The 56,560-nt window shown below is 55.5% G+C and carries 53 protein-coding genes, 1 pseudogene and 1 riboswitch (1 of these 55 cut by a window edge); of the genes and pseudogenes, 29 read left to right on the plus strand and 25 right to left on the minus strand.

Features of this window, described 5'->3' with window-relative positions; genetic code table 11:
• The 3 genes and pseudogenes from ACOTZF_RS07335 to mglC form a co-directional block, all read left to right on the plus strand.
• Window positions 1–81, plus strand: an 81-nt coding sequence (locus ACOTZF_RS07335) for a hypothetical protein (RefSeq protein WP_048266543.1), incomplete at its 5' end; no start/stop codon positions are given.
• 8 nt (window positions 82–89) lie between these two features.
• Window positions 90–929 (plus strand): annotated as a pseudogene (locus ACOTZF_RS07340) (ATP-binding cassette domain-containing protein); the annotation flags it as partial.
• 15 nt (window positions 930–944) lie between these two features.
• Window positions 945–1,955, plus strand: coding sequence for a galactose/methyl galactoside ABC transporter permease MglC (gene mglC, locus ACOTZF_RS07345; RefSeq protein ID WP_013097952.1), 1,011 nt, complete (start codon window positions 945–947; stop codon window positions 1,953–1,955).
• 35 nt (window positions 1,956–1,990) lie between these two features.
• Here the strand turns inward: mglC and sanA are convergent, their stop codons facing one another.
• From sanA to ACOTZF_RS07370, 5 genes are all read right to left on the minus strand, one after another.
• On the minus strand, window positions 1,991–2,704 hold the full coding sequence (sanA, locus tag ACOTZF_RS07350; RefSeq protein ID WP_023619764.1) for an outer membrane permeability protein SanA: 714 nt from the start codon (window positions 2,702–2,704) through the stop codon (window positions 1,991–1,993).
• 127 nt (window positions 2,705–2,831) lie between these two features.
• Window positions 2,832–3,716, minus strand: coding sequence for a cytidine deaminase (cdd, locus tag ACOTZF_RS07355; protein ID WP_129252178.1), 885 nt, complete (start codon window positions 3,714–3,716; stop codon window positions 2,832–2,834).
• A gap of 129 nt (window positions 3,717–3,845) precedes the next feature.
• Window positions 3,846–4,541, minus strand: coding sequence for a CidB/LrgB family autolysis modulator (locus ACOTZF_RS07360; protein WP_013097948.1), 696 nt, complete (start codon window positions 4,539–4,541; stop codon window positions 3,846–3,848).
• Window positions 4,538–4,936 (minus strand): CidA/LrgA family protein, encoded by a 399-nt coding sequence (locus tag ACOTZF_RS07365; protein WP_023619766.1) that lies wholly within the window; start codon window positions 4,934–4,936, stop codon window positions 4,538–4,540. Before ACOTZF_RS07365 ends, ACOTZF_RS07360 begins: the two co-directional genes overlap by 4 nt.
• A gap of 191 nt (window positions 4,937–5,127) precedes the next feature.
• Window positions 5,128–5,844 (minus strand): type 1 glutamine amidotransferase, encoded by a 717-nt coding sequence (locus ACOTZF_RS07370; RefSeq protein WP_129317566.1) that lies wholly within the window; start codon window positions 5,842–5,844, stop codon window positions 5,128–5,130.
• 59 nt (window positions 5,845–5,903) lie between these two features.
• Between ACOTZF_RS07370 and ACOTZF_RS07375 the strand changes: the two genes are divergently transcribed.
• The 4 genes from ACOTZF_RS07375 (at window position 5,904) to ACOTZF_RS07390 (ending at window position 10,287) form a co-directional block, all read left to right on the plus strand.
• A complete protein-coding gene (locus tag ACOTZF_RS07375) occupies window positions 5,904–6,701 on the plus strand; it encodes an AraC family transcriptional regulator (RefSeq protein WP_129252185.1) in 798 nt (265 codons plus the stop codon).
• Between the two features lie 41 nt (window positions 6,702–6,742).
• Window positions 6,743–7,675 carry a tRNA dihydrouridine(16) synthase DusC gene (gene dusC / locus ACOTZF_RS07380; protein WP_013097946.1) on the plus strand — a complete coding sequence of 311 codons (933 nt, stop codon included), beginning with the start codon at window positions 6,743–6,745 and terminating at the stop codon, window positions 7,673–7,675.
• Between the two features lie 378 nt (window positions 7,676–8,053).
• Entirely contained in the window at window positions 8,054–9,472 is a 1,419-nt protein-coding gene (gene mdtQ / locus ACOTZF_RS07385; protein WP_038979487.1) for a multidrug resistance outer membrane protein MdtQ, read from the plus strand.
• A 50-nt stretch (window positions 9,473–9,522) separates the two neighbouring features.
• A complete protein-coding gene (locus ACOTZF_RS07390; RefSeq protein ID WP_072205129.1) occupies window positions 9,523–10,287 on the plus strand; it encodes an SDR family oxidoreductase in 765 nt (254 codons plus the stop codon).
• 82 nt (window positions 10,288–10,369) lie between these two features.
• Here ACOTZF_RS07390 and ACOTZF_RS07395 read toward each other — a convergent pair whose 3' ends face one another.
• Complete coding sequence (locus tag ACOTZF_RS07395) at window positions 10,370–10,942, minus strand: DedA family protein (protein WP_129252187.1); 573 nt, start codon at window positions 10,940–10,942, stop codon at window positions 10,370–10,372.
• Between the two features lie 157 nt (window positions 10,943–11,099).
• Between ACOTZF_RS07395 and ACOTZF_RS07400 the strand changes: the two genes are divergently transcribed.
• Window positions 11,100–11,687 (plus strand): Yip1 family protein, encoded by a 588-nt coding sequence (locus ACOTZF_RS07400; protein WP_013097942.1) that lies wholly within the window; start codon window positions 11,100–11,102, stop codon window positions 11,685–11,687.
• A 167-nt stretch (window positions 11,688–11,854) separates the two neighbouring features.
• Complete coding sequence (gene pbpG / locus ACOTZF_RS07405) at window positions 11,855–12,778, plus strand: D-alanyl-D-alanine endopeptidase (RefSeq protein WP_038979491.1); 924 nt, start codon at window positions 11,855–11,857, stop codon at window positions 12,776–12,778.
• A gap of 94 nt (window positions 12,779–12,872) precedes the next feature.
• Here pbpG and ACOTZF_RS07410 read toward each other — a convergent pair whose 3' ends face one another.
• Window positions 12,873–13,427, minus strand: a complete 555-nt coding sequence (locus tag ACOTZF_RS07410) for a GNAT family N-acetyltransferase (RefSeq protein WP_020690140.1) — start codon at window positions 13,425–13,427, stop codon at window positions 12,873–12,875.
• A gap of 111 nt (window positions 13,428–13,538) precedes the next feature.
• The gene (dld, locus tag ACOTZF_RS07415; protein ID WP_097535569.1) at window positions 13,539–15,287 is read right to left on the minus strand and encodes a D-lactate dehydrogenase; all 1,749 of its coding nucleotides are present in this window, start codon (window positions 15,285–15,287) and stop codon (window positions 13,539–13,541) included.
• A 189-nt stretch (window positions 15,288–15,476) separates the two neighbouring features.
• Here dld and bglX point away from each other — a divergent pair, with 189 nt between their 5' ends.
• From bglX to ACOTZF_RS07440, 5 genes are all read left to right on the plus strand, one after another.
• On the plus strand, window positions 15,477–17,774 hold the full coding sequence (gene bglX, locus ACOTZF_RS07420; RefSeq protein ID WP_129317565.1) for a beta-glucosidase BglX: 2,298 nt from the start codon (window positions 15,477–15,479) through the stop codon (window positions 17,772–17,774).
• Between the two features lie 146 nt (window positions 17,775–17,920).
• Window positions 17,921–18,838 carry a glycine betaine ABC transporter substrate-binding protein OsmF gene (gene osmF, locus ACOTZF_RS07425; protein ID WP_013097936.1) on the plus strand — a complete coding sequence of 306 codons (918 nt, stop codon included), beginning with the start codon at window positions 17,921–17,923 and terminating at the stop codon, window positions 18,836–18,838.
• Window positions 18,839–18,850: 12 nt separating this feature from the next.
• Entirely contained in the window at window positions 18,851–20,008 is a 1,158-nt protein-coding gene (locus ACOTZF_RS07430) for an ABC transporter permease (protein WP_129252194.1), read from the plus strand.
• The gene (locus tag ACOTZF_RS07435) at window positions 20,001–20,951 is read left to right on the plus strand and encodes an ABC transporter ATP-binding protein (protein WP_020690144.1); all 951 of its coding nucleotides are present in this window, start codon (window positions 20,001–20,003) and stop codon (window positions 20,949–20,951) included. The genes ACOTZF_RS07430 and ACOTZF_RS07435 overlap by 8 nt, the downstream gene beginning before the upstream one ends.
• The gene (locus ACOTZF_RS07440; RefSeq protein ID WP_038979499.1) at window positions 20,935–21,672 is read left to right on the plus strand and encodes an ABC transporter permease; all 738 of its coding nucleotides are present in this window, start codon (window positions 20,935–20,937) and stop codon (window positions 21,670–21,672) included. The genes ACOTZF_RS07435 and ACOTZF_RS07440 overlap by 17 nt, the downstream gene beginning before the upstream one ends.
• Here the strand turns inward: ACOTZF_RS07440 and ACOTZF_RS07445 are convergent.
• Complete coding sequence (locus ACOTZF_RS07445; RefSeq protein WP_010433613.1) at window positions 21,647–21,760, minus strand: protein YohO; 114 nt, start codon at window positions 21,758–21,760, stop codon at window positions 21,647–21,649. The genes ACOTZF_RS07440 and ACOTZF_RS07445 overlap by 26 nt on opposite strands.
• Window positions 21,761–21,829: 69 nt before the next feature.
• Window positions 21,830–22,570, minus strand: a complete 741-nt coding sequence (gene mlrA, locus ACOTZF_RS07450) for an HTH-type transcriptional regulator MlrA (protein WP_029881769.1) — start codon at window positions 22,568–22,570, stop codon at window positions 21,830–21,832.
• A gap of 218 nt (window positions 22,571–22,788) precedes the next feature.
• Between mlrA and ACOTZF_RS07455 the strand changes: the two genes are divergently transcribed.
• From ACOTZF_RS07455 to ACOTZF_RS07465, 3 genes are read left to right on the plus strand one after another with little or no spacing between them, the layout of a single operon-like run.
• On the plus strand, window positions 22,789–24,474 hold the full coding sequence (locus tag ACOTZF_RS07455) for a sensor histidine kinase (RefSeq protein ID WP_129317564.1): 1,686 nt from the start codon (window positions 22,789–22,791) through the stop codon (window positions 24,472–24,474).
• The gene (gene btsR / locus ACOTZF_RS07460) at window positions 24,468–25,187 is read left to right on the plus strand and encodes a two-component system response regulator BtsR (protein ID WP_057071273.1); all 720 of its coding nucleotides are present in this window, start codon (window positions 24,468–24,470) and stop codon (window positions 25,185–25,187) included. Before ACOTZF_RS07455 ends, btsR begins: the two co-directional genes overlap by 7 nt.
• A gap of 47 nt (window positions 25,188–25,234) precedes the next feature.
• Window positions 25,235–25,705, plus strand: a complete 471-nt coding sequence (locus ACOTZF_RS07465) for a DUF1456 family protein (RefSeq protein WP_020690148.1) — start codon at window positions 25,235–25,237, stop codon at window positions 25,703–25,705.
• Between the two features lie 95 nt (window positions 25,706–25,800).
• On the opposite strand, the gene metG is transcribed toward ACOTZF_RS07465, so the two are convergent.
• Window positions 25,801–27,834, minus strand: a complete 2,034-nt coding sequence (gene metG, locus ACOTZF_RS07470; RefSeq protein ID WP_023619774.1) for a methionine--tRNA ligase — start codon at window positions 27,832–27,834, stop codon at window positions 25,801–25,803.
• Window positions 27,835–27,971: 137 nt separating this feature from the next.
• Here metG and apbC point away from each other — a divergent pair, with 137 nt between their 5' ends.
• Window positions 27,972–29,081: an iron-sulfur cluster carrier protein ApbC gene (gene apbC, locus ACOTZF_RS07475; protein WP_013097927.1), complete on the plus strand. Its 1,110-nt coding sequence runs from the start codon at window positions 27,972–27,974 to the stop codon at window positions 29,079–29,081.
• Window positions 29,082–29,176: 95 nt separating this feature from the next.
• Here the strand turns inward: apbC and ACOTZF_RS07480 are convergent, their stop codons facing one another.
• Window positions 29,177–29,662 (minus strand): GNAT family N-acetyltransferase, encoded by a 486-nt coding sequence (locus ACOTZF_RS07480; RefSeq protein WP_028028119.1) that lies wholly within the window; start codon window positions 29,660–29,662, stop codon window positions 29,177–29,179.
• The gene (locus tag ACOTZF_RS07485) at window positions 29,607–29,939 is read right to left on the minus strand and encodes an RcnB family protein (RefSeq protein WP_013097925.1); all 333 of its coding nucleotides are present in this window, start codon (window positions 29,937–29,939) and stop codon (window positions 29,607–29,609) included. The genes ACOTZF_RS07480 and ACOTZF_RS07485 overlap by 56 nt, the downstream gene beginning before the upstream one ends.
• Before the next feature lie 468 nt (window positions 29,940–30,407).
• Between ACOTZF_RS07485 and ACOTZF_RS07490 the strand changes: the two genes are divergently transcribed.
• From ACOTZF_RS07490 to etk, 3 genes are read left to right on the plus strand one after another with little or no spacing between them, the layout of a single operon-like run.
• Window positions 30,408–31,547 (plus strand): polysaccharide export protein, encoded by a 1,140-nt coding sequence (locus tag ACOTZF_RS07490; RefSeq protein ID WP_023622076.1) that lies wholly within the window; start codon window positions 30,408–30,410, stop codon window positions 31,545–31,547.
• On the plus strand, window positions 31,547–31,996 hold the full coding sequence (locus tag ACOTZF_RS07495) for a protein tyrosine phosphatase (protein ID WP_095908036.1): 450 nt from the start codon (window positions 31,547–31,549) through the stop codon (window positions 31,994–31,996). The genes ACOTZF_RS07490 and ACOTZF_RS07495 overlap by 1 nt, the downstream gene beginning before the upstream one ends.
• Window positions 31,996–34,194 (plus strand): tyrosine-protein kinase, encoded by a 2,199-nt coding sequence (gene etk, locus ACOTZF_RS07500; RefSeq protein ID WP_129252199.1) that lies wholly within the window; start codon window positions 31,996–31,998, stop codon window positions 34,192–34,194. Before ACOTZF_RS07495 ends, etk begins: the two co-directional genes overlap by 1 nt.
• Here etk and ACOTZF_RS07505 read toward each other — a convergent pair.
• Window positions 34,191–35,534 (minus strand): NCS2 family permease, encoded by a 1,344-nt coding sequence (locus ACOTZF_RS07505; RefSeq protein WP_129252201.1) that lies wholly within the window; start codon window positions 35,532–35,534, stop codon window positions 34,191–34,193. The genes etk and ACOTZF_RS07505 overlap by 4 nt on opposite strands.
• Before the next feature lie 20 nt (window positions 35,535–35,554).
• Window positions 35,555–37,333 (minus strand): adenine deaminase, encoded by a 1,779-nt coding sequence (locus tag ACOTZF_RS07510; RefSeq protein ID WP_102752094.1) that lies wholly within the window; start codon window positions 37,331–37,333, stop codon window positions 35,555–35,557.
• A gap of 122 nt (window positions 37,334–37,455) precedes the next feature.
• Between ACOTZF_RS07510 and ACOTZF_RS07515 the strand changes: the two genes are divergently transcribed.
• Together ACOTZF_RS07515 and ACOTZF_RS07520 are read left to right on the plus strand one after the other, a co-directional pair.
• Entirely contained in the window at window positions 37,456–38,376 is a 921-nt protein-coding gene (locus ACOTZF_RS07515) for a LysR family transcriptional regulator (protein ID WP_164987667.1), read from the plus strand.
• Between the two features lie 70 nt (window positions 38,377–38,446).
• Window positions 38,447–38,962, plus strand: coding sequence for a protein disulfide oxidoreductase (locus ACOTZF_RS07520; RefSeq protein WP_020690158.1), 516 nt, complete (start codon window positions 38,447–38,449; stop codon window positions 38,960–38,962).
• A 36-nt stretch (window positions 38,963–38,998) separates the two neighbouring features.
• Here ACOTZF_RS07520 and ACOTZF_RS07525 read toward each other — a convergent pair whose 3' ends face one another.
• From ACOTZF_RS07525 to ACOTZF_RS07535, 3 genes are all read right to left on the minus strand, one after another.
• Entirely contained in the window at window positions 38,999–40,465 is a 1,467-nt protein-coding gene (locus ACOTZF_RS07525) for a pyridoxal phosphate-dependent decarboxylase family protein (RefSeq protein WP_013097917.1), read from the minus strand.
• Between the two features lie 18 nt (window positions 40,466–40,483).
• Complete coding sequence (locus ACOTZF_RS07530) at window positions 40,484–41,860, minus strand: diaminobutyrate--2-oxoglutarate transaminase (protein ID WP_013097916.1); 1,377 nt, start codon at window positions 41,858–41,860, stop codon at window positions 40,484–40,486.
• A 346-nt stretch (window positions 41,861–42,206) separates the two neighbouring features.
• The gene (locus ACOTZF_RS07535) at window positions 42,207–43,211 is read right to left on the minus strand and encodes a LacI family DNA-binding transcriptional regulator (RefSeq protein ID WP_040022477.1); all 1,005 of its coding nucleotides are present in this window, start codon (window positions 43,209–43,211) and stop codon (window positions 42,207–42,209) included.
• Window positions 43,212–43,449: 238 nt separating this feature from the next.
• Here ACOTZF_RS07535 and ACOTZF_RS07540 point away from each other — a divergent pair, with 238 nt between their 5' ends.
• Entirely contained in the window at window positions 43,450–44,691 is a 1,242-nt protein-coding gene (locus ACOTZF_RS07540; RefSeq protein ID WP_129252203.1) for an MFS transporter, read from the plus strand.
• A gap of 16 nt (window positions 44,692–44,707) precedes the next feature.
• Entirely contained in the window at window positions 44,708–46,141 is a 1,434-nt protein-coding gene (locus ACOTZF_RS07545) for a glycoside hydrolase family 32 protein (protein ID WP_129252204.1), read from the plus strand.
• Between the two features lie 75 nt (window positions 46,142–46,216).
• On the opposite strand, the gene ACOTZF_RS07550 is transcribed toward ACOTZF_RS07545, so the two are convergent.
• Entirely contained in the window at window positions 46,217–46,711 is a 495-nt protein-coding gene (locus ACOTZF_RS07550) for a hypothetical protein (RefSeq protein WP_176471363.1), read from the minus strand.
• 234 nt (window positions 46,712–46,945) lie between these two features.
• Window positions 46,946–47,773, minus strand: coding sequence for a YadA C-terminal domain-containing protein (locus tag ACOTZF_RS07555; protein WP_080292706.1), 828 nt, complete (start codon window positions 47,771–47,773; stop codon window positions 46,946–46,948).
• 672 nt (window positions 47,774–48,445) lie between these two features.
• Window positions 48,446–48,542, plus strand: a riboswitch (TPP riboswitch).
• A gap of 36 nt (window positions 48,543–48,578) precedes the next feature.
• On the opposite strand from ACOTZF_RS07555, the gene thiM reads away from it, so the two are divergent.
• Genes thiM through ACOTZF_RS07570 form a run of 3 tightly spaced genes read left to right on the plus strand, consistent with a single transcriptional unit; the run spans window position 48,579 to window position 50,935 of the window.
• Window positions 48,579–49,349, plus strand: coding sequence for a hydroxyethylthiazole kinase (thiM, locus tag ACOTZF_RS07560; RefSeq protein ID WP_129252207.1), 771 nt, complete (start codon window positions 48,579–48,581; stop codon window positions 49,347–49,349).
• Window positions 49,346–50,146 (plus strand): bifunctional hydroxymethylpyrimidine kinase/phosphomethylpyrimidine kinase, encoded by an 801-nt coding sequence (thiD, locus tag ACOTZF_RS07565; RefSeq protein WP_038420163.1) that lies wholly within the window; start codon window positions 49,346–49,348, stop codon window positions 50,144–50,146. The genes thiM and thiD overlap by 4 nt, the downstream gene beginning before the upstream one ends.
• A 42-nt stretch (window positions 50,147–50,188) precedes the next feature.
• Window positions 50,189–50,935 (plus strand): GntR family transcriptional regulator, encoded by a 747-nt coding sequence (locus ACOTZF_RS07570; protein ID WP_129252209.1) that lies wholly within the window; start codon window positions 50,189–50,191, stop codon window positions 50,933–50,935.
• Here the strand turns inward: ACOTZF_RS07570 and ACOTZF_RS07575 are convergent.
• Genes ACOTZF_RS07575 through ACOTZF_RS07585 form a run of 3 tightly spaced genes read right to left on the minus strand, consistent with a single transcriptional unit; the run spans window position 50,909 to window position 54,137 of the window.
• A complete protein-coding gene (locus ACOTZF_RS07575; RefSeq protein WP_013097910.1) occupies window positions 50,909–51,862 on the minus strand; it encodes a PfkB family carbohydrate kinase in 954 nt (317 codons plus the stop codon). The two genes, ACOTZF_RS07570 and ACOTZF_RS07575, sit on opposite strands and share 27 nt — an antisense overlap.
• Window positions 51,859–52,863 carry an ADP-ribosylglycohydrolase family protein gene (locus ACOTZF_RS07580; protein WP_038420161.1) on the minus strand — a complete coding sequence of 335 codons (1,005 nt, stop codon included), beginning with the start codon at window positions 52,861–52,863 and terminating at the stop codon, window positions 51,859–51,861. The genes ACOTZF_RS07575 and ACOTZF_RS07580 overlap by 4 nt, the downstream gene beginning before the upstream one ends.
• Window positions 52,860–54,137, minus strand: a complete 1,278-nt coding sequence (locus ACOTZF_RS07585; protein ID WP_038979525.1) for a nucleoside permease — start codon at window positions 54,135–54,137, stop codon at window positions 52,860–52,862. Before ACOTZF_RS07585 ends, ACOTZF_RS07580 begins: the two co-directional genes overlap by 4 nt.
• Window positions 54,138–54,389: 252 nt before the next feature.
• Between ACOTZF_RS07585 and fbaB the strand changes: the two genes are divergently transcribed.
• A complete protein-coding gene (gene fbaB / locus ACOTZF_RS07590) occupies window positions 54,390–55,442 on the plus strand; it encodes a class I fructose-bisphosphate aldolase (protein ID WP_008500869.1) in 1,053 nt (350 codons plus the stop codon).
• Between the two features lie 46 nt (window positions 55,443–55,488).
• Here fbaB and yegS read toward each other — a convergent pair whose 3' ends face one another.
• Both yegS and yidD read right to left on the minus strand, forming a co-directional pair.
• Complete coding sequence (gene yegS, locus ACOTZF_RS07595) at window positions 55,489–56,388, minus strand: lipid kinase YegS (RefSeq protein ID WP_129318154.1); 900 nt, start codon at window positions 56,386–56,388, stop codon at window positions 55,489–55,491.
• Between the two features lie 124 nt (window positions 56,389–56,512).
• On the minus strand, window positions 56,513–56,560 hold the 3' portion of the coding sequence (gene yidD / locus ACOTZF_RS07600) for a membrane protein insertion efficiency factor YidD (protein ID WP_071829996.1). 168 nt of this gene lie beyond the right edge of the window; 48 of the gene's 216 nt are visible here — the last part of the coding sequence; its start codon lies off the right edge, out of view; the stop codon is at window positions 56,513–56,515.

Here is a 56,560-nt window from a genome sequence, read left to right on the forward strand (position 1 = left end):
ACAAGGGAAGACTTACTCGTGGCTGCAACCCTACTAGCTCAAAATTTATTCACACATGGTTACGCTTTGGGGAAATTATGAGGGGATCTCTCAGCACTCAGCCTCTCGAAGGGCTGGACATGGACAAGATCATCGCCATGATGGTGGGCCGTTCCCTGAACCAGCGTTTCCCGGACAAAGAGAACAAGCCGGGTGAGGTGATCCTTGAGGTGCGTAATCTGACCTCGCTGCGTCAGCCCTCTATTCGCGACGTCTCCTTCGACCTGCACAAGGGCGAAATTCTGGGCATTGCAGGCCTGGTTGGGGCAAAACGTACCGATATCGTCGAAACCCTGTTTGGTATTCGCGAGAAAGCCGAAGGCACCATCACGCTGCACGGTAAGAAAATTAACAACCACAACGCCAACGAAGCCATTAATAATGGTTTTGCACTGGTGACGGAAGAGCGGCGTTCGACCGGTATTTATGCCTATCTGGATATTAACTTTAACTCGTTAATTTCTAATATCCGCAACTATAAAAACAAAGTGGGTCTGCTGGATAACTCCCGCATGAAGAGTGATACCCAGTGGGTTATTGACTCTATGCGCGTAAAAACGCCGGGGCATCGTACGCAAATTGGTTCGTTGTCGGGCGGCAACCAGCAAAAAGTCATTATCGGTCGTTGGTTATTAACGCAGCCAGAAATTCTGATGCTGGATGAACCAACCCGCGGTATTGACGTCGGCGCGAAGTTTGAAATTTATCAGCTGATCGCTGAACTGGCGAAAAAGGATAAAGGGATCATTATTATCTCTTCCGAAATGCCGGAATTGTTAGGGATCACAGACCGTATTCTGGTTATGAGCAATGGTCTCGTTGCCGGTATTGTTGACACGAAAACGACAACGCAAAACGAAATTTTGCGTTTAGCGTCTTTGCACCTTTAAGATCAGGGGCTCCTCATGAGTGCGTTAAATAAAAAAAGTTTTCTCACTTATCTGAAAGAAGGCGGTATTTACGTTGTTCTTTTAGTATTGCTGGCCATTATCATTTTCCAGGACCCCACGTTCTTAAGTCTGCTGAACCTGAGTAACATTCTGACTCAGTCTTCCGTGCGTATTATCATCGCGCTGGGCGTGGCGGGGCTCATCGTCACCCAGGGGACTGACCTTTCCGCAGGGCGCCAGGTCGGCCTGGCGGCGGTGATCGCGGCAACCCTGTTGCAGTCGATGGAAAACGCCAACAAGGTGTTCCCGGAAATGGCGACCATGCCCATTTTCGTGGTGATCCTGATTGTCTGCGCCATCGGTGCGGTGATTGGTCTGATCAACGGTATTATCATCGCTTACCTGAACGTGACGCCATTTATCACCACCCTGGGTACGATGATCATCGTTTACGGTATCAACTCCCTGTACTACGACTTCGTCGGTGCGTCCCCCATCTCGGGCTTCGACAGCGGCTTCTCGACCTTCACGCAAGGATTTATTGCGCTGGGCAGCTTCCGCCTGTCGTATATCACCTTCTACGCGTTGATTGCGGTGGCGTTCGTCTGGATCCTGTGGAACAAAACCCGCTTTGGTAAGAACATCTTCGCTATCGGGGGCAACCCGGAAGCAGCGAAAGTGTCCGGCGTGAACGTGGCCCTGAACCTGCTGATGATTTATGCCCTGTCCGGTGTGTTCTATGCCTTCGGCGGGATGCTGGAAGCGGGCCGTATCGGCTCTGCCACCAACAACCTCGGCTTTATGTACGAACTGGATGCGATTGCCGCCTGCGTGGTGGGCGGGGTCTCCTTCAGCGGCGGTGTGGGTACCGTGCTTGGCGTGGTCACCGGTGTGATCATCTTTACGGTCATTAACTATGGCCTGACCTACATCGGCGTGAACCCGTACTGGCAGTACATCATCAAGGGCGCCATTATCATCTTCGCGGTTGCGCTGGATTCACTGAAATACGCGCGTAAGAAATAACCTTCCTGAAAAGTTAAACCCGCCGTATGGCGGGTTTATTTTTTCTTCTGCATATCCAGCAACTGCTCCGGCGTCACCGCCGGATAACCCTGCGCGTCTTCCGGTACTTCATGCATGGCCGGAATTGGCACCAGCGGGCCTAAAAAGCGCGGTTCACGTTTGAAGATATAGAGATCGGCCAGCGCGCCAAAGCGAGCGCCAAACTCACGCACGCGCACGCTCAGCATATCTTTTGGCGAGGGCACCGCATAACACTGAGCCTGAATGCCCATGTGCAGCGCGATAAACAGCGCACGTTCGCAGTGGAAGCGCTGGGTGATGATGATGAAGTCGTTGGTGTCGAACACTTTGCGCGTGCGCACGATGGAGTCGAGCGTGCGGAACCCGGCGTAGTCGAGCACGATATCTGCCGGATCAACGCCTGCGGCGATCAGGTCTTTGCGCATGGTGACCGGTTCGTTGTAGCTTTGCAGCGCGTTATCGCCGCTTAACAGCAGGTAATTGACCTTGCCGCTGTTGTAGGCGTTGAGCGCGCCCTGAATGCGGTAGCGGTAATACTGATTGATGACACCGGTGCGGTAATACTTCGCGGTGCCGAGCACCACACCCACCTGGCGATAGGGCAGGTCCTGCAGGTCATCAAAAATGTAGGGGGCCGTTTTCCAGCTCATCCAGCGGTCGAGACCCAGCACGATCAACAGCAGTATGCCGACCAGGACAGACAGGCTGTAAAAAACGCGCTTTAACATGCAGATGGCTCGTACCGAAGGTGAATTTAACTCAGGCTACTGTACCCGCCTGGTTAGCGCAAGAAACAGCGCATCAACTGAAGGCTTTTTCAGCAAAACGGGCGGGCATGTCTGCCCGCCAGAAGGATCACGCCAGCAATACACGCTCGATTGACGTGCAGCCCAGCGCTTTCAGGGTGGCGGCGGTGGCATCCCATTGAATCAGCGGTGCATCGGCAATTTCTGCCAGAATGGCGCGCTGAATATCCGGGTAGTCATAGCCGTTCAGACTCAGCAGGTTCAGTGCGCCCTGCAGCGGTGGCAGCGTTGGGTTAAACGCGGCGTTTTCGGCATAGCTGCCGCTAAAAATACGCCCATCGCGGCATTGCAGTGCCACGCCGCTCGGGGATTTGCTGTACGGCGTATGGCTCTTGTTGGCAGCGCGAATGGCCGCCTGGGTCAGGTCATCACCGGTCAGCGTATAACCGTGATCCTGCTCGTCCATCAGCAGGGTTTTGATTTCAAGATCTTTCGGACCAAAGGCGTCAGGCAGGTAGTCGCCCAGCGTATGCGGCGCGCGACCCGGCAGATTGATGCGCAGCTGCAGCCCGCTGTTCAGTTCATTCATAAACTGACGGCAGTGCCCGCACGGGGTGTAGTTCACGGTAATGGCGCTCAGGGCCTTTTCGCCGCGCAGCCAGGCGTGACTGATGGCGCTCTGTTCCGCATGAACGGTCTGCTGCATGGTTGCGCCCAGGAACTCCATGTTTCCGCCGAAGTACCAGGTTCCGCTGACGCCGCGCGCAATGGCGCCAACGTTAAAGTGGGAAAGATCGGCACGTGCACAGGCGGCAGCCAGCGGCAGCAATGCGAAAGCCAGCGCGTCTTCGTCAAGATCCGTGGCCTGTTTCAGCGTGGTGATCTGCTCAGTGGTGAGCAGGGCGGGGAAATGCTCATCCGCCAGAATCGGGGCCAGAGCTGATTGCAAATTCTCTGCAAGCCGGGCGAAAGCCGCTTGAAAACGTGGATGCATGGCGTTTGCCTCATAAAGGTTAATGGATCGGTAGTGTACGGAGCCGCTGGGGCTTTATATGTGATCCATATCTCATTATGTATGCAACTTATGAAAACAAAATGAAATTTGCGCGACGCATCGCAAATTTTAGCCCATCACCGCCAGAATCACGGGGAAAATGAACGGCGCCATCAGCGAGGTCATGATTCCGCAGATCACCAGTGCCAGCGAGCTGAACGCGCCCTCCTGGTAATCCAGCTCCGCACAGCGGGCGGTGCCCAGCGCGTGCGACGCGGTGCCCATCGCCAGACCGCGTGCGGCTTTGGTATGAATGCGCATGACATTGAGCAGGGTATGGCCAAACACGGCGCCCAGAATGCCGACAAAGATCACGCACATGGCGCTGATGGCAGGAATGCCGCCGAGGCTGCCGCCCACAGCCATGGCGATAGGCGTGGTCACCGATTTCGGCAGAATAGAGGCGGCAATTTGCGCAGAGGCCCCCATCAGCAGTGCGACTGAAGTACCGGTGATCATCGCCACCAGGCTCCCCACAAAACAGATGGTAATAATGGATTTCCAGCGGGCTCGGATCTGGTGCAGCTGTTCATATAAAGGAAACGCGAGTGCGACCACGGCGGGTTGCAGCAGGTCGTTTAAAATTTTGCTCCCGGCAAAGTAGCGTTCGTAAGGAATACCGGTAAGCAGCAGGAACGGGATAATCACCACCATCGCCACCAGCAACGGGTTAAGCAGCGGCATCTTGAACCGGGCGGCAAGTTTGCGTGCCGCGAAGAACACCGCCAGGGTTAATGGCAGCGACCACCAGATATTGGCCATCATTGTTTTGTTCCTTTCTGTCCAACCACTTTACGTTCGCCATGTACCAGATGCGAACTCCAGCTCACCACAAGGAAAACCACCAGCGTACTGACCGCGCAGGAGACGACAATCGGGCCGAACTGGGCCTTAAGCAGATCGAAGTACTGCATGACCCCGACGCCAATCGGCACGAACAGCAGCGCCATATAGCGAATAAGAACGAAGCAGCCGGGGTTGACCCACTTAGCGGGCAGAATTTGCAACGCCAGCAGAACAAAGAGGATCAGCATGCCGATAATGCTGCCGGGAATGGTGATAGGAAGCAGGGAAGCGATGAAAATCCCGGCGTACAGGCAGGCGTAAATCAGGACGAATGCGCGCAGATATTGCCATATAATGTTCAATGATTTTCTCATGGTTAAAATCCTTGCTGAAACGCATTCATCATACAATTAAACCCGAAAGTGTGCCATGGATCACATCATGAATTTTGTGCATACCAGACATTCCAGAACAGAACGTCTGGTATCACCGCAATGGAACAGGCTACAGTTTAGAGGAAAGGGATGGTGCTGGCGAAGTAACGAGCCAGAGAAATGCTCCGGAGTCAGGTATCACGCCGGGCGGTAAGTTTATCGAGAAAAGAAAACAGCACCTGGTTCATTTCGCGATAATCATGCGAGCGGAGTTTTTCCGCCGTTTCGACAAAACGCAACTCACCTGCACGTCGGAGATCGTTCTGCGAATGTTCAATCAGTGACTCAACAACCTCTGGCGTAAGTTCCATATGGCATTGAAAACCGTAAACCCGTTCGCCGTATTGTACGATCTGGCGGGGACAGCCCTCGCTGTAAGCGAGAACCTTAGCCTGTGGCGTCAACCCTGGCATGTCGTTATGCCAGTGACCGACCTTCAACTCGTTGCCAAAACCCTCAAACAGCGGGTGCGCCTTGCCTGCATCTGTCAGCCTGATGGGAAATTTGCCGATCTCTTTTTCCGGGCTATGGCAAAACGCTGCGCCCAGCGCTTCGCCGATAAGCTGCGAGCCCAGACAAACGCCAATTACCGTTATACCCGCCTTTATGGCGCGGCCAATGAGTGCTATTTCCGCCTGCGCATCAAACCATGGGCATTCCTTAAGCGTGGTGGCAGGTGACTGTGGACCTCCCATGATTATAAGCAAGTCTGTGCTCTGCAGATCCTCGGGTAAAGGATCGCCCTGATGAACTCTGCTGTAGCTCAGACTACAGCCGCGACTTTTTCCCCAGATTTCATAAGCGCCTGGCGCTTCGAAATGTTCATGAATAATAAAATGGATGTGCATTGCGTCTCTCTCTGGTTATGTGTACAAGCAGCATCATAAGAGGAAGTGAGGAATGTGAAATGCCAACCGTTATCGATAAAACACCAATTCACGACGATGCTATCGGATGGTCAAGAGGGGCAATTCGTTATGCGCGTGGCGAAGTGGATCCGCCTCACCAGCATTCGCAGGGGCAACTTTTGTTTGCCATCAAAGGGGTCATGCTGGTCGAAACCGGTAGCAAACGCTGGGTAATACCGCCACAGCGCGCGCTATGGATCCCTCCATTTCAGGAACACACTTATAGCGTGTTATCCACAACGGAGCTCCGTGCGGTCTGGTTTAGCCCCGAGCTAATATCGCAATGCGAGCCTTTTAAGCGTAAAGAAGAGGTTCACGTCATTATGGCGACAGCGTTGTTCAAAGAGCTGATCGCCGGGCTGTTCAGTGCGGAATATCGGCCGACAAGCCAGCGCAGCATGGCCGTTTTGCTGCTCGACATCCTCAGTGAGACACAGCAGATTTCGGCCGAATTGCCGATGCCCGTGGATGAGCGGTTACATCGCGTTGCCTGTGACATCATTGCCAACAATCTCTGGGATCTTTCGCTGGAAAGGCTGGCGGAGCGGGCCGCGATGTCTGAACGTACATTTTCACGCGCGTTTATTAAAGACACTGGCTTTAGCTTCCGTGCCTGGCGACAGCGCGCAAGGATTTGTGCCTCGCTGGACCTGCTCGCAAACGGATACCCGGTTAAGCAGGTGGCATGGATGCTGGGGTTTTCCGGCCCGGCGGCATTTGCGGCGGCGTTTCGCACCATTGTCGGGGCAACGCCGGCTGACTTTCTCCCTGTACAGAAGCGCTTCCCAGCGATATAGAGAGCGGATACTATAGCGCGTCTTTTTTCACAGGTACTGCTATGCGTGTTTTACTGGCCCCAATGGAAGGCGTGCTCGACTCCCTTGTGCGCGAACTTCTGACCGAGGTGAACGATTACGATCTCTGCGTGACGGAGTTTTTGCGCGTGGTCGATATGTTGTTGCCGGTAAAATCGTTTTACAGACTCTGTCCGGAGCTGCACCGCCAGAGCCGGACCACCTCCGGCACGCTGGTGCGTATTCAGCTACTGGGCCAGTATCCTGAATGGCTGGCCGAGAACGCCGCCCGTGCCGTCGAGCTCGGCTCTTACGGGGTCGATCTCAACTGTGGCTGCCCGTCGAAGCTGGTGAACGGCAGCGGCGGCGGGGCGACGCTGCTGAAAGATCCTGAGCTGATTTACCGTGGCGCGAAAGCGATGCGTGAAGCCGTGCCTGCCCATTTGCCGGTGACGGTGAAAGTGCGCCTGGGCTGGGACAGCGACGCGCGGCAGTTTGAAATTGCCGATGCGGTGCAGCAGGCCGGGGCTACTGAACTGGTGGTGCATGGCCGCACCAAAGAAGATGGCTACAAAGCCGAGCGCATTAACTGGCAGGCAATTGGTGAGATCCGCAAACGCCTCAGCATTCCGGTGATCGCCAACGGTGAAATCTGGGATTACCAGAGCGCGCAGGCCTGTCTCAAAGCCACCGGCTGCGAGGCGGTGATGATCGGCCGCGGGGCATTGAATGTGCCTAACCTCAGCCGGGTGATTAAATATAACGAGCCGCGTATGCCGTGGGCTGATGTTGTGACGCTGCTGCAAAAATATAGCCGTCTGGAAAAGCAGGGCGACACCGGGCTATATCACGTGGCGCGTATCAAACAGTGGCTCAGCTATTTACGCAAAGAGTACGATGAAGCGCTGGGGTTATTTCAGGAGATTCGGACATTACAGACTTCTGCGGATATTGCGCGGGTGATCCAGGCAAAATAATAAGCGTGTGACCGCAATTATCCCTGTGAAGCGCTGGACCAGACGCATGGGCTGGTTGACCTTTGCCCGGCGCGGTGCCGGGCAAATGAATCAGAAAATCATCTTGAACACACCCGTTACTACCAGCAGTCCTATCAGAAATATAATTAAAATGACCCACAATAATATTTTCATTCCCTTCTCCTGCGTATGTATGCCAACAGTAAGTGTAGCAGGCAATTTATAATTGAGATGAATTTGTTAATTTGGCTTATTCTCGGCATGTATAATTTTCTAATTACAAAAATGTATGACAATTTGCGCATTGCCACGCATTACTAAAAAAAAGAGAGGTATCAGGCGTACTTTGCGCCTTTATTTTTTGGCGTGAATGGCGTAATGAAACGTTTTCTTATTTTATCTCTGAGTGCTCCCTTTGCCGTTATTCTGGCCGGCTGTGCGCCGCAACATGCCACGGTCACTCCCCTTAATACCCAGTCACTCACGGCGTCGGTTAATACGGTGCTGCCTCATCAGGACTGGCCGAAAAATGCATGGTGGAAAGCGTATAACGATCCGCAGCTTGATAAGCTAATTGCCAAAGCATTAAGCGATGCGCCCGATATGCAGATTGCCCGTCAGCGTATTACCCTTGCCGAAGCCCAGGCCAAAGCAGCCCTGGCGGCCGACGGCCCGCAAATTGATTTTTCGGCCGATGCTGAACGTCAGAAAATGTCCGCTGAAGGGCTGATGGGGCCCTTTGCCATAACCGACCCGGCTGCGGGCACCACCGGCCCCTGGTATACCAACGGTACCTTTGGTCTGACTGCGGGCTGGGATCTGGATTTGTGGGGCAAAAATCGCGCCCGGTTGGAGGCCCGGATAGGCAAGGTGAATGCGCAAAAAGCGGAGCTTGAGCAGACCCGTCAACTGCTTGCCAGCAGCGTGGCGCGGCTCTACTGGGACTGGCAAACTCAGGCCGCCGTGGAGGAGGTCCTCACGCAGATCAAATCCCAACAGGACAATATCATCGGTGCCGATCGCGAGCTGTATCAGCACGGGATCACCTCCTCTGTGGAAGGTGTCGAAACCGACATCAGTGCCAGCAAAACCGAAGAGCAGATCGCAGAGGTTCACGGCAAAATGAAAGCCATCGAGGCGCGTCTGAACGCGTTGACTAATACCCCCGCGCTGGCGCTCACACGGCATGCCCTACCGACGGTTGAAGCGTCGTTACCGTCGACGCTGGGATATGAACTGCTGGCCCGACGACCGGATCTGCAGGCGGCGCACTGGTATATCGAAGCCTCAATGAGCGAGGTCGATGCCGCCAGAGCGGCGTTTTATCCTGATGTGAATCTGATGGCGTTTTTACAACAAGATGCCCTGCATCTGAGCGATCTGTTCCGTTCTTCAGCTCAGCAAATGGGTGTGACCGCCGGGCTGACTCTGCCCATTTTTGACAGCGGCAGGCTGAACGCGCAGCTGGATATTGCCCAGGCGCAGAACAATCTGTCGGTGGCGAACTACAACAAGGCGGTGGTGGATGCCGTGAACCAGGTGGCGCGCACGGCCAGCGAAGTGGAAATGCTGACGGCGAAAAATCAGCATCAGCAGCAGGTAGAAAAAGATGCGGCGCGCGTCGTGGAGCTGGCGCAGGCACGTTTTAGCGCCGGAATTATTGCCGGCTCGCGCGTCAGTGAAGCCAGAATTCCAGCGCTGAAGGAACATCTCGCCGGATTGATGCTGCAGGGCGAGTATATCGACGCCACGCTACAGCTCACCTCCGCGCTGGGTGGTGGTTATCATCATGGCTAATCAGGGTCATTATCTATACTTACCTCTTTGCCGTTCTTCAGGAGGTGAGTATGACCAAAGTAGCGATTGTTACCGCATCGGATTCCGGGATTGGTAAAACCACGGCCCTGATGCTGGCTGAACGTGGGTTTGATATTGGCGTCACCTGGCACTCTGATGAACAAGGGGCCCGGGATACCTGCCGCGAAGTGGAGGCGCAGGGACGGCGGGCTGAAGCTATCCACCTTGATCTAAGCACCCTCCCACAGGGCGCGCAGGCGATTGAAACGTTAATTGCCCGTTTTGGTCGCCTGGACGTGCTGGTTAACAATGCGGGTGCGATGACCAAAGCGCCCTTCCTGGATATGCCGTTTGACGACTGGCGAAACATTTTCACCGTCGACGTGGACGGTGCGTTTCTCTGTTCGCAGATTGCCGCACGTAAAATGGTGGAGCAGGGGGAAGGAGGGCGAATCGTCAATATCACCTCGGTGCACGAACATACGCCGCTGCCGGAAGCCAGCGCCTATACCGCCGCAAAACATGCGCTGGGAGGTTTAACCAAATCGATGGCGCTGGAACTGGTGCAGCACAACATTCTGGTCAACGCCGTTGCGCCGGGGGCGATTGCCACACCGATGAATGATATGGACGAGAGTGAAGTGAAGGAAGGATCGATGCCAGCGATCCCGCTCGCAAGACCGGGATATACCAAAGAGATCGCCAGTCTGGTGGCGTGGTTATGCGACAGCGACGCCAGCTACACCACCGGGCAGTCGTTTATCGTCGATGGCGGGTTTATGCTGGCGAATCCGCAGTTTAAGCCGGCGGGGTAGCTTCCCCTCACCCCGTGGGAGAGGGTGTGTTAAGTTCCCTCTCCCTGTGGGAGAGGGTTAGGGTGAGGGCAACAGACTGCACTCACTCCTCATCCTGCTTCTTCTCTCTGTGCCGCATCCACAGCCTGACTCCAATCACCGCCATAACCACCAGAATCAGCCACGCCCAGTGCTTCAGATGCTGGTCAAGGTTATGCAGCCACGGGCCAACCACTTCTCCACCCACGTAACCGAGTGTGGTAAAGATCAGCGCCCAGGCGCACGCGCCAATCACGTTCAGCGGCAGGAAAATTTTCGGCGGCAGGCGGCTGGCGCCAATCAATATCGGCCCGATAATCCGAAAGCCGTACATAAAGCGGGTGCCAATCACAAACAGGTAAGGGTGGCGCTGGATCAGCCGCTGCGCGCGGTTAATTTTCTTCTTGTGCTTAGCGAAACGCTTAAGCAGCGTCGGCCCAAAACGCAGCCCCAGAAAGTAGAGCAGCTGATCGCCAATCATCCCGCCCAGCGCAACCGCGGCGACAACCAGCGGGAATTTAAGTAATCCCTGATGCGCGGCGACGCCGCCTAACAGGGTGATGGTTTCACCTTCTGCCACGCTTCCGACAACCAGCGCAGCGTATCCGTATTGTTCAATAACTCCGTTGATATCCATTACGTAAATATCATCTCCCTCAGCGTGCCTCGGTTAATCATATACCCCTTGTGACAACCGCGGGGCAATCAACGGAAATTTCCCACTGTACATAAAATAATCTAAACCCTGCATTATACTTAAGGTATCGATGACGGGCCGACAACAAGGGGGCGCTATGAACCATGTCTGGGGACTTTTTTCCCATCCCGATCGTGAAATGCATGTCATCAAAAGTGAGAACGAAACGGTCTCACATCATTACACGCACCACGTGCTGCTGATGGCGGCGGTGCCGGTGATATGCGCGTTTATTGGTACAACACAAATCGGCTGGAACTTTGGTGATGGCACCGTAGTACAGCTTTCCTGGTTTACCGGGCTTTATCTTGCCATTCTCTTTTATGGCCTGATGCTGGCAGGGGTGGCGGTTATGGGACGCGTCATTCACTGGATGGCACGTAACTATCCACAGCGTCCTTCCCTGGCACACTGTATGGTCTTTGCCGGATACGTCGCAACCCCGCTGTTCTTAAGCGGTATTGTTGCGCTCTATCCCCTGGTCTGGCTGTGCGCGCTGATCGGGACCATTGCGCTCTTTTACACCGGCTATCTGCTGTATCTGGGCGTACCTACCTTCCTGAATATCAATAAAGAAGAAGGCCTGAGCTTTTCCAGCTCTACGCTCGCCATCGGCGTGCTGGTACTGGAGGCGTTACTGGCGCTGACGGTGATTCTTTGGGGTTATGGTTACCGTCTCTTCTGAGTTAATTGCATTGCTGGCGTAAATGCCAGCAATGCAGCATCTGTTCACGATTATCCGCTGGCGACAATGCACGGTGACCGCTATGATGCCGAAGCCAGCCTGTGTTTCTCCGTCGACGCAGGCGGTGTACGTCATAACGTGCGTGAATAATTATCAGAAGTCTCACCATGCTGAAATTCCGAGTTTCTTTACTTAGCCTGGCACTGTTGCTGGGGGCGTCCGCTGGCGTGCCAGCTGTCGCCAAAACGCCCGCGGTGACCACCGCTGCTGCTCAACCGCAAATCGCTTCCGGCAGCGCGATGATTGTTGATCTCAACACCAATAAGGTGATCTACGCCAGCCACCCGGATCTGGTGCGCCCGATCGCCTCGATAACCAAATTAATGACCGCGATGGTAGTGCTGGATGCACATCTGCCGCTGGATGAAAAACTGAAAGTGGATATCAGCCACACGCCGGAGATGAAAGGGGTTTACTCCCGCGTACGCCTGAACAGTGAAATCAGTCGTAAAAATATGCTCTTGTTGGCGCTGATGTCGTCTGAAAACCGCGCCGCGGCGAGCCTCGCCCACCATTATCCGGGCGGCTACGACGCCTTCATTCGAGCGATGAATGCCAAAGCCAAAGCGCTGGGAATGAATAACACCCGTTTTGTTGAGCCGACAGGTCTGTCGATTCACAACGTCTCTACGGCGCGCGATCTGACCAAACTGCTGATTGCCAGCAAACAGTACCCGCTGATTGGGCAGCTCAGTACCACCCGTGAAGAGATGGCGACCTTTGCGAACCCGGCCTATACGCTGCCGTTTCGCAATACGAACCACCTGGTGTACCGCGAGAACTGGAATATTCAGTTAACGAAAACCGGCTTTACTAACGCGGCGGGTCACTGTCTGGTGATGCGTACCGTGTTCAACGGTAAACCGGTGGCGCTGGTGGTGATGGATGCCTTCGGCAAATATACTCACTTCGCCGATGCCAGCCGACTGCGCACCTGGATTGAAACCGGGAAAGTGCAGCCTGTTCCGGCCGCGGCATTGACGTATAAAAAGCAGAAAGCCGAGCAGATGGCGACGGCGCAGAACGATTAGGTAAAAGCAAAACGGTAACTGTGTTACCGTTTTTATGTTTTCTCCCTCTCCCGGTGGAAGAGGGCGGGGGTGAGGGCACCAGACCGCACTGGGCCTATTCCGGCAGGGTCCAGTCTCCGTCGTTGAGCGGTCGCTGCATAATCACCGTATCCCGCCAGTCGCCTTTTTTGTAGCCCACGCTGCGCAGCTGACCGACCACTTCAAAACCGTGCTTTTTATGCAGCCGCAATGACCCGGCGTTATTATGGCCATCCCCCACAACCGCAATCATCTGACGCCAGGGACCTTGTTCGCAGCGTTCAATCAGCGCGTCCATTAGTGCACTGCCAAAACCGCGTCCGGTGGTGCTGGCATCCACGTAGATTGACTCTTCCAGCGTGAAGCGATACGCGTGTCGTGGACGGTATGGCGTGGCGTAGCAATAGCCCACCACAATGCCGCGATACAGCGCCACCAGCCAGGGCAAACCGTTATCGGTCACGTTTTTCAACCGCTTACGCATTTCATCAACGGTGGGGGGGATTTCCTCAAACGACGCACGTCCGTGAAGTACATGCCATGCATAAATAGCCGAAATGGCATGCACATCGTCGGGAAGGGCATCGCGCACTTCCACTTCGGTTACGGATAAAATATCAACAGCCGACATGATGTGCCTGCTCCTCGTCAAAGAATGCCGGAGAAACGTTTCTCCGGCGAGTGCAGGTACTCTAGTACGATTGAGCTGTGCTTAACAATCTCTTAAATATGGCTGTATGAATTAATCAGATGCTTGCGTAATGGCCTGCTCTGCGTTATCGCTCTCTTTCCAGTATTTATTCCGCGTTGTTTTACCAATGCCGGGATTCATACTGTTTGTAGGGTCATTCTCGCGATAAAACTGCTTAAGTGTCTCAGGGGCTTTGTAAAGATGCCCAACGTTGTGTTCCGCAGGATATTGTGCGCCACGTTCGCGCAGAAGGGCGAGCATCTCCTCTTTCAACGCGTGCGCGTCGACCCCTTTTTTAACGATGTAATCCTGGTGGAGGACGTAGCACATAAAGTGGCCGTAGTAGAGCTTATGCACCAGCTTGCTGTCGATTTCCGGCGGCAGGTGTTCAAACCACTCGGTATCGTTGCGTCGCAGGGCAATATCCAGCGCCAGAATATCCTCTACTTCTTCTGAGTGTACGGCCTGATAACGGATGGCAGCCCCTGCAGCGGCAAAACGGTGCAGGAACGCTTTGCTCCCCTCCTCAGGTGTACAGGCGAAGAAATCCCCCTCGGCGGTTTTGAAGAATTCGCTCAGCCAGTTTTGTGCTTCGGCGATCCCGTCCCCGGCCATTTTCAGCAGCAGGTGATGTTCATACTTGTCGCGCCAGGTTTTCATTCGCTCCGGCAGGTGGGCCGGGAAAACGTTACCCAGCTTCTGCATAAAGCGGTCGGTGAAGTGGGGTTTAAACAGCGGCACTTTCTCCAGCATTGCATCAGTGCGGCCCTTCATAGTGAAGAAGAACGGCATTTTGTCGGTGCCGAGCTTGTCGATCATCAGGAACGTATCTTTGCCGTAGCGTTCGGCGATGTCGTAAATATCCCGATGCATATACTCGCCCGCCACCGGCAGATGCGTGAATTCGCCGAGAATATGACGACGAATTTCGGTCAGCACGTCAGGCTGATTGGTGCCGATGTAAAACACCTGCTGTTTTTTCTCGGCCGGGAAGGTGTCGAGCCGGACCGCGAAAACGGCCAGTTTGCCCGCGCAGCCGGAGGATTCGAACAGGCGATCCGGGTCGGCGTTGTAACGCGCTGGTGTATCCGCGTTGATATCACGTACGCGGGTGATGTAATCGTGATCGTGGGCATGACGGCCATCGTGCTGTACATCTTCATCTTTCACGCGATCGTCGTCGAGCTTACTCAGGATCTGCTCCGGCGTGACGCCCAGATCGATTCCCAGATGGTTCACCAGCGTCAGCTTGCCGTTTTCATCAATACGGGCATAGAGCGACATTTCGGTATAAGCCGGGCCGCGCTGCACCAGCGAACCGCCGGAATTATTACAAATCCCACCAATGACGGAGGCGCCGATGCAGGATGAACCAATCACCGAATGCGGTTCTCGCCCAAGCGGCTTAAGCGCTTTTTCCAGCGAGTAGAGGGTGGTGCCAGGGAAGGCCAGTACCTGCTCGCCTTTATCGAGCAGGTGAAGTTTGTCGAGGCGCAGGGTGCTGATAATCACGATGTCGCGATCGTAATCGTTGCCGTTCGGCGTCGAACCTTCGGTCAGGCCGGTATTAGCCGCCTGCATTAAAATAATCTTGTCCGCGGCGACGCAGGCGCTCAGGACGCGCCACAGCTCCAGCAGCGTGCCGGGAAAAACCACCGCCAGCGCATCGCCCTGTCCGGAACGAAAGCCCTTACGGTAGCGGGCAGTTTTGGCCGGGTCGGTAAGCAGGTGAGAGTGACCAACCAGGCGCGACAGTTCGTTAATAAAAGTCGTGTTATCGGCAGTTCGAACAGAAGACATCTTCCACTCCTTGTGGTGGGGCAAATTTCTCGCTGTAAAGCATAGCGCGATTAGCTGTTTAGAGGGCGCGTATTTGCGAGAAAAATCAGAGAATAACCCTGCAACGTTCTGAGGGTTTGTGGCACACTGCGCTTTTCGCACGCCCTGGCCGAGATCTTCCGGCGGAAATTGATGAGAGAGTAAAACGACATGAAATGGCTATGTTCTGTAGGTGTCGCCGTCAGCCTGGCACTGCAACCTGCGCTGGCAGATGAACTGTTTGGCAATCACCCGCTTACGCCTGAAGCACGGGACGCGTTTGTCACGGAATTGCTCAAGAAAATGACGGTCGATGAGAAGATCGGCCAGCTGCGTCTTATCAGCGTCGGCCCGGATAACCCGAAAGAGGCGATCCGCGAGATGATTAAAGAGAGCCAGGTAGGGGCGATTTTTAACACCGTGACCCGTCAGGATATCCGCAAAATGCAGGATCAGGTGATGGAACTTAGCCGCCTGAAAATTCCGCTGTTCTTCGCCTATGACGTGGTACACGGACAGCGTACCGTTTTCCCTATCAGCCTCGGTCTGGCCTCCTCCTTTAACCTCGACGCGGTGAAAACCGTCGGGCGCGTCTCGGCATATGAAGCCGCAGACGACGGCCTGAACATGACCTGGGCCCCGATGGTTGACGTCTCCCGCGATCCGCGCTGGGGCCGCGCGTCAGAGGGCTTTGGTGAAGATACTTATTTGACCGCCACGATGGGGAAAACCATGGTGGAAGCGATGCAGGGTAAAAGCCCGGCGGATCGCTATTCGGTCATGACCAGCGTCAAGCACTTCGCCGCCTATGGTGCCGTGGAAGGCGGTAAAGAGTACAACACCGTCGACATGAGCCCGCAGCGCCTGTTTAACGATTACATGCCGCCGTACAAAGCAGGCCTGGATGCCGGTAGCGGCGCGGTGATGGTCGCCCTGAACTCGCTCAACGGCACGCCTGCCACCTCTGACTCCTGGCTGCTGAAAGACGTGCTGCGCGACCAGTGGGGCTTCAAGGGCATCACCGTCTCTGACCATGGCGCCATTAAAGAGCTCATCAAACACGGTACGGCCTCCGACCCGGAAGATGCGGTGCGCGTGGCGCTCAAATCCGGCATCAACATGAGCATGAGCGACGAATATTACAGCAAATACCTGCCGGGGCTGGTGAAGAGCGGCAAGGTGACGATGGCGGAGCTGGACGATGCCACGCGTCACGTGCTGAACGTGAAATATGACATGGGGCTGTTTAACGATCCATACAGCCACCTGGGTCCGAAAGAGTCAGACCCGGCGGACACCAATGCCGAAAGCCGTCTGCACCGTAAAGAGGCCCAAGAAGTGGCCCGTGAAAGCCTGGTGCTGCTGAAAAACCGCCTCGACACGCTGCCGCTGAAAAAATCCGGCACCATTGCGGTGGTCGGCCCGCTGGCCGACAGCAAGCGCGACGTGATGGGGAGCTGGTCTGCTGCGGGCGTGGCCGATCAGTCCGTGACCGTGCTCACCGGTATTAAAAATGCGGTCGGTGAAAACGCTAAGGTGGTGTACGCCAAAGGGGCGAACGTCACTGATGATAAAGATATCGTGACCTTCCTCAATCAGTATGAAGAGGCGGTGAAGGTGGATCCGCGCTCGCCGAAAGAGATGATTGACGAAGCGGTAAACGCCGCGAAACAGTCTGACGTGGTGGTTGCCGTGGTGGGTGAAGCACAGGGGATGGCACACGAAGCCTCCAGCCGAACGGACATCACGATCCCGCAAAGCCAGCGCGATCTGATCGCCGCCCTGAAAGCCACCGGCAAGCCGCTGGTGCTGGTGCTGATGAACGGTCGTCCACTGGCGCTGGTGAAAGAAGATCAGCAGGCTGACGCTATTCTGGAAACCTGGTTCGCCGGTACGGAAGGGGGCAACGCCATCGCCGACGTGCTGTTTGGCGATTACAACCCGTCGGGCAAACTGCCGATGTCCTTCCCGCGCTCTGTCGGGCAGATCCCGGTGTACTACAGCCACCTGAATACCGGCCGTCCGTATAACGCCGATAAGCCAAACAAGTACACCTCCCGTTACTTCGATGAAGCGAACGGTCCGCTGTATCCGTTTGGGTACGGTTTGAGCTACACCACCTTTAAGGTCTCTGACGTGAAAATGTCGGCCCCGAGCCTGAAGCGTGACGGTAAAGTGACTGCCAGCGTTGACGTGACGAACACCGGTAAACGTGAAGGTGCGACGGTGATCCAGATGTATGTTCAGGATGTGACCGCCTCCATGAGCCGTCCGGTGAAACAGCTGCGCGGCTTTGAGAAGGTCAACCTGAAACCTGGCGAAACCAAAACCATCAGCTTCCCCATTGACGTGGATGCCCTGAAGTTCTGGAACCAGCAGATGAAATACGATGCGGAACCGGGCAAGTTCAATGTCTACATTGGTGTGGATTCCGCCCGCGTCAATAAAGGCGAGTTCGAGCTGCTGTAACCTTTCCCTCCTTTGCATCCCCCGTCCACCGGGGGATGCGTCTTACCTTATGCTAAAAAGGCATTTTGCCGGGTAAATCCGCCGTTTTAAGCTACGCTTTTCTCTCAAGCCTCTGAAAAAGGCAGCAAAAAAATGAGGATAGTGGAATGACGATTAAAACGGGGATGGTAGTTTCTGCGGCGTTATTCGCGGCGCTAAGCCTGCCGTTACAGGCGGCAGAACCGGTAAAAGTGGGCTCAAAGATCGACACTGAAGGCGCGCTGCTCGGGAATATTATTTTGCAGGTGCTGGAAAGCCACGGCGTGAAAACCGTGAATAAAGTTCAGCTGGGTACCACGCCCGTGGTACGCGGGGCCATCACCTCCGGCGAGCTGGATATCTACCCGGAATACACCGGCAACGGGGCATTTTTCTTCAAAGATGAAAACGATCCGGCATGGAAAAACGCCAAAGCCGGGTATGAAAAAGTCAAAAAACTCGATGCAGAACAGAACAAGCTGGTCTGGCTGACCCCGGCTCCGGCCAACAACACCTGGACCATCGCGGTGCGTAAAGACGTGGCGGAGAAAGGCAAACTGACGTCACTTGCGGATCTCAGCCGCTATCTGAAAGAGAAGGGCGACTTCAAGCTTGCGGCCTCGGCGGAGTTTATCGAGCGTCCGGACGCGCTGCCTGCTTTCGAAAAAGCCTACGACTTCAAGCTCGACCAGGCGCAGCTGCTCTCGCTCGCGGGCGGTGACACCGCGGTGACCATCAAGGCGGCGGCGCAGCAGACCTCTGGCGTCAATGCGGCGATGGCCTACGGTACGGACGGCCCGGTCGCGGCGCTTGGTCTGCAAACCTTAACCGATCCAAAAGGCGTTCAGCCTATTTATGCACCCACGCCGGTGGTGCGTGAGGCGGTGCTGAAAGCCTACCCGGATATCGCCGACTGGCTCAAACCGGTCTTTGAAAAACTGGATGCAAAAACGCTGCAACAGCTCAATGCGAGCATTGCCGTAGAGGGACTGGATGCCAAAAAAGTGGCCGCCGATTTCCTGAAACAACAAGGGCTTGTGAAGTAACAGGACAGGGCTGTGCCAATAAAATGTCATAACCGCGTACTGCTGCTGTTGGCCTGTGTGGCCATTGCGGCGGTCGCGCTACCGTTTGTCAATGTGGCGCCAAACCGCCTGATGTCGGGGGAAGGGCGCGCGCTCTGGCAGGTCTGGCCGTTTACGCCGCTGCTGCTGGTTGTGGCGCTGGGTGCACTGGTTGTGCTCTCGCTCAGCCGTGGGCGGGTTGCACAGTGGCTGACGTTACTCCTCAGTGAAGGTCTCTTCATCACCTTGTTCTGGAGTGCCGGGCTTGCCGCCACGCACATGACCTCGGCGGAAAGTCCACTGGCGCGAACCACCGTGGGCAGTGGACTGTGGCTGTGGCTGGCGCTGTGTCTGCTGGCCTGCAGCGATGCGATCCGCCGCCTGATCCCGTCATCTGCCTGGCGCTGGGTGCTCAATGCCCAGATCTGGTGTATTCCGTTGCTGCTGCTGTTCAGCGGTGAGCTGAATAATCTCTCACTGTTAAAAGAGTACGCCAACCGTCAGGAGGTGTTTGATGATGCGCTGGCGCAACACCTGACGATCCTCTTCGGCACGCTGTTCCCGGCGTTACTGCTGGGGGTACCGCTGGGCATGTGGTGTTATCGTCATCCCTCCCGCCAGGGCGGGGTTTTTGCCGTGCTCAACGTGATCCAGACCATCCCTTCCGTGGCCCTGTTTGGCCTGCTGATTGCGCCGCTGGCGGGGCTGGTGAAGTCATTTCCGGCGTTAGCCTCGGTCGGTATCGCCGGAACCGGATTAACCCCCGCGCTTATTGCACTGGTGCTGTACGCGCTGCTGCCGCTGGTCCGAGGCGTGGTGGCGGGCTTAAGCCAGGTCGCGCCGGATGTACTGGAAAGCGCCCACGCGATGGGGATGAGCTGGCGACAGTGCTTCTGGCAGATCCAGCTGCCGCTCGCCTTGCCCCTGCTGCTGCGCAGCCTGCGGGTGGTGGCGGTCCAGACCGTCGGGATGGCGGTCATCGCCGCGCTGATTGGCGCAGGCGGTTTTGGCGCGCTGGTGTTCCAGGGGCTGCTGAGCAGTGCGCTGGATCTGGTGTTACTGGGCGTGGTGCCCACGATTGCACTGGCGGTCGTCATCGATGCGCTGTTTGCCTTATGGCTCGCGTTGCTCGGGAGAAGAGCCAATGATTGAATTTCACGATGTCAGTAAAACATTTGCCGGTCGTCCGGCAGCAAGTCACCTGAACCTGAATTTTGCCGAGGGGGCGTTTTCGGTACTGATTGGCACCTCGGGGTCGGGGAAATCCACCACGCTGAAGATGATCAACCGCCTGGTGGAGCACGACAGCGGTGTAATACGTTTTGCCGGGGAAGAGATCCGCAGTCTGCCGGTGCTGGAGCTGCGTCGTCGCATGGGTTACGCCATCCAGTCCATCGGCCTGTTTCCCCACTGGACGGTCGCGCAGAATATTGCCACCGTGCTGCAGCTGGAAAAATGGTCGCGGGCAAAGAGTGACGAGAGGGTGGACGAGCTTATGTCGCTGCTGGGGTTAGAGCCTGGGCTGCGTGGCCGCTATCCGCATCAGCTTTCAGGTGGACAACAGCAGCGTGTGGGAGTGGCGCGCGCGCTGGCGGCGAACCCGCAGGTATTGCTGATGGATGAGCCCTTTGGCGCGCTCGATCCGGTTACGCGCGGGGCACTGCAGACCGAGATGACCCGCATTCACCGCATCCTTGGCCGGACGATCGTCCTCGTGACCCACGATATTGATGAGGCGCTGCGGCTGGCCGATCATCTGGTGTTGATGGACCACGGGGAAGTGATCCAGCAGGGTACGCCGCTTGAACTGTTGACCCATCCGCAGAACGATTTTGTGCGTGAGTTTTTTGGACGCAGCGAACTGGGCGTCAGACTGCTCTCCCTGCGAACCGTCAGCGATTATATGCGTCGACAGGATGTGGCGATGGGCGGTGAACCGTTACAGGAACAGATGAGCCTGCGGGACGCACTCTCCGCGTTTGTGGCGCGCCAGTGCGAGGTGCTGCCGGTTACGGATGCCGCTGGGGCACCGTGTGGCACCCTGCATTTTCGCGATCTGCTGGCCGGGGAGGTGACGCGTGAAGGTCATGCGTGATCCGCTCCTCTGGCTGACGGGGCTTTTTGTTGCACTGCTGTTTCTGATGCCACACAGTGGGGCGCTGTTCAGCTCGCTTTTTCCCGGCCTGCCGCGCCCCGTCTATCAGCAGGAGAGTTTTATCAATCTTGCCCTGGCGCACCTGTGGCTGGTGGCGCTCTCCAGCGCGATTGCCGTGGTGCTGGGCGTGGGGGCGGGGATTGCGGTCACCCGGCCCTGGGGGAGAGAGTTTCGCCCGCTGGTAGAGACGATTGCGGCTATCGGACAGACATTTCCGCCGGTGGCGGTACTGGCGATTGCGGTGCCGGTGATCGGGTTTGGTCAGCAACCGGCTATCATAGCGCTGATCCTTTACGGCGTGTTGCCTGTTCTTCAGGGGACGCTGGCGGGCATTGCGTCGGTACCGGCATCGGTACTGAGCGTGGCCGAAGGGATGGGCATGAGCAGCGGTCAGCGGCTGTGCAAGGTTGAGCTGCCGCTTGCGGCACCGGTGATTATCGCGGGGATCCGTACATCGGTGATTATTAACATCGGCACGGCGACCATCGCGTCTACGGTGGGGGCCAATACTCTGGGAACGCCGATCATCATTGGCTTAAGCGGGTTCAATACGGCCTATATCGTTCAGGGTGCGGTACTGGTGGCGCTGGCGGCCATCGTTATCGATCGCCTGTTTGAACGACTGGCCCGGCTTCTCAGCCGACACCGCCACGAACAATAAATGAGTACCCGGCCAGCATCACGCCGCCGATGCCGCTTACGGCCATCAGTACAAAAAGGGTAATTACGGCCAGTTTGGTTGCCTTCATCATCTGCTCCTGTTGTTAACGGAACAATTATACGGTGAAGCGCAGCTGTTAATGAACCATTAAATGCCGTTACGTTTCGTCGGGGCCCAGGGCGTAAACCGGATAACCGTGCTCCCGCCATTCCGTCAGCCGCTGTTGCTGCGAGGCGGTGGGCACTTCCCCGCACCAGACCAGCAGAGTCTGGCCGTCGAAGAATTCGGGCCGTAGCTGAGCCAGCGAATGCGCCAGCACCTCCACGCGCCAGCCCTGCTGGGTGGCGATCCAGGCTTCGAGCCACAGCCGCGTGGTATCGTGCACGTTCCAGCCAACAACCAGCGCGTCTTTTCCGCCCTTGTTTCGCGCCGAGGCCAGACAGACGGCGATATAATTGATCAGCACCCCGTCGAGCATACTCAGCAGCGCCTGCAGGGTAGAGTGCTGGCATTGCAGCCGTCGACGAAGCGGGATGAAAAGATGGTTGATTAAGGTTTGCGCCGGATAATCGCGGCCTTGCTCTTTGATCCACGCGCGCAGACGTTGAACGTTGCCCGCCTGCAGAAGCCGGAGCAGGGTTTCCTGCTGTTCGCGCCAGCGGTGTTGGGTATCGGGATCGTCATGGCAGAGCAGCGACTTTACCTTGCTCACCTGCACACCGTTATCTATCCAGCTTTTGATCTCGCGGATCCGATCGATGTCGGCATCATTGAAAAGGCGGTGACCACCGTCCGTGCGCTGCGGTTTGAGTAAACCATACCGTCGCTGCCAAGCCCGTAGCGTGACGGGATTGATATCACAAAGGAGTGCCACTTCACCGATCGTGTAAAGCGCCATATTCGCCCCCTGGCTAACGCGTCCCCAGCTTAACTGTAGACCCAGTTTGTCGAACCAGGAAGAATTGCCTTTTTTTTGTACAAATAATGCGAAGCAGCCGTTATGTTCGGCAAAAGATGTGATGACGGACACGATTTACCGCTTTTTTGGACTGCTTCAAAGAAACTTCGGCGCCTTCAGTGTATGTTACGCGTTTTCAGAAGGTGCGGTTCCTGAGTATGTACGAGTTTAATCTGGTGCTGCTGTTGCTTCAGCAGATGTGCGTGTTTCTTGTCATCGCCTGGTTGATGAGTAAGACGCGTCTGTTTATCCCGCTGATGCAAGTCACCGTCCGCCTGCCGCACAAGCTCCTCTGTTATGTGACCTTCTCCATTTTCTGCATCATGGGGACCTATTTTGGCCTCCATATTGAAGACTCGATTGCCAATACGCGCGCCATCGGCGCGGTGATGGGCGGGCTGCTCGGCGGCCCGGTTGTGGGTGGCCTTGTCGGTTTAACCGGTGGGCTGCACCGCTATTCCATGGGCGGGATGACGGCGCTGAGCTGCATGATCTCGACCATCGTAGAAGGGCTGCTTGGTGGCCTGGTGCACAGCTACATGATCAAACGTGGCCGCCCGGATAAAGTCTTCAGCCCGCTTACCGCTGGCGCGATCACCTTTGTGGCCGAAATGGCGCAAATGGCGATCATTCTGCTTATCGCCCGACCTTTTGAGGACGCACTGCATCTGGTGAACAGTATTGCCGCCCCGATGATGGTCACCAACACCGTGGGCGCGGCGCTGTTTATGCGCATTCTGCTCGACAAGCGCGCCATATTTGAGAAATACACCTCGGCGTTCTCTGCCACGGCACTGAAAGTCGCCGCTTCAACCGAGGGGATCCTGCGTCAGGGCTTTAACGAAGAAAACAGCATGAAGGTGGCGCAGGTACTCTATCAGGAGCTGGATATCGGTGCCGTTGCGATTACCGATCGTGAAAAGCTGCTGGCCTTTACCGGTACCGGCGACGATCACCACCTTCCTGGCAGACCGATTTCGTCCGCGTATACGCTTCGTGCGATAGAGACCGGTGAGGTAGTCTATGCCGACGGTAACGAAGTGCCTTACCGCTGTTCGCTGCATCCGCAGTGTAAGCTCGGCTCTACGCTGGTCATTCCGCTGCGGGGGGAAAACCAGCGGGTGATGGGAACCATTAAGCTCTACGAAGCGAAGAACCGCTTGTTCAGCTCGATCAACCGGACGTTGGGGGAGGGGATTGCGCAGCTGCTTTCCGCGCAGATCCTGGCGGGGCAATATGAGCGGCAAAAAGCCCTGTTAACGCAGTCGGAGATTAAGCTCCTGCACGCTCAGGTGAACCCGCATTTCCTGTTTAATGCCCTCAACACCCTGAAAGCGGTGATCCGTCGCGACAGCGATCAGGCCGCGCAACTGGTGCAATTTCTGTCGACGTTTTTCCGCAAGAACCTGAAACGGCCGTCTGAGATTGTGACCCTGGCCGATGAGATTGAACATGTTAACGCCTATCTGCAGATTGAGCAGGCGCGCTTCCAGTCTCGTCTGCAGGTGTCGTTATCCGTACCGGATGAGCTGGCGTATCAGCATCTCCCGGCCTTTACGCTGCAGCCTATTGTGGAAAATGCCATTAAACACGGGACATCGCAGCTTCTGGGCACTGGGGAGATCACTATTTCTGCCAGCCGTTTTAATCATCATCTGGTGCTGAATATTGAAGACAATGCCGGGCTTTACGTCCCGTCCGCTTCCGGCGGGCTGGGGATGAGCCTGGTGGATAAACGCCTGCGCGCTCACTTTGGGGATGGATGTGGCATTACCGTGGCCTGTGAGCCGGACCGATTTACCCGTATTACGTTACGATTGCCGCTGGAGGAGACCGCATGTTAAGAGTGCTGATAGTCGATGATGAACCGTTGGCACGGGAAAACCTGCGCGTGCTGTTGCAGGAGCAGAGTGACATTGAGATTGTGGGAGAGTGCGCCAATGCCATTGAAGCCATTGGTGCTGTGCATAAACTGCGTCCGGATGTGCTGTTCCTCGACATCCAGATGCCTCGTATCAGCGGGCTGGAGATGGTCGGCATGCTTGATCCTGAGCATCGCCCGTATATCGTGTTTCTGACGGCGTTTGACGAATATGCCGTGAAGGCCTTTGAAGAACACGCGTTCGATTACCTGCTGAAGCCGATTGAAGAGAAGCGGCTCGAAAAGACCCTGACGCGTTTACGCCAGGAGCGTACGGTACAGGACGTCACGCTGCTGCCGGAAAACCAGCAGCCGCTGAAGTTTATCCCGTGTACCGGGCATAGCCGGATTTACCTGCTGCAGATGGATGATGTGGCATTTGTCAGCAGTCGCCTGAGCGGGGTGTTTGTCACCAGCGCCGAGGGCAGTGAAGGCTTCACCGAGCTGACGCTGCGCACGCTGGAAAGCCGCACGCCGCTTGTCCGCTGCCATCGGCAGTATCTGGTTAACATGGCGCACCTGAAAGAGATCCGTCTGGAAGATAACGGCCAGGCAGAGCTGGTACTGCGGGCCGGTCAAACGGTACCCGTCAGTCGTCGCTACCTGAAAAGTTTGAAAGAGGCGATTGGGCTGTAAAACTGGTACACTGCGCGCCATTGCATCATCGACAGTTAAAGGCACTCATGCTTAGTAATGATATTCTTCGTAGCCTGCGCTACACCCTGAAAGCAAACAACAACGACATGGTGCGCATTCTTGCGCTGTCTGCCATGGAATCCACCTCTGCTGGTTTTGACACCTGGATGACCAAAGAGGACGAAGAGGGGTTTGTTCGCTGCCCTGACATTATCCTGTCAGGCTTCCTGAACGGCCTGATCTACGATAAGCGTGGCAAAGATGATTCTGCACCTGAACTGGCGCTGGAGCGTCGGGTGGACAACAACACGGTGCTGAAAAAGCTGCGTATCGCGTTCTCGCTGAAAACGGATGATATTGTGGCGATCATGACGGAGCAAAAATACCGCGTATCCGTGCCGGAAGTGACCGCCATGATGCGTGCGCCGGGCCACAAAAATTACCGCGAGTGCGGCGACCAGTTTCTGCGTAATTTCCTGCGCGGGCTGACCCACCGGGTGCATAATACGAAGGCGTGATTGCGGAATGGGGGCGGCCTGATGCCCTTATCCCGGCCCTCTCCCTGTGCGAGAGGGAGAACAAAAAAGCCGGAGTTAATCTCCGGCTTTTTTTGTTATTTCACCTGCTGACCCGGCTTCGCGCCTTCGTCAGGGCTTAACAGGAAGATATCTTTCCCGCCAGGGCCTGCGGCCATCACCATCCCCTCAGAGATGCCGAAGCGCATTTTACGCGGTGCCAGGTTCGCGACCATGACGGTCTGACGGCCAATCAGTACCTGCGGATCAGGATAGGCAGAACGGATGCCGGAGAAGACGTTACGCTTCTCACCGCCCAGATCCAGAGTCAGGCGCAGCAGCTTGTCAGAGCCTTCCACGAATTCCGCGTTTTCAATCAGCGCCACGCGCAGGTCAACTTTAGCGAAATCGTCAAAGGTGATGGTCTCCTGAATCGGATCGTCAGCCAGCGGGCCGGTCACCGGTGCGGCAGCTGCTTTCACCTCTTCTTTCGAGGCTTCCACCAGGGCTTCAACCTGCTTCATTTCGATGCGATTGTAGAGCGCCTTGAAGGTATTCACCTTGTGGCCAAGCAGCGGTTGCTGGATTGCATCCCAGCTCAGTTCGGTGTTCAGGAACGCTTCTGCACGCGCTGCCAGCTGCGGCAGTACAGGCTTCAGCCAGGTCATCAGCACGCGGAACATGTTCAGACCCATGGTGCAGATCGCCTGCAGGTCAGCGTCGCGGCCTTCCTGTTTCGCGACAACCCACGGGGCCTGCTCGTCCACATAGCGGTTGGCAACATCGGCCAGCGCCATGATTTCACGAATTGCTTTACCGAATTCACGGCTTTCCCAGGCTTCGCCAACCGCAGCGGCGGCATCGGTGAAGGTTTTATACAGCTCAGGATCGGCCAGCTCGGCAGAAAGCACGCCGTCAAAACGCTTGGCGATAAAGCCCGCGTTTCGGGACGCCAGGTTCACCACCTTGTTCACGATGTCCGCGTTCACGCGCTGCACGAAATCTTCCAGGTTCAGGTCGATATCGTCGATGCGGGAAGAGAGCTTCGCCGCGTAATAATAACGCAGGCTGTCCGCATCAAAGTGGTTCAGCCAGGTGCTGGCTTTGATGAACGTTCCACGCGATTTGGACATCTTCGCGCCGTTCACCGTCACGTAGCCGTGAACAAACAGGTTGGTTGGCTTGCGGAAGTTGCTGCCTTCCAGCATTGCCGGCCAGAACAGGCTGTGGAAGTAAACGATGTCTTTGCCGATGAAGTGATACAGCTCGGCGGTGGAATCTTTCTTCCAGTATTCGTCGAAGCTGACGGTGTCGCCACGCTTGTCGCACAGGTTCTTGAAGGAGCCCATGTAGCCGATTGGCGCGTCCAGCCAGACGTAGAAATATTTGCCCGGTGCATTTGGAATTTCGAAACCAAAGTAGGGCGCATCGCGGGAGATATCCCACTGCTGCAGACCGGATTCGAACCACTCCTGCATTTTGTTCGCTACCTGCTCCTGCAGCGCGCCGCTGCGGGTCCACGCCTGCAGCATTTCGCTAAAGGATGGCAGGTCGAAGAAGAAGTGCTCGGAGTCACGCATCACAGGCGTGGCGCCGGAGACCACCGATTTCGGGTCGATCAGCTCTGTCGGGCTATAGGTAGCGCCGCACACTTCGCAGTTATCGCCGTACTGATCCGGTGATTTACATTTCGGGCAGGTGCCTTTGACGAAACGGTCCGGCAGGAACATGCCTTTTTCCGGATCGTACAGCTGAGAGATAGTGCGGTTTTTAATAAAACCGTTCTCTTTCAGACGGGTGTAGATAAGCGTTGACAGCTCTCGGTTCTCCTCGCTGTGCGTGGAGTGGTAGTTGTCATAGCTGATGTCAAAGCCAGCAAAATCGGTCTGATGCTCCTGACTCATTTCGGCAATCATCTGCTCCGGGGAAACTCCCAGCTGCTGGGCTTTCAGCATGATCGGCGTGCCGTGGGCATCGTCCGCGCAGATGAAGTTAACCTCGTGGCCGCGCATTCGCTGGTAACGGACCCAGACATCAGCCTGGATATGCTCCAGCATGTGGCCGAGGTGGATTGAGCCGTTGGCGTACGGCAGTGCGCACGTTACCAGAATTTTTTTCGCGACTTGAGTCATAGTAGGCATTACTTCTTTTAACTGTGAAAAGGGTTTTTGATATTACCAAAAGGGGCATTATTAAGTAAGCACAAACCACGGCCTTTCAGGTAAACTTGTTCATCTAAGGTCTTATTCACAAGAACAAAGGAGTCGGGATGAGTTCGCAATCCCAGGCCAAATCACCGGAAGCCTTACGAGCAATGGTCGCCGGGACGCTGGCTAACTTTCAGCATCCAACCCTGAAGCACAATCTCACTACGCTGAAAGCGTTGCACCATGTCGCATGGCTGGACGATACGCTGCACATCGAGCTGCAGATGCCGTTCGTCTGGACCAGCGCCTTCGACGCGCTGAAAGAGCAAACCAGCTCGGAGCTGCTGCGCATTACCGGTGCAAAAGCGATTGACTGGAAGCTGAGCCACAGTATCGCCACCCTCAAGCGGGTGAAAAACCAGCCCGGCGTTAACGGTGTGAAAAACATCATCGCCGTCAGCTCTGGCAAGGGCGGGGTGGGGAAATCGTCTACCGCCGTCAACCTGGCGCTCGCGCTGGCGGCCGAAGGGGCGAAGGTCGGTATTCTGGATGCGGATATCTACGGGCCGTCAATTCCCAACATGCTGGGCGCAGAAAACCAGCGTCCAACCTCGCCAGATGGAACCCACATGGCGCCAATCATGGCGCACGGTCTGGCAACGAATTCCATCGGTTATCTGGTGACTGATGACAATGCGATGGTCTGGCGTGGTCCAATGGCCAGCAAAGCGCTGATGCAGATGCTGCAGGAGACCCTGTGGCCGGATCTGGATTATCTGGTGCTGGATATGCCGCCGGGTACCGGTGATATCCAGCTGACGCTGGCGCAGAACATCCCCGTCACCGGGGCGGTTGTTGTCACCACGCCGCAGGATATCGCGCTGATCGACGCCAAAAAAGGCATCGTGATGTTTGAGAAAGTCGAGGTGCCTGTGCTCGGTATCGTCGAGAACATGAGCATGCACATCTGCAGCAACTGTGGTCATCACGAGCCTATCTTCGGCACCGGCGGTGCAGAAAAACTGGCGGCGCAGTATCACACCCAGCTGCTGGGACAGATGCCGCTGCACATCACGCTGCGTGAAGATCTGGATAGCGGGAAACCGACGGTCATCAACCGCCCGGACAGTGAGTTTGCGGAGTTGTACCGTCAGCTGGCGGGGCGCGTTGCGGCGCAGCTTTACTGGCAGGGTGAAGTCATTCCTGGCGAAATCGCCTTCCGCGCGGTGTAATTCTTCTGCGCTTGAGTGCCGGGTGGCGCTTCGCTTACCCGGCCTACAAATGGCACCATCATGTAGGTCGGGTAAGGCGAAGCCGCCACCCGACATTAACGCAATCGGTAATGCATCAGATAGTACTCTCCCTCCGGAGAATCCCCCGTTGCCTCGATGTGCCAGCCATGACGCTGATAAAACGCGATAGCCCGTTCGTTTCTCACCAGACACTTTAACGCCCCCGTACTGGTAAACGTTTTTTGTACCTGTTCCAGCAGCAAACGGCCTACGCCCAGGCTCTGATACTGCGGATCAACGAACAGATTGTGCAGAAAGTTATCATTCGTCCAGACTGACGCAAAGCCCACACGATGGCCGTTCTGTACAGCAACCCAAATCACTTCGTCTCGGGTTGCCTCGTCAAAATCTTCGAGTTGCCATTCTGCACCGTTCAGCCACGGCCACGCCTCGCGGCGGGCATGCAGGTAAAGGGTGCGCAGGAAAGGACGATCGCTCTCCTGCCACGGCCGAATATGGACGGTATCAGCGATGATAGAAGATATCTCCGTTATAGGCTTTATAGATCTTACCGTCGGCATCGCCGATCAGGACATAGTTCTCGCCCATATAGGTCCAGTGCGTACCCGCATCCGGCGCCGGGAGGTTACGCAGTTGATACTGTTTGATGGTGTATTCAGGGGTTTGATACAGCGCCGGAGCCGTGTCGCCAATTTTGAACTTCGTGAAATCAGCAATGAACTCTTGTTCTTCATAAGCTTTGATGCCGCCAGATGCTGACGCCGTTTGCGGGGCTGCCGAAGCCGCGCTCGCAAGAGACATTACTACACCCAGAAGCAGCCATGTACGCTTAGCCATTTTTTCTCCAGTTATACCGTTACTGATACGCTCAGCCTGCTGTGTTGACGATATGGCAGACAGCCTATTTTAAGTATCCCAGCAGAGCCTGTTAGAAAAAAAATGTAACAAAAGTGGACGGTTTTGTGTAGATCAAACGGTTAATACTATTTTGTTTATGAATATTATTTCCTAGGACTTATTCAGAACGGAAATATTTTTTTTAATTAATTCTGAAAATATAAGTTTGCTCTAAATTTGTGACCTGAAATGCATGCATTTCATTTGAAGACGATTTAAACTTCTAAAAGCGGAGCGGTTTAATTCTCAATTCTACGTGGTTCCGGTCCTTCAGTTCATTCTACACATCATTCAGTGATGTGTAATTTTACGTAATTGCTTGAAAAACAGCATGTTGAAAAAGTAGGCGATTCTTCCGGAATGGCCTGTTATGCGTTTTTTGCGCTCATGAATGAAATATTAATTCTAATGAAAAACACAACCACATTATCTGTAATATTCTTAGCGATAAGTCAGTTGACGGGCTGCGTATTTTCTCCCGGGCAAACATTAAGCTCAGCGGGAAAAAACGTCATTACGTCGGGTGATGAAAATAATAATTTAGATAAGCGCGTGGATCTCTATCCTGTTACCCCTTCATTGATTGAGAAATTGCGCCCTGCCGTCACCAAATCTCAGTCTAATCCTAAGCTCGATGAGCAGGTCAGAAACTGGGAGTACCGCATTGGAACCGGTGATATTTTGACCGTAACCGTCTGGGATCACCCTGAACTGACAACACCGGCCGGACAGTATCGCAGTGCCAGTGACACCGGCAACTGGGTCAACGCCGACGGTACGCTCTTCTATCCCTATGTCGGCAAACTCCCGGTGGCAGGAAAAACGGTCTCTGAAGTCAGGGAAGAGATCGCCAAACGGCTGGATAGCGTGATCGAAAGCCCGCAGGTGGACGTCAGCGTGGCTGCCTTCCGCTCGCAAAAAGCCTATGTCACGGGCGAAGTCGTCAAATCTGGTCAGCAGGCAATCACCAATATTCCCCTGACGGTCATGGATGCCGTCAACGCGGCAGGCGGGCTTTCTGCCGATGCGGACTGGCGCAATGTGGTTCTCACTCACGAGGGGAAAGATTCGCGCCTCTCTCTGTATGCGCTGATGCAGCACGGCGACCTGACGCAAAATAAGCTGCTCTATCCGGGCGATATCCTTTTTGTGCCTCGTAATGACGCCCTGAAAGTCTTCGTGATGGGGGAGGTGATTAAGCAGAGCACGCTCAAGATGGACAGGAGCGGAATGACCCTTGCTGAAGCGCTGAGCAATGCGGGCGGCCTGAATCAGGATATGGCCGATGCGACGGGCATTTTTGTCATTCGCTCCATTGCCAAAGGCAACGACGCGGGAAAAATTGCCAACATTTATCAGCTTAACGCACAGGATGCCTCCGCGATGGTGTTGGGCACTGAATTCCAGCTTGAGCCGTACGACATTGTCTACGTCACCACGGCACCGCTGTCACGCTGGAATCGCGTCATTACGCAGCTCGTGCCGACCATCAGTGGCGTTCATGACCTGACCGAAACGGTCCGTTACATCAGATCGTGGCCGCAATAATGTTTGATTCCATCTTAGTGGTCTGCACCGGCAATATTTGTCGCTCGCCGATTGGCGAGCGGCTGTTGCGCCAGCTGCTACCGGGAAAACGGATAACCTCGGCAGGTATCTATGGGCTGGAGGGCAGCCCGGCGGATGTCAGCGCTCAGGACGTGGCCAGGCGGCATGGGATCTCACTTGAGGGACATCGCGCGCGCAAACTGACCCCGCAGATCATGCGGGAATCGGATCTGATTCTGGTGATGGAACCTGTCCATCTTCGCTTTATCTCTGACATGGCCCCGGAAATTCGCGGCAAATCGCTGCTTTTTGGGCAATGGCTGGGGCCGCAGGACATCCCCGATCCCTATTGTAAAAGTCGTGAAGCGTTCGATTATGTTTTCGGTCTGCTGGGCAAAGCCAGTCAGGAATGGGCTCATCGTTTGAGTCAACAAGGAATGAAGCGTTAATGTCGTCTTACACAACAGACAGTTACGGTGCGGCAGCACCGGAGAATCATGAAATCGATCTCATTAGCCTGCTCGGCGAGGTGATCGATCACCGTGCAGTCATTTTATCGATAACTTTCCTGTTCACCCTGCTGGCGGGGCTGTATGCCTTTCTGGCCACGCCCGTTTATCGCGCAGATGCCTTAATCCAGGTAGAAGGAAAGCAGGATAACAGCCTGCTCAAAAATTTAAGGCAGTTTGGGAGTGAGATGTCTCCCGATGTCGAACCTGAAATTCTTCTGCTTAAATCGCGGATGATCCTGGGCGCAACCGTCGATGAATTAGGCCTAACACAGCACGTGACGCAGCGTACGTTCCCGGTAGTGGGACGTCTGTGGGCACGGTTGCAGGGCCGTAAACCGGCGACGGTTGCCCTTGGCTGGCTGCAACTTCCCCCTGTCGAAGGCAAACCTCGCACCCTTGTGCTCACTGTGCTGGAAAAAGGGGCATACCGGCTGGAGGGGGATAACTTTTATGCCGAGGGCAGGGAAGGGAAACCGCTGGAAAAAGCCGGCGTTTCACTGTTGGTGGTGAAAATGAATGCGCCAACGGGCACGCAATTCACGGTGCAAAACAGCACCCGTCTGGAAGCTATCAATACGCTCAGCACCCAATTTAGCGTCGTTGAATCGGCAAAGCAGAGTGGGGTGCTGACGCTCACGCTGACCGGCAAAGATCCTGAGCGCATTGCGCATGTGCTTGACCGGATTGCCAACAACTATCTGCAGCAAAACATTGCGCGCCAGGAAGCACAGGATGCCCGCAGTCTTGCATTTTTGCAGAAGCAATTGCCTAAAATCAGAAGCGAACTGGATCTGGCTGAAGAGCGGCTGAATCAGTATCGCAAACAGCGTGATTCGGTGGATCTCTCCCTGGAAGCGAAATCGGTTCTCGAGCAGATTGTGAATATCGAAAACCAGCTCAACGAGCTGACGTTTCGTGAGGCGGAGATTTCTCAGCTGTTCAAGAAAGAGCACCCGAACTACCGCGCCTTGCGTGAAAAGCGTCAGACGCTTGAGCAGGAGAAGGTCCGCCTTAATCAGCGTGTCGCCGCCATGCCATCGACTCAGCAGGATATTTTGCGCCTCAGTCGGGATGTGGAGTCAGGCCGCACCATTTATTTGCAGCTCCTCACCCGCCAGCAGGAGCTGAACATTTCGCGCTCCAGCGCCATTGGTAACGTGCGAATTATCGACAGCGCGGTGACGCAACCCGATCCCATCAAACCGCGAAAACTGGTGGTCATCGTCTTAGGCATCCTGTTGGGGCTGATATGCTCAATGGGGCTGGTCCTGGTCCGTATGGCGCTCAGACGCGGCATCAACACCTCCGAGCAACTGGAAGGGCTTGGCGTACAGGTGATGGCCACCTTGCCCCGTTCCCTGTGGCTGTGGAAAAAAACCAACCTGCGTAAAAAACGCGTATTTGGCTCACGCTGGAGACACAAGATTGTCGATGTCCCTTTCCTGCCGGTTGATCGGCCTGCGGATGTTTTTGTCGAGGCCGTACGGGGGCTTCGCACCAGCCTGCATTTCACCTTGCAGGATGCCGCTAACCGGATCGTGATGATTTCAGGCCCAACGCAGGACTGCGGTAAAACCCTTGTCAGCACCTCGCTGGCCGCGATTGAGGCGCAGGCCGGGCTCAGGGTGTTATTCATTGATGCGGATATGCGCGAAGGCTATGTACACAACATCTTCGATCTGAAAAACCATACCGGGCTTTCCGACGTGCTTGACGGAAAATGTCATTTCCAGGCGGCGATTCAGCGCTATGAGAAAGGCAACATTGATGTACTGACCTGCGGGCCGGTTCCGTTACGCCCCTCTGAACTGCTGATGAGCGAACGCTTCAGGGCGTTAATGACCTGGGCAGACGAGCATTATGATCTTGTGATCCTCGATACCCCGCCGGTGCTGGCCGTAACGGACGCCTCAGTGGCTGCTCCGGTGGCCGCCACCTCGCTGCTGGTGGCCCGCTATGGTAAAACCAGCCTCAAAGAGATGGAGAACAGCATTAAGCGTTTGCAGCAAACGGGGGCGCATATCAACGGCACCGTGCTGAACGATGTGGTGAAGTCGGCAGCGCTGTATTACCGTGCAGGCTATGGCCATTACGAGTATGGCCAACGCCCGACACGGCAACCGCGCAAGGATTAGTGCTTCACCAGCGTGGCAAAGTAATACACCAGCGGAATGGCGAGGATCCAAAGACCAACGGGGATTTCTCGCCATTTTCCTGCAATCGCTTTAATGACGATGTAAAACAGCAGCCCTCCCGCAATCCCTGTCCCGAAGCTGTTGGCAATCAGCGTAATCATTACCATCATCAGCACCGGCAGCCCGTCGGTGAAGTTTGCCAGATCCACCTTACGCAGGCCGCTGAACATATTCAGGCCGATCAGGATCAGGGCAGGGGCGGTGGCTTCTTTTGGGATCATGAGCGCAACGGGCGTAAACAGCAGCATCAGCAGGAACATGACCGCAGCGGCCAGCGCCGTCATGCCGGTTTTACCCCCTGCTTCTGCGGCCGCGGAGGATTCAATCAGCGCCGTGGCGGCAGGAATACCCACCCACGGGCCAATCGCGGCGGCTATCGAGTCCACCAGAAACGGGCGATTGATGTTTGCCATATTGCCCTCTTCATCCAGCAACCCGGCTTCACCTCCCACCGCCAGCGTGGTGCCCATGGTGGAGAAAAACTCCGATGCGAAAAAGACAAACAGGAACGGCAGGAAGGCAATATTCAGCGCGCCCAGCATGTCGATATGGCCCAGCACCGGCGTCAGTGAATGAGGCATGTCAATAAAGCTGGCAGGAAGGTGAGTCACCCCCATCGGAATGCCCACGAGGGTGGCAAATAAAATGGCCCACAAAATGGCGCCCGGAATGCGACGCGCCTGCAGGGCAATGGCGAGGAACAGACCGCTGAGCGCCACCAGCGCGCCTGGGGAGAGAAAATCACCCAGCATCAGCGCGTTCGTTTTTGCGTTAGCCAGCACCAGCCCGGCATTGCGAAAGCCCAGTACGGCGACAAAAAGACCGATAGAGGCCGTCAGTCCCAGTTTGATGGACTGCGGTACGGAGCGGGTCACAACCTCTCGCAGGCCAAAACGGGTGAGCAGGAAGAACAAAATTCCCGACCAGCAGGCAATGCCCAGACCAATTTGCCAGCCGATGCCTTCACTGCCCGCCAGCGTTACCCCAACCAGCACCGAGCCACCAATGCCGGGCCCGACAATAAACGGCAGGTTGGCGTAAAACGCCATCAGCAGCGTACCGGCCACAAACACCAAAATGGTGCCGGTGGTCGCCGCGCCTTTATCCATCCCGCCCACGGCCAACAGCCCCGGGATGACCACCAGCAAATAGGCGGCGGCGAGAAAACCGGTGAGACCGGCCAGACACTCTGTGCGCACGGTACTGCCGCGCGTATGCAGTGAAAAACGACGTTCAAGCCAGTTCCCTGGTGCTGGCGAATTAACGGTATTGTCGGCCATTATCCGGCTCTCCTTCGGTATTATTGTGTGGTGTCCGGGGTTTCCCGGTAAGAAATCAGCGGATCGACAATCTGGCGCGTGCTGCCATCGGTCAGTCCAAGATCGGTTAAATGCGGCCCGGCGTTGCAGGCAAGGCACGTCCCTTCAATGGCTTTAAATACTCTGTATGGCGGCTCCCAGTCGGCAATCTGGCTGCTGCGTTCACGCAGTTCACGAAACTGGCGCGCCAGTTCCGCAGGGGCGAGTTCTGACAACATCCCCGCAATGGGCATCGCCACATGGGCGATCACGTCCCCGTTCTGGACCAGCGCCATCCCGCCACCGCTTTGGATCAGCGTGTTGGCGGCCAGTGCCATGTCATCAGGATTGCGTCCCAGTACCACCAGGTTGTGTGAATCGTGGGAGTAGCTGGTGGCAATGGCCCCCCGCAGCTCTCCCCAGCCTTCCAGCAGGGCGATTTGCGGTTTTGCCGCATGGCGCGCGTGGCGGTGCTGAACCCAAATCAGGCTAAAACCAGCCGGTATCTCAACGCGTCCGTCACGTACCCGGGCGTCGGTTTCTCCCCAGCGGGTAAAACGTGCGCCGCTGATATGACGCAGGCGCGCCACACCGTGGTTTGCGTTGTCGATGCGCATGTAAAAATCACTGGCGGTCAGCGACGACAGGCGCACGGTATCCCGGGGCAGCGTCAGGGGCGTATCAACAATCGGCTCGATCATCGCTCCGTCACGGGCAATGCATTTTCCGGCGACGTACACCCGGCGAGCCGTCAGTTTATCCAGTGAATCGAACACCACCAGATCCGCACAACGACCCGCGGCAATCAGCCCGAGATCGTTACGCTGCAGGCGCAGGGAAGCATTCAGGGTGGCAAACCGCAGCGCGTCCGTCGCCGGAAGGCCATGTTCAATCAGCAGGTTGAGCAGGGCGATGATTCCGCCTTTTTCCATCAGGATGTCCGGTGGGACATCGTCAGTGCAGACCGTGATTTGTGACGACAGATGCGGCAGCGTTTTCAGCGCGCTGACGATATCAGGCAGCAGATAAGGATGCGAGCCGCGGATCTCCAGCGTCAGCCCGGCGCGTAATTTTTCCAGCGCATCGTCGGCGGAGGTGAGTTCATGATCGGAGGTGACGCCCGCCGCCAGATACGCCTGTAAATCCGCGCCGCTCAGACCACGCGCGTGACCTTCAATCAGCTTCCCACTTTCCAGCCCGGCCTGCAGGATCTCCAGCATACGCTGACTGCCATTCAGCACCCCGTTCATGTCCATCACTTCCGCCACGCCGCGCACTTCGGGCCAGCCAAGCAGGGTATTCATCTCTTCGCCCGCAAAGTCTGCGCCGGACATCTCCAGCCCCGGTGTGGAAGGGACGCTCGATGGCGCCGCGACCATTACCTGCAGTGGCAGGTTGCGGCTCGCCTCAATGGCAAAGCGGACGCCCTCAATGCCCAGCACGTTCGCCAGCTCGTGCGGATCCCAGAACACCGCGGTGGTGCCCTGCGCCAGTACGATCTCTGCGTAGCGGGCGGGCAGCAGGTGCGAGCTTTCAAGGTGAACATGCGTGTCCATTAGCCCTGGAGAGAGAAACTGGTTGTTCAGGTCATGCGTCTCAAGCGCATCGTTGCGGCTGCCGCGTGGATGGACGCTGGCGATAAGCGAGCCGACGATGCCCACATCCGCGTCGCGGATCTCACCGGTTGCCATATCAATAACTCGGGTATGCGTAAGCAACAGGTCAAACGGCGTTTCGCCTCGTGCAGCCTTCACGGCGCGGCGTCGGGTTTCGGCAGTCATGCAATTAACAGTTCCAGCATTGAAATATTGACGTTACTCTATGCACCCGGCAAACGTTTGCCCAGCTGATAAAATTTATCGCCCGATAACCCCGGGTTATTCTGTGACGCGTGTAATGGATAATGATGACGGAACCCTGGCAGCGCTTGCCTGCGCTCTCCCTTCGGCAGCTACAGTATTTTGTCACTCTGGCGCAGCTGCGTCATTTTACGGATACCGCCAGTAAACTGGCCATCAGCCAGCCGGCGCTCAGCAGCGCCCTGCGACAAATCGAAACCGTGCTCGGCGGTAAACTGGTTAACCGTACCGCGTCGGCGGTCACGCTGACCGAGCTGGGGCACGCCATTTTGCCACACGCGCAGCGGGTGCTCAGCGTGGCGCAGCTGGCGTTTGATGATATGCAGCAGATTGTGCAGGCCGGCGGCGACGGCACGGTGCGGATCGGTCTGGTGCCTTCAGTCAGTTCGCTACTGTTTCCGCTGCTGCCGCAGACGCTGGCGCAGGCTTTTCCGCGCCTGCGGGTGGAGTTTCACGACCAGACCAACGATGCGCTGGTGGCGCAACTGCTGAAAGGGCAGATTGATTTTGGCATCGGGGCGCTGGACAACTCGGTACCCGAACAGCTGGACGTGTTCCCGCTGCAGGAGGATCCGTTTGTGGCCGTGTTGCACTGCGACGATCCGCTCGCCGCGTCGGCACATGTTCCCTGGAAACAGCTGGTGGGCCGGGATATTGCCGTTTTCTCAAAAGGCAATATTCAGCGGCTGGTCAATGCGCTTGCCGAAAGCCACCGTCTGTCCCTGCAGACCCGTTATCAGGTGGACTATATCGAGACATTATACGGGCTGGTGCGCTCGAAGCTTGCCGTGGGGATATTGCCTCAGCTTTACACCACCCACCTGCAGGACCCGCAGCTTAAGGTGGTTCACCTTCAGCAACCGGCCCTGGCGCGCACGGTGGCGCTGATGCGTGCCCCGCAGGCGCTGCCTCCGCTCATTGAGTCCTGCTTTACCCTGATGGTTGATTCCTTACGCACCAGGTAGGGCGACACTTCTTTACAGCGAAACGGTGCGCAGCTCGCTAAGATGACTTTCGTTAAATCACGAGGTCACAATGGAAAACCGCAAATTCAGCCAACTGCGCCGCTGGGCGCGGGAAGGGATCATACTCGTACTGCTGGCGCTGGCCGTGATGTGGGGTGTGGATCAGTACCGCAAGCCGACATTACCCGCTACGTTTAGCGCTACCCCAATGCAGGGCATTGATGGCTCAGTACATGACATTGCCGCACTCAGTCAGGATCGGCCGCTGCTGATTTACGTCTGGGCGACCTGGTGCAGCATCTGCCGTTATACCACGCCTGCGGTCAATAGGCTGGCAGAAGAGGGCGGGAACGTGGTGAGTATTGCCATGCGCTCTGGTGATGACGCTAAGCTTGCGCGCTGGGTCGAAAAGAAGCAGCTGAAAATGCCGGTGATTAATGACGAAAACGGTGCGCTGTCACAGCAATGGCAGGTTAGCGTAACACCGACGCTGGTGCTGGTCTCTAAAGGCAATGTCGTCAGTACAACAACGGGCTGGACAAGCTACTGGGGATTGAAAGTCAGGATGTGGTGGGCAGGGTTATAAAAATAGCCCCTCTCCCGGTGGAAGAGGGGCTGTGTATTACTTCGCCAGAACTTCCTGCGCAGTACGCTCAACCAGAGACAGCAGGGTTTTGATATCCTCCAGCGTCACGGTTGGGTTCAGCAGCGTCAGCTTCAGACAGGTCACGCCGTTATGCTCGGTCACGCCGACGTTTGCACGGCCGGACTCCAGCAGCGCATCACCAATTTTCTGGTTCAGCAGGGCGATACCTGCATCATCTGCCTGCACCTCGCCACGGAAGCGGAACAGCACGCTTGCCAGCTGTGGCTGCATAACCAGTTCCAGTGCGGGCTGCTCTTTCACATAAGCTGCAACCTGCTGTGCCAGCGTCACGCCGTGATCGATAATCGCCGCGTATTGCTCCTGACCCAGCGCTTCCAGGCTCATCCACAGCTTCAGCGCGTCGAAACGGCGTGTGGTCTGCAGCGATTTGGAAACCAGGTTCGGCACGCCGGCTTCTTCGTCGAACTCAGAGTTCAGGTAAGCCGCCTGATAGCGCATCAGCTCATAGTGGCGCGCTTCCTTCAGCAGGAATGCACCGCAGCTGATGGTCTGGAAGAACTGTTTGTGGAAGTCCAGAGTAACGGAATCCACCAGTTCAATGCCGTCCAGGTAGTGGCGATACTGCTCAGACATCAGCAGTGCGCCGCCCCAGGCCGCATCAACGTGTACCCAGATGTTCTGTTTCGCCGCCAGTTCAGCAATGGCACGCAGCGGGTCAATAGCACCGGCATCGGTGGTCCCGGCTGTCGCGACAATCGCCAGAATCTGTTCGCCGTTGGCGTTGCACTGCTCGATTTTCGCCGCCAGATCGGTCAGATCCATGCGAGAGAATTCGTCAGTTTTCACCTGCACGACGGACTGATAACCCAGCCCCATCAGCGCCATGTTTTTCTGCACGGAGAAGTGCGCGTTTTCGGAGCACAGTACGCGGATCTTACGCAGATCGCCCGTCAGACCATCCTGCTGGACAGAGTGGCCCTGACGTGCGAAGAACGCATCACGTGCCAGCATCAGACCCATCAGGTTGCTCTGGGTGCCGCCGCTGGTGAAGACACCCGCGTCGCCAGCCTGATAACCCACGCGGGTACGCAGCCATTCGATCAGTTTGATCTCAATAATGGTTGCGGACGGGCTTTGATCCCAGGAGTCCATGCTCTGGTTAGTGGCGTTAATCAGCACTTCCGCCGCCTGGCTAACGACCAGGCTTGGGCAGTGCAGGTGCGCCACACACTGCGGGTGATGAACGGACAAACTGTCTTTCAGGAAAAACTCCACGGCGCGTTCAATCGCCGCTTCGTTGCCCAGCCCTTTCGGGTTGAAATCCAGCTTAATGCGGTCGCGCAGTTCCGCGACCGTTTTGCCCTGATACATCTCAGGCTGTTTCAGCCACTGCATCACAGCCTGAGTGCTTTGTTCAATCGCCTGCTGGTAAGCTTCAATGCTCTGCGCAGAGGAGAACAAAATTGGGTTTGAATCAGACATCGTAATCAACAACTCCGGTTACGCCGGGCGAACGCCCGCAGCAAGCAGTGCCTGCTCGAATTTATCCAGGAAGACTTTCAGCTCATCATCGCTGATCAGCAGAGAAGGCAGCAGGCGCAGAACGATACCATTACGACCACCGCGCTCCAGAATCAGACCGGCTTCGAAGCACTTCTTCTGAATCAGTGCAGACAGCTCGCCATCACCCGGGAAGCAACCCATGTGGTCAGCGGCTTCGTGTGGCTTAACGATCTCAATACCGATCATCATGCCCAGACCGCGAACGTGGCCGATAACCGGATAGCGTTTCGCCATCTCGTTCAGCTGGCCTTTCAGCCATTCGCCCTGTGCAGCCACTTTGCCAGCGATGTTTTGGTCTTTCAGGATCTTCAGCGTCGTCAGACCGGTTGCCATCGCCAGCTGGTTGCCGCGGAAGGTGCCGGTGTGGTGACCTGGTGCCCATGCATCGAACTGCTTTTTGATACCCAGCACAGCCAGTGGCAGACCGCCGCCAACGGCTTTGGACATCACGATGATGTCTGGCTCGATGCCCGCGTGTTCGAACGCGAAGAATTTACCGGTACGGGCAAAGCCTGCCTGAACTTCGTCCAGGATCAGCAGAATGCCGTGTTCCTGAGTCACTTTACGGATGCGCTGCAGCCACTCAACAGGAGCAGGGTTCACGCCGCCTTCACCCTGAACGGCTTCAAGAATGACCGCAGCAGGTTTACGCACGCCGCTTTCAACGTCGTTGATCAGGTTTTCGAAGTAGTAGGTCAGCGCTTTCACGCCCGCTTCCCCGCCGATACCCAGTGGGCAACGGTACTGGTGTGGGTAAGGCATGAACTGCACTTCTGGCATCATACCGTCTACCGCTTCTTTCGGAGACAGGTTACCGGTCACGGACAGTGCACCGTGAGTCATACCGTGGTAACCACCCGAGAAGCTGATGATACCGCTACGGCCGGTGACTTTTTTCGCCAGCTTCAGCGCCGCTTCCACGGCGTCAGCACCGGATGGACCGGTGAACTGCAGGCAGTACTCTTTGCCCTGACCAGGCAGCAGAGAGAGCAGGTATTCGGAAAACGCGTCTTTCAGAGGCGTAGTCAGATCCAGAGTATGTAACGGCAAGCCGCTGGTAATGACATTTTGGATGCTTTTCAGCACATCAGGGTGGTTATGGCCAAGCGCGAGGGTGCCTGCGCCTGCTAAACAGTCAAGGTATTCTTTATTATCTGCATCGGTGATCCACACGCCTTCTGCTTTAGTGATGGCTAAAGGCAGTTTGCGCGGATAACTCCTGACGTTAGATTCAAACTCGGCCTGACGGGCCAGATAGGTTTCGTTGCTTTTGTGGGCATCTACGGTGTCAATACGGACTTTATCCGTCATCATATCACTCCTACAACCGCCGCTTCGTTATGAGCCACGATTGAATAAAAAGTTAAAAAACAGATGGGGGCCTGAAAAAAACGCCGCCAATATAGAGCCTTTTGCCACGGGGCTCAATGGTTAATTTGTTTACTGTTTTGTGACATGGGGCACAGGGGACGGAATATCCCCGTTTTGAGAAAGAAAATTATGCGTTATGGCAAATAAAAACAGCCGGTTACGTGCTAACTGCCCGGAGGGTAAAATCATAAAAAAGAGTGTGACAAATCGTGCCATTTTTCCCTGAAAGGGAGGTTGACCGCCTCCTTAGCCTGCTTATTACTGCGACAGGGCTAAAAAGCGGTGGTCATCATAGATGCGTAATGGAATTCCGCATTAAAAATGGACTTTCAACGCGCGTGGTTTCCCGATGGGTTTCACCGTTAATAATATGCAGAGCACTGAGGCGACCAATTTCATAATGCGGCAGTTGAACCGTTGAAAGAGGCGGAAGAAAGAGTTCTCCAATGCCTACCATATTGTCATAGCCGATCACCGCGATATCTTCAGGGATGCGAATCCCTTGCGCCAGCAGGGTCTGGTAAACCATCAATGCGATACGATCGTTGCCGCAGATAACCGAGTCGAATTGGGGAAGGCCATTCTGAATGTGCGCCTGCAGAACTGACGGAATGTCGCGATAGTGCTCGTCCCCAAACGCCATATAACTATGATCCAGACGGTCCGGGTCGAGCCCCGCTTCACGGCATGCACGTTCCAGCCCGTGACGGCGTCGGGTTGTGGCCAGATGATCTGCGGGTAAATGCAGGCACAGGGGCTGTCGATAGCCTGCGGCGAGTAACGCCTGTACGGCGGCGTACTGCCCCTGTTCATCATCAGGAATATAGCTGGCGACCTTTTCATCGATACTTTCGCAGTTGGCCAGCACGCAGGGAAGGGTAAGGAGCTTGGCCGGGAGAGGAACCTGACGTAATCCCATGGTGGTGTAAATAATGCCGTCCGGGCGGTGAGAGAGCAGCAGATCGACGATTGCCTCCGGGTTGTCATCGGTAAACATATTCATGACGAAACTGTTCCAGCCGTGCATCCGGGCCGTCTCTTCAATGGACAGCGTAATCTCCACCGAGAAAGGTGTCGTCACCGTATCGAGTGCCAGCACGCCTATGGTTTTTGGCGAGGCATGCGCGCCGCGTACTTTCTTGGCGGAAAGATCGGGTACGTAGCTGGTCTGCTCAATAGCCTGCTGTACGCGTGCCAACGTTTCCGGTTTAAGGCGCTCCGGGTTGTTAAGCGCGCGTGAGACGGTCATCAGCGATACGTTAGCCAGCTTTGCGACGTCCTTCAGGGAAGCCATTTTCTTACTCCGTTAATGTCACGTGTTAAAGAGTATACAACTAAGTTACTGATGTAAAAGGAAAGTGGATATGTGAGTGGAGCCAGACAGGCTTCATTGATGAATAATTGATCGCGATCTCACTTCTGTAATGTTAACGTTAACTTTCGTGATTAACATCATGAATCTGATCCAAACCGCATGAGTAGCGCTCAATGTTAACGTTACTATTTTGTCATTACTCCAACATGAGAATGTCATGATGAAAACGCATCACTCTCACAGCTACCCCTTATTGAGCGCATTACTGTTTTTCTTTTTTGTCACCTGGTCTTCTTCCGGCTCTTTGCTTTCCATCTGGCTCCACCAGGAGGTGGGCTTAAAAGCGGGCGACACCGGCATTATCTATGCCGTGCTTTCTGTCTCCGCGCTTTTCGCTCAAATCTGCTATGGATTCATTCAGGACAAACTTGGTCTGCGCAAGAACCTGCTCTGGTTTCTGACCAGCCTGCTCATTCTTTCTGGTCCGGCCTTTTTGCTGTTTGGTTATCTGCTGCAGATTAACGTTTTACTCGGCAGTATTTTCGGCGGGATTTATATCGGCCTGACGTTTAACGGTGGGATAGGGGTACTGGAGTCCTATACCGAGCGTGTCGCCCGCCAGAGCCAGTTTGAGTTCGGCAAGGCGAGGATGTGGGGATCGCTTGGCTGGGCGGTGGCAACCTTTTTCGCGGGACTTCTGTTTAACATTAATCCGAAGCTGAACTTCGCTGTCGCGAGCTCTGCAGGGCTGCTGTTTTTTGTTTTGCTGGCACGTCTCAGGGTCTCTTCCGCCCCGCACGCCATGCAGGAAGCGGTGTCAGGCGGTAAAGTCACGCTGGAAGATGCATTGCGTCTGCTGACACTGCCGCGGTTCTGGGCGCTGGTGTTTTTTGTTATCGGCACCTGTATTTATGGCGTTTACGACCAGCAGTTCCCGGTCTATTTCTCCTCCCAGTTCCCGACGTTACAGGAAGGAAACGCCATGTATGGCTATCTCAACTCCTTCCAGGTTTTCCTTGAGGCGGCGGGCATGTTCTGCGCCCCATGGCTGGTGAACCGCCTTGGCGCAAAGAATGGCCTGATTTTTGCGGGAATGGTGATGGCGATGCGTATGGTGGCTTCGGGGCTGGTTGAGGGGCCGGTACTGATCTCCATTACCAAGCTATTGCACGCGGTCGAACTGCCCGTTTTGCTGGTCTCAATTTTTAAATACAACAGCTTACATTTCGATAAACGGCTCTCTTCCACCCTCTATCTGGTGGGCTTTGCCTGTACCAGCTCAGTGATCGCCTCGGTCCTGTCGCCGCTGGCGGGTTACAGCTATGAGAAATATGGCTTCGCCCAGTCCTATCTCATTATGGGGCTGTTAGTTTTCAGCACCACGTTTATCTCCATCTTCCTGTTGCGCTCGGGTAAATCCTCTTCAGACCCGCTCATGGCGCAACCTTCCACTATCTGATCGAAAGAGTAGAAAAATGGCGTATTCAATTACTAAAGCAGAGCAGGAACTTCAGTCCAGACGCGAAGGGCTCAACCTGCGCTGGTATCCGCGTTACCACCTCGCTGCGCGCGCTGGCTGGATGAACGACCCAAATGGCCTGGTCTGGTTTGACGGCTGGTATCACGCTTTTTACCAGCATCATCCGTACTCCACCCAGTGGGGGCCTATGCACTGGGGCCATGCGCGTAGCAAGGATTTAGTTCACTGGGAACATCTCCCCGTTGCGCTGGCGCCGGAAGGGCCTGAAGACAAGGATGGCTGTTTTTCCGGATCGGCGGTGGTGGATGGCGATACGCTGGCGCTGATTTACACCGGACATAAATTCCACGGCGATCCTGATGACGAGGCGAATCTCTACCAGGTGCAATGTCTGGCGACCAGCCGTGACGGCATTCATTTTGTCCGGCAGGGAATGATCGTTGATACCCCGCCAGGTCTACATCACTTCCGCGACCCGAAAGTGTGGCGTGAAGGGGAGAGCTGGTACATGGTTGTCGGTGCACGGGACGGTGAGACGGGTCAGGTGCGTGTATATCGTTCTGCCAATCTGCGTGAGTGGCAGGATATGGGCGTGCTGGCGGTGGCTGAAAAAGAGATGGGCTACATGTGGGAATGCCCGGACTTTTTCATGCTCAATGGCAAACGCGTGCTGATGTTTTCGCCTCAGGGGATGGCCGCTGAAGGATTCAAAAACCGTAATCTTTTCCAGAGCGGCTATCTGTTGGGCGAGTGGCAGCCCGGGCAGCTTTTTGTGCGGGAAGGTGAGTTTGTGGAGATGGATCGCGGGCATGATTTCTATGCGCCACAAAGTTTCCTCACGCCTGATGGTCGCCGCATCGTTATCGGCTGGCTGGACATGTGGGAATCCTCCCAGCCGGAACAGGAGGACGGCTGGGCAGGCATGCTCTCTTTACCGCGCGAACTGACGCTCAGTGCGGATAACCGTCTGCAAATGCGACCGGCCAGAGAGGTCGAAGGCCTGCGGGGAGCGTGGTTCCCCTGGCCGGTTAGCACGCTTAACAATCAGCAGATGACTCTGCTGGAACGCTGCGATGCGATGGAGGTTATTCTGCAGTGGGATTGTGCCAATAGCAGTGCCGAGCAGTACGGCATGAGTCTGGGAGAGGGGCTGCGCGTCTACGTGGATGCTCAAATGCAGCGTCTGGTTCTTGAGCGAAACTATCCGCAGTATGGCCTGTGCGGGACACGAAGCGTCGCGCTGAACCTGGATAATACGCTTAGTCTGCGTCTGTTCTTCGACAGTTCATCCGTGGAAGTTTTTGTCAATGAAGGCGACGCGTGTTTAAGCAGCCGAATTTATCCTGAGGCAGGGCGAAGGGAAATAAATTTATTCGCCTGGGGTGGCTCAGCGTTATTATTCGAAGCCGGAGCCTGGCAGCTGGAGTGACGACTTCCCGTTCATTCGCATGGTGAGTTTGCAATAAAGGGGCAGCCACCCCTTTATTGTTGCCGGTTTAGATCATCATTTTGACAGCTGGCTGTTCACAACAATTCCCTTTTCAACCACCAGCGTTAAGGTATATCCCTGTTTATGCCATTTACCGTTGTTTGGTTTCCATCCTTGCCCCAGCAGGAATGCCGCACCGTCATCGATGGTACCGTTCATTACCGCTTCGGCCTCGCGGGAGAGCTGTTTTAAATCACGCGATTGACTTTTATCTGAATTTGCAGTGCATTCGCCGTTAGCTTCCTCAACCTGCGTACATCCTGAATGAGCAAGCTCTTTTCTGTGCTTATGTGTCATTTGTGCATGTTGCACCGCATGAGCCGCATTCGCAAAAGCCGCATTCATCGACGCGTTGCTGATCGCTGCCTGGCGTTGTGATTCTGCGAGATAACAGGTGTCTTTAGAAATGCCTTCATTAAGACACTCCTGCATCCTTGACGCCTTTGTTGCACATCCGCCGAGAAAATACGCTATGCCGAGTATGACTACAGTAAATATCGTTTTTTTCATTGCGCTAACATCTCAATTTTAATATATGCTGTGATGATAATAATTATTATAAAAATAACTATCACCGCTAATGACCAGTAAATGATTTTAATTTTACACCCCAGTAGATGATTTAATTGCGCTCTTGCTTTGATATAAACAAAGCATGTCATTGCAAGAGCAGATATCTAAATTATTTCAGGAATTTAAACGCAACTTGCGATTAATGGTTTTACTCTATGTGGTTGTTTTTAATTACCAGCCAAGCCCTATACCCGCCCCTACAGCATAATCGTTATTCGTTGTGGTGGTGACACCCGCTTTCACAATGGCATGTTCACCCGCATGGAAGGACGCGCCTACCGCAACGGCGCTTTCGTCATGAAAAGTCCCGGCACCCGCACTCACCATAAACGTTTGATCCCGCTCGACTTGCGGCATTGAAGCGATAGCAACGGCACCGGCGATTCCACTACGGGACTCTTTTTTATTATCGTCCACGTCGTCTTTAAGGCTTTTAAACTGTGCGTTAGAACTTTTTTGCTGCTGAATAAGCATTTGTCGGGCCGCGTTGAGCTCCTGTGCTTGCCCGGCTGTTTGCGTAGTCAGCGTATTGATCTGTTTAACGGCGGCTGTATCAGTAACATTACGGGTGATAATCGTCGTCACGCCGTCTTTGCCCGGACGGCCATCACGACCATTAATGACCTGGTTGTGTTGACCGTCTAAATGTGTTGCCTGCGCGGTTTTCAACGCCGTTGCAGAACCATCAACAGAGGTTTGTATTGGGTCAACCGCAATTTGTTTCACGGGAGTTTTCTGCGGCGGCAGAACAGGCGTGGGCGCCTGACCTGGCTCAATATGCTGCCCGTCCAGGTGAGGGGCTAATAATACTGGCTGTGGTGCAACCGGTGTTTGTTGCGTCGGCAGGGTAATAACAGGTGTGGCAGTAAATTGCTCATTCTTTGCGGAAATATATGCGTCCCCCCAACTGGATGTAACCGGCGAGGTAGAGGCAAGAACTGCTGTGCCAGGAACAGAAGTTAAAATAAAAACAGATACGGCGGTTTTAATACATTTCATTTCCAAACTCTCATCAATAAAATTATTTCGCTATCCTGGCGGGAGGATATAACGTCTTGTTATATTTAATTTAAAAAAGGAGGTTACGGTGATTTTTTCTAAATCACTTTTTTTGTAACGCGCAGCAACTATCCCGGATATTCACGTTTTATTTATTGATCTTCATCAATACTGGCACGCATGGCTAAAAAGGGGAGTTTGAGAGCGGATTGATCTACTCATTATAAAACAAGGAGTTAATTTTTATGGGGATTGACGGGCGTTCTTGGGTAAAACTAAGAATACATTAATCTTGCTTATCTGTTTTCGTCAAAAAATTAAATTTTTACGCCTGTTTAATTAATTTATTTAAAGCGTCTTTTGGTTTTTCTTTCTATTGATTTCGTTATTTGTTTTGAATGAAACTTTTATGATTGCCTCTGCAAAATATTTTCCACATGAAAAAATATCATGTTGTAACGGTTTAAAAACAACGAATTTATCGTGTTTAGGTAACAATGATTTAATTATCGCGAAACGTATAGCTAAAAAATACAGGAATGATCTCCCTACGATAAGCTGCGGCCACATGCTGCATGCGACTGGACTTGTAGAAACCCCTTGCACCGTGGCCTTCGCTACGGTTACACTAAATTCAAGCAAATGTTTGTATCTAACTATTTGTTTTAAAAGTATTTTGACTCGGGGTGCCCTTCTTTGTGAAGGCTGAGAAATACCCGTATTACCTGATCTGGATAATGCCAGCGTAGGGAAGTCAGATGCCTTCCCTGGTCATCGCTTCTTCACGCAAGGCAGGAGCGAACCTATGCAGCCTGACCTGCTCGATTTACACGTTTTACATCACTTCCGAACCCGTTCCCCGCTCACGCACTGTATGACCAATGATGTCGTGCAAACCTTTACGGCCAACGTTCTGCTGGCGCTTGGCGCTTCTCCGGCAATGGTGATTGAAGCCGAAGAGGCCGAGCAGTTTGCCGGGATGGCCGATGCGCTGCTGATTAACGTCGGTACCCTCACTACCCCCCGCGCCCAGTCGATGCGTCGGGCCATCGAGAGCGCGGTGGCGGCAGGCAAGCCCTGGACGCTTGACCCGGTTGCGGTGGGCGCTCTGGCGTTCCGTACCCGCTTTTGTCATCAAATCCTTGCCCTGAAACCAACCGCCATTCGCGGCAATGCGTCGGAAATTCTCGCCCTTGCGGGGATGAGCGCAGGGGGACGCGGTGTCGATACCACCGACACCGCCGCTGCCGCGCTGCCCGCCGCACAGGCGCTGGCTCGCCAGACCAATGCCATTGTGGCAGTGACGGGGGAGGTGGATTACGTCACCGACGGCCAGCGCACCCGAACGGTTGTGGGCGGCGATCCGTTAATGACCCGCGTGGTGGGCACCGGGTGTGCGCTCTCGGCGGTGGTGGCGGCGAGTTGTTCCCTGCCGGGGGAGCGGCTGGATAATGTTGCCGCTGCCTGCGGATGGATGAAGCGTGCCGGAACGATCGCCGTTGCGCAGTCTCACGGGCCGGGCAGCTTTGCCAGCGCGTTCCTTGATGCGCTGCACAACCTGGAGGCACAGGCATGAAACGAATTAATGCTCTGACGATTGCCGGTACCGATCCAAGCGGCGGTGCCGGTATCCAGGCCGACCTGAAAACGTTCTCGGCTCTTGGCGCTTACGGCTGCTCGGTGATCACCGCGCTGGTGGCGCAAAACACCCGTGGCGTGCAGTCGGTCTACCGTATCGAACCTGATTTTGTCGGTGCACAGCTGGACTCGGTATTCAGCGATGTGCGCATCGACACCACCAAAATTGGGATGCTGGCAGAAACGGATATCGTCGAAGCGGTGGCCGAGCGGCTGCAACGTTATCAGGTGCAAAATGTGGTGCTGGATACGGTGATGCTGGCTAAAAGCGGTGACCCGCTGCTCTCTGCCTCTGCTGTTGAGACATTGCGCAAGAAACTGCTGCCGCAGGTGGCGCTGATTACGCCAAATCTGCCGGAAGCGGCCGCACTGTTAGACGCGCCACACGCGCAGAACGAACGTGAGATGAAAGAGCAGGGGAACGCCCTGCTGGCGATGGGGTGCGGCGCGGTGCTAATGAAAGGCGGCCATCTCGATGACGATGAAAGCCCGGACTGGCTCTTTACCCGCGACGGTGAACTGCGTTTCACGGCCCCGCGCGTGCATACCAAAAATACCCACGGTACGGGGTGCACGCTCTCTGCCGCGCTGGCGGCGCTGCGTCCACGGCACAACAGCTGGGACGATACGGTACGCGAGGCCAAAACATGGCTCTCGGCCGCGCTGGCAAAAGCCGATACTCTGGAAGTGGGTCACGGTATTGGGCCGGTTCATCATTTTCATGCATGGTGGTAAGCCAGTATACTGGCAGGAAACACCACGCCTGAGAAAACAGAGATGGAACAAGCGCATACCCGGTTAATCGCTCAACTGAATGAACGGATCGCCGCGCCCGACAACATGCCGCTGTATCTGAAATTTGCCGAAACGGTAAAAAACGCGGTACGCAGCGGAGTGCTGGAGCACGGGAATATTCTGCCCGGCGAGCGCGATCTGAGCCAGTTAACCGGGGTGTCGCGCATTACCGTGCGCAAAGCGATGCAGGCGCTGGAAGAAGAGGGCGTGGTAACGCGCGCCCGGGGTTACGGGACACAGATCAACAACATCTTTGAATATTCGCTCAAGGAAGCGCGCGGGTTTTCCCAGCAGGTAGTGCTGCGCGGTAAAAAACCTAACACGCTATGGGTGAATAAACGGGTGGTGAAGTGTACGGAAGAGGTGGCCAGCCAGCTGTCGGTACCCCCGGACAGCGAGGTATTCTTGCTTAAGCGCATTCGTTACGTTGACGATGACGCGGTGTCGATTGAGGAGTCCTGGGTTCCGGTTGAGTTAATTCATGACCCGGACGCAATTGGCATCTCGCTGTACGACTACTTCCGTAGCCAGAATATCTTTCCGCAACGCACCCGCTCCCGGGTCAGCGCCCGGATGCCGGACAGCGAGTTTCAGGCGCATATCAGTATGGATGACAAAATACCGGTACTGGTGATCAAGCAGGTTGCGCTTGACCAGCAGCACCGGCCGATTGAGTACAGCATCAGCTACTGTCGCAGCGATCTATACGTCTTTGTGTGCGAGGAGTAAGGCCTCGCGCGTCGGCGCGCAATCCCCGCCGCGGTGGCTGACCACCCAGGCCGCCACGGCATTTCCCAGCGTCACGGCATCCGCCAGACGCCATCCTGCCGCCAGACCGGCAAGCGTACCGCCCGCATGGCTGTCGCCTGCGCCAATGGTATCGACGACGGTGGCGGGAAACGCTGGAACATAACCCGATGCGTCGCCTTCATACCAGGCTGCGCCATCTTTGTCGTGACGAATAATCAGCGCGGCGCCATAACGGTGCTGCCACTGCACGCCTAAAGTATCAACGTCCATGCCAGCGCGCTCAGCGGCAATCTGCGCCTCCTGACGATTGAGCGACACTATGGGTTTCAGGGCCATGATCCGCGCCATGAGTGCGTCGGGAATATCGGCAATGCGGGGGCCAAAATCGATAAACGCGGTGACGTTTTCCAGCGACTCCAGCCAGCGTGTGAGCAGTTCGCCCGATGGCGATGCCAGCTGATAGCCGGACAGATACACCAGGCTACCCGGCGGGACGTTCAGCCCATCCAGCCAGTGCGGCTGCCACTGGTTCTCCACGCCGCTAAACGACATAAAGGTGCGTTCGCCGTCAGGCTCTACCAGCGCCAGACACCAGCCGTTATCGCCCGCTTCGGCCTCCACGGCGCTGTGCAGCTCCTGTCTTGCCATGGCGTTACGGATGATCTCCGCCCATACGCCGTGGCCGACGGGCAGGGCGTTTTGCGCCGCAATGCCGAGCCGCTTCAGGGCGATGGCAATATTCAGCGCACAGCCGCCGATATTCACCCCTTGTTGTTTCAGCTCGATATCGCATCCGCGCCAGGGCAGGGCGTACGCGTCGGCGATCACGTCGATGACCGCCGCGCCCAGCACCGTGACCGGGCGTGTGGCCTGTAATGTTTCAAGACGCTGGGCTAACGTACTCATACGCCCTCCCTTTGCTCCCGGTAGTGCAGCAGTTTTTCGCAATAGTAGTCAAAATCGAGCCGGTTTTCGGTATCGAGTTCATCCTTCAGCGCCGGGTCAATCGCCTGCACGCCGTGCAGTGCCCCGCAGATGGCCGTTGCCATCGCCCCGATGGTGTCTGTATCTCCGCCGAGGTTGGCGCACAAAATCGCGCAGCGGTTTGGGTCCGTGCCGGCCAGCTCCACCATCGCAATTGCCGCCGGAACGGACTCGATGGTGCTGGTGCCCGCACCAATAAGCTGATAAATCTGCTCGCTGGCGGAGTCGATACCGTGGGCTTCCCGCACGGTCTTAAGCGCCAGTTCAATACGAGCCGCCAGCGAGGCGCTGAAGGTGGTGGTATTCGCCTCCTGTGCGTAGCGGGCAATGCCGGGCAGGGCATCGACGATGTTCTGCCAGCGCTCGCCGTCGATGGCGCGCGAAACCGCCCAGGCAATCACCACGGCCCCGGCGATGGCGAGGTCCGATTTATGCGTCGGGCTGGAGGCCAGCGCGACCTGCCCGACAAAATGTTCCAGCCGCGTCGCCGGTAGCAGGCAGCCCAGCGGGGAAGCCCGCATCGCCGCCCCGTTGGTCACACCGTTGTTGTCCAGTTCGCTGACGGGTTTGCCGTCGCGGATGGCGTTAAGCGCGATTTTTGAGGTGGGACCCAGCACGTTTTTATTAAAGGCATCGAAATCCAGCGCCCAGTTCAGGATGTGTTTGCCGATGATATCCGCGTCAATCTCCCCGTCGCATTCGATAATCGCATCGGCCAGGCACAGCGCCATCGAAGTATCATCGGTAAACTCCGCGCGCTTAAAATAGCAGGCCGCGTTATTCTCTGCCGGGCCGGGTAAGAAGCGGTCGATCCAGCCGAAGTGCGCTTTTACGCGCTTTCTTGGCCACAGCTCGGATGGCATACCCATCGCATCCCCTAACGCCTGCCCGTAAAGAGCACCGAGAATACGTTCTTGTTTCATTTAACTTCCCCTTGTGTCAGCGCAGCATCGCCATCAACCACCTCAATTGCGGTGATCTCTTTGTCCGATTCGCGGAAAAACAGCATAAACAGCACGGCGATCACGGCAATCATGATCGCACCGAATGTCCACATTCCGGCCCAGTTGAAGGTCAGCCCATTCACCGGCTCTTTGTAAGCGAACATTTTTTCCATCATCACGCCGCCCAGGCGGTAACCCAGCAGGCTACCAAAGCCCTGACAGCACAGCGTAATCAGGCCTTGCGCAGCCGTACGCATATGCGCCGGCGCTTTTTTATCCACGTAGATATACGCGGTTACATAGTAGAAGTCGTAGCTCACCCCGTGCAGCAGAATGCCGAGGAACAGCAACGCATAGGTGAAGTATTGTTCCGCGCCACCGTAAACAAAGAAACCGTAGCGGATGGCGGCCGTGAGCAGGCCCAGCAGTAAGACCTTCTTAATACCAAAGCGTTTAGTGAAGAACGGCAGCGCCAGCATAAAGAAGATTTCAGAGAACTGGCCGAGCGTCATCCAGCCGGTGGCGTTTTTCATCCCCACTTCGGTGAGATAGCCGTTGGCGAAGATGTAATAGAAGGCCAGCGGCATCGCGAACAGGAAAGAGCAGAAGAAGAATACCAGGAAGTTTTTGTCGCGCAGCAGGATCAGCGCGTCCAGACCGAGCATCACTTTGAAATCCAGCTTGCCGGTACTTTTCGGCGGCGTATTCGGCAGGAAAAGGGCAAACACGCCCAGCAGGGCAGAGCTGGCTGCGGTCATCAGCAGCGGAATATTGGTATCAGAGATATCGCTATAGCCCAGCATCTGCGGCAGGAATCCGCATGCCAGACCGGAGGCGATCCAGCCGATAGTGCCCATCACGCGAATACGCGGGAAATCGGCTTCCACGTCATCGACGTTGGCGAAGGCAATACTGTTGGTCAGCGCAATGGTGGGCATATAGGTGAGAGAGTAGGCCAGCAGCAGCGGGAAGAAGGTGCTGAACTGGGTTTGCTGTGCGGCGAAGTACATCAGAACGGCACCGGCAAACATCAGCACCGCCAGCACTTTCTGGGCGGCAAAGAAACGGTCGGTCAGCGAGCCGACGAGAATAGGCGACAGGATCGCCGCAATGGCCGTACAGGCGTAGGACCAGCCAATCTCCCCCGCGGTAAAGCCGCTTTTGCTCAGCCACAGCCACAGCGGCACAAACCACGCTCCCCAGATAAACCATTCAACAAACATCATGAATGACAGTTGGACTTTCGTTTTCATTGTTTAATCCTGCATGTCAGTGAGAGTACGCCTTTAACATACCATTCAATAATACCTTTGAAATACCTTTGTGGTGATTGTTTGATCAATGTAACAGTTTTGTTGTACACGAATCGAGCCAGCAGATTGTGCTGAAAAAAAATGCAAATGCTGGAAAATCTGTTAAGTCGGTACCAGGCTTAGTCTGCCCATAAAAATGTGGGTCTGGATAAACACTCACCGACATGACGTCGGAATTACGGGAGCATCGCTATGACTGATATTGCGCAGTTGCTTGGCAAAGACGCCGACAGCCTTTTACAGCATCGTTGTATGACCATTCCAGCCGACCAGCTTTATCTGCCCGGCCACGACTACGTTGACCGCGTGATGGTGGATAACAACCGTCCACCGGCCGTGCTGCGAAATATGCAGACGCTCTATAATACCGGGCGGCTGGGCGGTACCGGGTATCTCTCGATTCTGCCGGTTGACCAGGGCGTTGAGCACTCGGCAGGCGCCTCCTTTGCAGCCAATCCGCTCTACTTTGATCCGAAGAACATTGTTGAGCTGGCGATTGAAGCGGGCTGTAACTGTGTGGCCTCTACCTATGGCGTGCTGGCGTCTGTTTCACGGCGTTATGCCCACCGCATTCCTTTCCTCGTCAAACTGAACCACAACGAGACGCTCAGCTACCCAACCGAATATGACCAGACCCTCTACGCCAGCGTGGAGCAGGCGTTCAATATGGGCGCAGTAGCGGTTGGGGCGACGATCTACTTCGGTTCTGAGCAGTCCCGTCGTCAGATTGAAGAGATTTCCGCCGCCTTTGAACGCGCCCATGAGCTCGGGATGGTGACCGTGCTGTGGGCGTATCTGCGTAACTCCGCGTTTAAAAAAGATGGGGTGGATTACCACGTCTCAGCTGACCTGACCGGTCAGGCGAACCACCTGGCCGCAACCATTGGCGCTGACATCGTGAAGCAGAAAATGGCCGAGAATAACGGCGGCTATAAGGCGGTGAACTTCGGTTATACCGATGACCGTGTCTACAGCAAGCTGACCAGCGATAACCCGATCGACCTGGTGCGCTACCAGCTGGCGAACTGCTACATGGGACGCGCCGGGCTGATTAACTCCGGCGGTGCGGCGGGTGGAGATACTGACCTGTCTGACGCGGTACGCACGGCGGTTATCAACAAACGCGCAGGCGGTATGGGGCTGATACTTGGCCGTAAAGCGTTTAAGAAATCGATGGCTGACGGCGTGAAGCTGATCAATGCAGTTCAGGATGTCTATCTGGACAGCAAAGTGACGATCGCCTGACGCCTCACTCTCCCTCTCCCTTTGGGAGAGGGCTGGGGTGAGGGGATTAGCGCAGAAGCACACAATCCGGCGGCAACCGGCACTGCAGCGCGCCGGGCAACACCTCTATGCGGAAATGCTCCCCGCTCAACGGTTCCCCATCCAGATTAAACGTCATCCCGTGCGGGGCATTCACTTCGAACCACGCGGATTTTCCGGCAATAATGTTTGGGCTCTCTTCGGGCTGCGTCAGCGTGGTAAATAGCGCGGGCAGCAGGCCGTCGCCGGTGAAAATACGCAGCTGAAGCTGACCGTCATTAATCAGCGCCTCCGGGCAAAGCTGCTGCCCGCCGCCTGCCTGACGACCGTTGCCAATGCCAATCACCAGCGCGTCTCCCTGCCACTGGAAATCCTCGCCGCGAATTTCACAGCGGTCCGGCTTGAGGGTGTCCATGCGCATCAGACCGTGAATCAGATAAGAGACACCGCCCAGCGCCGCTTTGAGTTTTTCCGGCGTTTCGCTGGTGATCCGCGTGCCGAACCCGCCCGTCGCCATGTTGATAAAGCAGGTTTTGTCATTCACCTGCGCAATGTCCACGGCGGTAGCTTTGCCAAGGATCGCCAGTTGCAGGGCTTTACTCAACTCCTCCGGAATGCCAGCGCTGGTGGCAAAATCATTGGCGGTACCGAGCGGTAAAATGCCCATCACCGGACGGCCTTCGGTGGGCAGGTCGACAAGCGCAGAGGCGATCTCATTGATGGTGCCGTCGCCGCCGCCGGAGATAATGGTTTCGACACCCAACGTCAGGCCTTCATGGATATACCGTGCCGCGTCGCCTTTTTCCCACGTGACCCGTACATGGATCCGCGCCCCATCTTCCCGCAAATCAGTGATTGCCTGACGCAGCAGATCGTTGCCTGCACTTTTACCATTGAGAATCAATAAATTGTCTGGATAGGTTGCCATCCTCGCTGCTCCCTTTTTTAGCGTTAGTAAGAGTGTATAGCAGTGACGAAAAAAGCGGGTAAGAACAGGATGAAAGGGAAAAATAAGGCCGCCAATTTTATCTGGAGGCCTTTCCAATTTAGACTCATTTATGAGGAGGGTAATCGAAACCTCCATGAGGAGGACGACAGCG

Source organism: Enterobacter cloacae complex sp. SHL021, from assembly GCF_049237765.1.
Lineage (GTDB): Bacteria > Pseudomonadota > Gammaproteobacteria > Enterobacterales > Enterobacteriaceae > Enterobacter > Enterobacter cloacae.

Bases quoted from the DNA above. Each gene is read 5' to 3' on its own strand.
- mglC (WP_013097952.1), top strand. From the start codon at position 945: ATGAGTGCGTTAAATAAAAAAAGTTTTCTCACTTATCTGAAAGAAGGC.
- sanA (WP_023619764.1), bottom strand. From the start codon at position 2,704: ATGTTAAAGCGCGTTTTTTACAGCCTGTCTGTCCTGGTCGGCATACTG.
- cdd (WP_129252178.1), bottom strand. From the start codon at position 3,716: ATGCATCCACGTTTTCAAGCGGCTTTCGCCCGGCTTGCAGAGAATTTG.
- ACOTZF_RS07360 (WP_013097948.1), bottom strand. From the start codon at position 4,541: ATGATGGCCAATATCTGGTGGTCGCTGCCATTAACCCTGGCGGTGTTC.
- ACOTZF_RS07365 (WP_023619766.1), bottom strand. From the start codon at position 4,936: ATGAGAAAATCATTGAACATTATATGGCAATATCTGCGCGCATTCGTC.
- ACOTZF_RS07370 (WP_129317566.1), bottom strand. From the start codon at position 5,844: ATGCACATCCATTTTATTATTCATGAACATTTCGAAGCGCCAGGCGCT.
- ACOTZF_RS07375 (WP_129252185.1), top strand. From the start codon at position 5,904: ATGCCAACCGTTATCGATAAAACACCAATTCACGACGATGCTATCGGA.
- dusC (WP_013097946.1), top strand. From the start codon at position 6,743: ATGCGTGTTTTACTGGCCCCAATGGAAGGCGTGCTCGACTCCCTTGTG.
- mdtQ (WP_038979487.1), top strand. From the start codon at position 8,054: ATGAAACGTTTTCTTATTTTATCTCTGAGTGCTCCCTTTGCCGTTATT.
- ACOTZF_RS07390 (WP_072205129.1), top strand. From the start codon at position 9,523: ATGACCAAAGTAGCGATTGTTACCGCATCGGATTCCGGGATTGGTAAA.
- ACOTZF_RS07395 (WP_129252187.1), bottom strand. From the start codon at position 10,942: ATGGATATCAACGGAGTTATTGAACAATACGGATACGCTGCGCTGGTT.
- ACOTZF_RS07400 (WP_013097942.1), top strand. From the start codon at position 11,100: ATGAACCATGTCTGGGGACTTTTTTCCCATCCCGATCGTGAAATGCAT.
- pbpG (WP_038979491.1), top strand. From the start codon at position 11,855: ATGCTGAAATTCCGAGTTTCTTTACTTAGCCTGGCACTGTTGCTGGGG.
- ACOTZF_RS07410 (WP_020690140.1), bottom strand. From the start codon at position 13,427: ATGTCGGCTGTTGATATTTTATCCGTAACCGAAGTGGAAGTGCGCGAT.
- dld (WP_097535569.1), bottom strand. From the start codon at position 15,287: ATGTCTTCTGTTCGAACTGCCGATAACACGACTTTTATTAACGAACTG.
- bglX (WP_129317565.1), top strand. From the start codon at position 15,477: ATGAAATGGCTATGTTCTGTAGGTGTCGCCGTCAGCCTGGCACTGCAA.
- osmF (WP_013097936.1), top strand. From the start codon at position 17,921: ATGACGATTAAAACGGGGATGGTAGTTTCTGCGGCGTTATTCGCGGCG.
- ACOTZF_RS07435 (WP_020690144.1), top strand. From the start codon at position 20,001: ATGATTGAATTTCACGATGTCAGTAAAACATTTGCCGGTCGTCCGGCA.
- ACOTZF_RS07445 (WP_010433613.1), bottom strand. From the start codon at position 21,760: ATGAAGGCAACCAAACTGGCCGTAATTACCCTTTTTGTACTGATGGCC.
- mlrA (WP_029881769.1), bottom strand. From the start codon at position 22,570: ATGGCGCTTTACACGATCGGTGAAGTGGCACTCCTTTGTGATATCAAT.
- ACOTZF_RS07455 (WP_129317564.1), top strand. From the start codon at position 22,789: ATGTACGAGTTTAATCTGGTGCTGCTGTTGCTTCAGCAGATGTGCGTG.
- btsR (WP_057071273.1), top strand. From the start codon at position 24,468: ATGTTAAGAGTGCTGATAGTCGATGATGAACCGTTGGCACGGGAAAAC.
- ACOTZF_RS07465 (WP_020690148.1), top strand. From the start codon at position 25,235: ATGCTTAGTAATGATATTCTTCGTAGCCTGCGCTACACCCTGAAAGCA.
- metG (WP_023619774.1), bottom strand. From the start codon at position 27,834: ATGACTCAAGTCGCGAAAAAAATTCTGGTAACGTGCGCACTGCCGTAC.
- apbC (WP_013097927.1), top strand. From the start codon at position 27,972: ATGAGTTCGCAATCCCAGGCCAAATCACCGGAAGCCTTACGAGCAATG.
- ACOTZF_RS07480 (WP_028028119.1), bottom strand. From the start codon at position 29,662: ATGCCGACGGTAAGATCTATAAAGCCTATAACGGAGATATCTTCTATC.
- ACOTZF_RS07485 (WP_013097925.1), bottom strand. From the start codon at position 29,939: ATGGCTAAGCGTACATGGCTGCTTCTGGGTGTAGTAATGTCTCTTGCG.
- ACOTZF_RS07490 (WP_023622076.1), top strand. From the start codon at position 30,408: ATGAAAAACACAACCACATTATCTGTAATATTCTTAGCGATAAGTCAG.
- ACOTZF_RS07495 (WP_095908036.1), top strand. From the start codon at position 31,547: ATGTTTGATTCCATCTTAGTGGTCTGCACCGGCAATATTTGTCGCTCG.
- etk (WP_129252199.1), top strand. From the start codon at position 31,996: ATGTCGTCTTACACAACAGACAGTTACGGTGCGGCAGCACCGGAGAAT.
- ACOTZF_RS07505 (WP_129252201.1), bottom strand. From the start codon at position 35,534: ATGGCCGACAATACCGTTAATTCGCCAGCACCAGGGAACTGGCTTGAA.
- ACOTZF_RS07510 (WP_102752094.1), bottom strand. From the start codon at position 37,333: ATGACTGCCGAAACCCGACGCCGCGCCGTGAAGGCTGCACGAGGCGAA.
- ACOTZF_RS07515 (WP_164987667.1), top strand. From the start codon at position 37,456: ATGATGACGGAACCCTGGCAGCGCTTGCCTGCGCTCTCCCTTCGGCAG.
- ACOTZF_RS07520 (WP_020690158.1), top strand. From the start codon at position 38,447: ATGGAAAACCGCAAATTCAGCCAACTGCGCCGCTGGGCGCGGGAAGGG.
- ACOTZF_RS07525 (WP_013097917.1), bottom strand. From the start codon at position 40,465: ATGTCTGATTCAAACCCAATTTTGTTCTCCTCTGCGCAGAGCATTGAA.
- ACOTZF_RS07530 (WP_013097916.1), bottom strand. From the start codon at position 41,860: ATGATGACGGATAAAGTCCGTATTGACACCGTAGATGCCCACAAAAGC.
- ACOTZF_RS07535 (WP_040022477.1), bottom strand. From the start codon at position 43,211: ATGGCTTCCCTGAAGGACGTCGCAAAGCTGGCTAACGTATCGCTGATG.
- ACOTZF_RS07540 (WP_129252203.1), top strand. From the start codon at position 43,450: ATGATGAAAACGCATCACTCTCACAGCTACCCCTTATTGAGCGCATTA.
- ACOTZF_RS07545 (WP_129252204.1), top strand. From the start codon at position 44,708: ATGGCGTATTCAATTACTAAAGCAGAGCAGGAACTTCAGTCCAGACGC.
- ACOTZF_RS07550 (WP_176471363.1), bottom strand. From the start codon at position 46,711: ATGAAAAAAACGATATTTACTGTAGTCATACTCGGCATAGCGTATTTT.
- ACOTZF_RS07555 (WP_080292706.1), bottom strand. From the start codon at position 47,773: ATGAAATGTATTAAAACCGCCGTATCTGTTTTTATTTTAACTTCTGTT.
- thiM (WP_129252207.1), top strand. From the start codon at position 48,579: ATGCAGCCTGACCTGCTCGATTTACACGTTTTACATCACTTCCGAACC.
- thiD (WP_038420163.1), top strand. From the start codon at position 49,346: ATGAAACGAATTAATGCTCTGACGATTGCCGGTACCGATCCAAGCGGC.
- ACOTZF_RS07570 (WP_129252209.1), top strand. From the start codon at position 50,189: ATGGAACAAGCGCATACCCGGTTAATCGCTCAACTGAATGAACGGATC.
- ACOTZF_RS07575 (WP_013097910.1), bottom strand. From the start codon at position 51,862: ATGAGTACGTTAGCCCAGCGTCTTGAAACATTACAGGCCACACGCCCG.
- ACOTZF_RS07580 (WP_038420161.1), bottom strand. From the start codon at position 52,863: ATGAAACAAGAACGTATTCTCGGTGCTCTTTACGGGCAGGCGTTAGGG.
- ACOTZF_RS07585 (WP_038979525.1), bottom strand. From the start codon at position 54,137: ATGAAAACGAAAGTCCAACTGTCATTCATGATGTTTGTTGAATGGTTT.
- fbaB (WP_008500869.1), top strand. From the start codon at position 54,390: ATGACTGATATTGCGCAGTTGCTTGGCAAAGACGCCGACAGCCTTTTA.
- yegS (WP_129318154.1), bottom strand. From the start codon at position 56,388: ATGGCAACCTATCCAGACAATTTATTGATTCTCAATGGTAAAAGTGCA.